The organism is Nonomuraea gerenzanensis (assembly GCF_020215645.1).
In the GTDB taxonomy this organism is placed as follows: Bacteria; Actinomycetota; Actinomycetes; order Streptosporangiales; family Streptosporangiaceae; genus Nonomuraea; species Nonomuraea gerenzanensis.
In genome coordinates, this window is sequence record NZ_CP084058.1 from 670,883 (window position 1) to 726,882 (window position 56,000).

Consider the following 56,000-nt stretch of genomic DNA (forward strand, 5'->3'; position numbering starts at 1 on the left):
CCCGTTCGGCAGGCCGTGGAACATGCGCTCCACCGCTCCGGCGAACATGGCGGCCTCTCGCGCCAGAGTCCGAGCAAACTCGACGTCGTCGAGGGTGACGTGATCGTTGGCCGACGTGGTGACGAGCACCTGCGTACCGCCGAAGATGAGCCCCAGGACCGGCGACCGCTGCGGGTACGGATGGTTCCGTGCGTCAGCGCCCTGACCGACCTTGAGCGCGATCGTGCTGACCGGACGGGCCTTCCGCCGCCCCATCACGCCGCGTCCTTGGCAGCGGTCGTCGCCCTACCGGCCGGACGAGGAGCGCGCATCTCGCGCACCTTGATCGAGTACGCCAGCCTTCCGGCCTGGTTGACGTACGGCGTTGCGGTCATGTGGTCGAACTCGACCGGCGTGAACGGCAGTCCGGCCATCGGGGCCGGGGGAACCGGCTGCACCGGGCTGAGAATCTTGACGGAGACGGTCTTCTGAGCCGCCTTGAGTGTCGGGTCGGCGTCCATGACGCTGACCTGCCAGACGAGCTCTCCGCTCTGCTTGTCGCGGGTCTGGACGAAGCGCCCGTTGATCGAGGCGTCGAAGTCCTTGACGGGCTCGACGTCCCCCACGATGTAGCAGCCGTGCGGGAAGACCATGTCGAACGTGACGGGGATGGGACCTTGCAGTGCCATGAGGCTTACTCCTAGCTAGTCGTCTTGTCGCTAACTCGTCTTGTCGAGTTGTCATGAAGGTACCCGCAGGTCAGGGACTTGACAACACGAGTTAGCGGGATTTCTTCAAGATCTTTTATGAGGCCATGACAAATCCATCCATAAGCCATTGCGGCATAGCGGATGGATCGGTTTAAATGACGATCAACTCCACGTGATCTCCAAAGCTCGTGCGGGGACCATGTGGCAGTCGCGCCGATATGGGACCGTGCAAGGAGTACGAGATCTCGAAATTACGGTACGACCTCAACCACGCTCGCGACATGTCGATCAGGAGCGAGCCCGACGACGAGCCCATGGGGCTACCACCAGGCGTGCGGGGGACGCGGTGGATCGAAGTCGCCAAGAGCAAAGCACGCAATCGGCAGCTAGCCAGACACAAGCTGACCGAGAAGGAAGAGAAAGCCCTCATGCGGAGAATCGCGCGAAGCCGGGCCTGGAAAGAGGAACAAGAACGCCGCAGAAACGGACTATGAGTTAGAGGGAGTAGGAGTCCTCTAGCTCATGGAGGTCGCCGGGTAGAACGAGGTCCACGACAAGCACGGGCCGTCCTCCTCCGTTGAAGACACTGGCCAGCACCCCGAGAACGGGCGCGTTCTTGCGGACCTCCATGAGCTTGGCTTCGTCTGACGAAGGGTGTCGAGCGCTCAGCCGCTCGACGACGTGCTGAAGCTTGACACCCTTGCTCGCCCGAAGGTGCTCTCTGATGCCAACGGTGAGTGGCTGGGCTTCACCGAGCTGTGTCTCTTCGGCCTGATGCGCCGGGCACCACACGGTGAACAGGTCAGTCGGCCGCTCATCGTCGCGAAAGAGAACCCGACGCCGCACCACCGCGGATCCCTCCGGCACGTCCAGAAGCTTCGCGACCGCAGCGCTGGCTGCGAGCGATCCAGCCTCGATGACAGTGCAGTTCTCGTCCACCTCCACGCGGTCGAGGACGGCCCTGCCCGGACGGGGAGTCTGGTGAGCGGCGCCTGGTGGGGCGGCCTTCACGAAGGACCCCTTGCCGTGCTCCCGTTCGATGACTCCACGGAGCTGGAGAACTTGGAGGGCGCGAACGACGGTCGGCCGGCTCACCCTGAACTCGCGGACGAGTTGCGTCTCGGAGGGCAGCAGAGAGCCGGGCGGATAGGTCCCGTCCGCGATCTTCTGCCTGATCGTCTGCACGATCTGGGCGTACTTCGGGGGCGCGAACTCTTCGGACGACATGACGACCACCCAACAACTCGACTTGTCGTAAAGCCTAGTTCGAGTTGGACAGCCTGTCTTCCCCTCGGCTACAGGAAGCGTACGAGCTGGTGGAGGAACCATCTGACTGCGCCACAGACAGCCCCTCCACCAGCACCAAGACGCGACGCAATGGCACCCCTGAACTCGCCATCCGCCGCGCCCGCCTATCGAGCCTCACCATTGAGGAGAGCAATCCAGACGTCTTGCGCCTCCTTGGACCGCCAGCGATACGTCTCGTGAATCTGCTGCACCACTCCATCGAGACGCGTAGTCCGACGGATGTAGACAAGGCCACCCTCACGACACCGTTCGTAGATGACGTCCTCGCACTCGCAGGTGAACTCGATCACGCGCGGCGGACCCTGCTCGCGTACCACCTCCCGCCAGACCAGGCGCATGCAGTTTGGCCGAGGCGGACCCACGTGAGGCGCAGAGCAGCCGACGTAGACGTTCACAGCAGCGCACCCGCCCGTCCGGTCCCGCTGCACCGCCAGCAGTCATCGCGGTGTCGGTCATCAGGAGCGGTATCGCCTGAGTTGTTCTCGGCCACCACCACGGCCCGGCGGAGGCTGATGTACTTCCAGCCTCGCCCTGAGCAGGAGTTACACGGCGCAGTCATGCAACGAGGATTGCCCGAGGACTTGTCACGTCTCGATCGCTCGCGAGTACCGTCTGTAATCGCCTCGTCTCTTTTCGTCTCCTCTTGGTCTCGTCCGAGCCCGTCTCTGTCGCTAACCTGGGCCTATATGGCACCCCAGCCCGAGGCGCGGATCATGACTGACCAGCCGATCCTGTTGAAGACTCTCCTGACGCAACGCCATTGGCAGACCTACAGCACATTCTGTAAGGAGTACGACAAGGCGGCCAAGAAGGTGGACCCGTCGTTGCAGGGCGGTTGGCCGAGCCGGGCACAGCTCCACCGATGGCTGAACGGGGAGCTCAAGGGCTTGCCGTACTCAGGCCACTGCCGCGTCTTGGAAGCGATGTTCCCGGGCAGGTCGGTACATGAGCTGTTCACCACGAACGCCCTCGAGATCCCCGCACAGAGAACAGATCCGGAGCCAGCCAGAAGCGCCGGCCCCGATACCGCCGCCTGCGCCATGCCGCAGATGGCCGATGTAACCGCGGTCTTCAGTAGCCGCTCGGCCTTCTCCTCCGCATACCCGGCATCATCGATGTTCGACGACGCGAAGGAGATCAACGCAGCAGGCCTGTCGCTCAACATCCTCTGCCAGAGCTATCCCGATCATCAGCTCAAGCGTCTGCTCGACTCAGGCACGCGCATCCGCTGCCTCTTCCTCGACCCGAAGGGCCAGTCGATCCGCGCCCGCGAAGCAGAAGAGGGCTACACCGACAGCACCCTGACGACCCTAACGGCGCTCAACATCAGCATGCTGACCAGGCTGCGCGATCGGCTCGACACCACGTCGGCCCAACGCCTTGAACTCCACGTCTACGACGAGACGATCCGATTCAACCTGATCATCGTGGACCGAGGGTTGTGCGTGGTGCAGCCGTATCTTCCACAGGCGCGCGGAGTCGATTCACCTACCTTTGTGATCAAAGACAACACCGCCGCAGAGGGGCTGTTCCCCATCTTCGACCAGGTGTTCAGAGATATGTGGGAGCGGAGCAAACCCGTATGACCATCGACGCCAGGACTGTTCTCCCCATCGCTGAACGTGCCGTGTCGATCGCCAGCCAGATCATCCGCACCAAGGCTCCCGGCGTCATCACGGCCAAGGGCGACCGGGACATGGCGACAGAGGTGGACTACGCCGTAGAAGATGCAGTAAGGGAATTCCTGTCTCGCGAGACGCCCGAAATCGGATTCCTGGGCGAGGAGGAAGGCGTCAGTCGCCTGGGCGACGGCCTGATGTGGGCGCTGGACCCGGTAGACGGAACGGCCAATTTTCTACACGGCATCCCGCTCTGCGGTGCCTCCCTGGGGCTGATCGACAAGGACACGCCCACACTCGGTGTGATCGACCTGCCGTTCCTCAACCTCCGCTACTCGGCGGCTGAAGAGTCCGGCGCTGTCGCCAACGGATCCGCGATTCAGGTGAGCGATGCCCGCGAGTTGCAGAGTGCGATCGTGGCGATCGGCGACTACGCCGTGGGGGAGAACGCTGACGAGCGCAACCGGCCGCGGCTTGCCCTGACCCAAGAACTCGCCGCTCGTGTCCAGCGCATCCGGATGTTCGGCTCAGCCGCGATCGATCTCGCGTGGGTGGCGCACGGCAGGATCGACGCCACCATCATGCTCAGTAACAACCCGTGGGACACCGCAGCAGGCGTCATCATTGCCCGAGAAGCGGGAGCAACGGTGATCGATCTCGACGGCAGTCCGCACAGCATGACCGCCCAAGCGACCATCGCCGCAAGCCCCAAGCTTGTAGCCGACCTCGTGGAACTCATCGCCGAGACCCGCAAGGCAGTGGTGCTCGACCGGAACATTGCCGAATAGCTCTTGTAGGTATCAAGAGCGGCGCTCCGCGCCGCCGCGTGGCCCGGGCGCGGCCACACGCTGCGCGTGCGGCCTGGGGGCCGTTCTCGCGCGCGCCCGCGCCCGGGCCACGCAGATGGAGATTCCGCTAGTCCGGTGCCTCACAGATCAGGGGATGTTCTTCAGACCCGGCGCTGAATGCCCAGCTACCGAACCGAGCCCCGGAGGCCCAGCCCACCAGCCACTCTGTCATGGTCTCCTGGACAGGCGAATCCTCATCGTGATGTCGAGCGACGATCATAATCGGCCACTCCTCAGGCTTACCCACCGTCATCCAGCCCATGACGTCGCCGTCGATGGTGCAACCCCACTCAAAGAAACCACCTGGCTCCGGCCACATAGCGAGCCGAAAATCTTCAGGCGAGTCCTCCCGGAGATCTCGGTAGTCGTCCATCCACTCCGGGACATGAGCGAACTGCTCATCAGTGAGTGTCCGAAAGTCGAAAACGCGAAGCCATCGGGCGAACTCGCAGTCTCCGTATCGCTCGACGAAGGCGATGTAGTCGGGCGGAAGACGGAGATCGAGAGCCCGGAAGACCTCATCCCAGCTACGGGTGCCATAAATTGGTGATGCGGGCGGGGGAACGAGGGAACTGAGGCGATTGAGCGCTGCAGGGTCGTAATCCACGGCACCGACTGTAACCACGTGCACTGTCAAAACCATGCCTCCGGCGGGGCGCTCCAGCTCCGGGATGATCGCCGTGCTGGGATCGAAACCGTAGGCGGCTGAGGTGGAAGCCTGATCATCCCGCCCGCCATCGACCCGGGGCAAGCCGAGCAGACCAGGGCCACGGGTACCAGATCGTTCGTCCGGTGGGGCGCTCCATCTGGTACCCGTGGCCCTGGCCCGCTTCCCCTTCGGGCGGGCCGACAGCAGACGGGATGATCAGCCGGGCGAGGCGTGCGCGTTGCGCCATAAATGCCAGGTCACGGGCTGATCGCCAGGCCATTAGCGGGCCATTAGGAGAGGTGAAGAGGGGTCAACCACGGTCACTCAGGACCGGCTTCCCGCCCAGCTCAGCGCCCCAGTGGGCTGTGATCGATGCAGTTCCCAAGCTGACAGCGCGGGTTCGATTCCCGTCACCCGCTCTCATTGTGAAAGCCCAGGTGGACCGATGGATTCGATGTCTGGGCTTTGATCTTGTCGGGGCTTGGTTTCGCTGTCGTGCCAGAGTCGTCCGAGACAGTTGATCTTGCCGTGATCGCCCGACTGGTTCGAGTGCTCGGCCGTCGTCGTCAGTCCCTGCGTCGTCGCCGGGCTTGAGCCCTTGCTTGACGAGTTCGCTCAGCTGCGCAGGGCCGCAACCGCTTCGACGAGGCCGGCGCGCTCCAGAGCGTCGAGAACGTCATAGATAGTCTGTGGCGGCTGAGTGCGTGAGTCCGCGATCTGTTGCACGCAAGCCCAGACGACGCGGTCATCGAAGTCAATCTGATCAAGGACGAAGTCGTCCGGGCTTTTGGCTTCTACGCCCCATGTGGCCAGCGTTTCGACTGGGAAGTCCCGCAGGTTCGACGTCACGATCACCTGGGCGTGCGCCTTGATGGCCGCAGCCAGCACGTGCCTGTCGTCAGGGTCTGGCAGCTTAAGACCCTCGATGATCGGTTCGTACCCTTCGACAATGCAGTCGGGGACGGCGTCAATCACCAGTTCGCGCAGCCGCTCCAGCTTGGCTGGAGCGATATCTGGCAGCTTCGCGGCGAGGTTCGCTGTACCTCATCCAGGATCGCGTGCGTCCACTTGGCCTGAACCAGGCCAGATTGCGCTAGCCGGATCAGCAGGTCCCTTTGCGTGTTGCCGAATAGGGCGTTGGCATCGTAGATCACGACAAAAGGCATGACTACAGCCCCAGCTCCTGGCCTAGTTCGCTCAGCTCGTCGGCCGCCCCTCTGCGCTTAACGGAGTCCTGACGCTTGTACTCCATGAGGTCGTCATGCCGGATGCGTCGATGTCTGCCGACCAGCCGGTACGGGATGGCGCCGGCCTCCAATAGGCCGATGAGATACGGACGCGAGACATTTAGCATGGCCGCTGCTTGCTGTGTCGTCAGCTCCGCGTGCGACGGCATCACCTGCACGCCTCGCCCCTCGGCGACCTGAGCAAGGATGAAAGCCAGCATCGACACGGCTTCGCGCGGGAGGACCAAGGCGTCGTCGCCAACCACCTCTGCCGCAACCTCGATGGTCTTTTCCTCCGGATGTCGCATCAGGTACTCCTTGATGCGACGTAGGGCTCGCTCTGACTGCTCCTGGTCAAGGCTGCCAGGTTTGATCGAGCTTGCGAGTTGCGTTCCTGTCATGTGTCTATCCTTCCCCGCTGTAAGCGAAGTATCCGCAACAAGCGCAGCAAACGCAAGCGGCTGGCTGCCGATCTCGGCCTACCTGAGCTGGCGCTGTCGCCAACGGATCTGACATCCGGGTGGGCGATGCCCGTGAGCTGCAGACCGCAATCGTGGCCATTGGCGACCCATAGTGGGGACGGGATGATCAAGCGGACAGGGTGCGGGCGTCGCGCAAGAGATCCTGGATCGCGGGCTGATCGCCCGGCCATTAGCGGGCTATTAAGAGGGGTGACGAGGGGTCAACCACGGTCACTCAGGACCGGTCTCCCGCCCAGCTCAGCACCTCAGTGGGCTGTGATCGATGCAGTTCCCAAGCTGACAGCGCGGGTTCGATTCCCGTCACCCGCTCTCAGCCAGAAAGCCCAGGTAGACCGATGGACTCGGTACCTGGGCTTCGTTGTTTCTAAGGCCGTTGATCTCCGCGTGCCATTAGGGCTCGTGGTCATCCGGCGGGGACCAGCAGGCCGGGCGGGTCGTCGTCGTTCTTGTCGCGTGCCCGTTCGCGCCCGATCAGGTGCTTGTCGATGGCTTCGGTGATCAGCTTGTCGGCTCCCCGGACGGCGTGCTGATAGATCATCGCGGCGCGGACGTTGTCGTGTCCCATGCGTGCCATGAGGTGCTTGAGGCCCGCGCCCGAGTCCGCTGCGATCATGTTTCCCGTGTGACGGAGATCATGGAAGTGCAGCCCCGGAACACCGATCGCTTTCACCGCCTCGACCCATCCCGAGAGCTTGTTGAATCCGCTCCGCGCATTGGACCGCCCTTGACCCCGGTGAAGATCAGCGCTCCCGCGTCAGGCTTCACGTAGAGCCGCAGGTGTTCTTTCAGGGCCGGGATGATGGCCTGCGGAATGCCGACGATGCGCTTGCCCGCCTTGGACTTGGGCGGACCAAGGACCAACTCGCCAGTGGAGCGTTCCACATAAGCCAGGCGAACGCGGACCGTACCCGCGTCGAGGTCGAGGTCCGCTCGGGTCAGCGGGGTGATCTCGCCCCAACGCAGGCTCGCGAAGGTGGTCAGGAGCACGAAGGCCCTGTATCGCCGATCGTGCGTGCTGTCGGCCTGCCCGGTGTCGATCATCCGCCACAGCGCCCGCTCGGCTTCTGCTCGCGTCGGGAAGACCTCCGGGTAAGTCCGCATCTCACCGTGCCGCTGGAAGCGGATGCGGTGTCCTTCGCCTCTCTTGAGTGCCCGGATGCTGCCCACTGGGCGACGCCCCATCTTGTCCGCCGGCTCGAAGACCTGCCCTACGGAGAGGACCGGTCGTTCCTCCGCGTGCTCGTCGCCGGCCCCGCGGATTCGGCACGGGTTGCGGAAGATGATCCCAGGACGCGGAACACACCGAAGCTCCCGGTCGGCGATCTGCTGCCTGGCAGGCCGTCGGCTGGGAGCTTCGCTGTGGTCTTTTACCGGGCTGGGCTGGCGTTCTCCGCCAGAACCCGGTGAGGAGCTGAATGCCCTACGGGTCACCTCAGCAGCTGTACCACCCGGCGTAGGCGTCCCATTTGCCGTTCTTGGTGAATTCTGCGCTCTTGCCCTTGTTGATTGTGGTGCACTTCGAGTCGGGCATAAAGGCCCCCCTCCAGTCCACCTTGAGCTTCTTCTTGCTGGCGCAGTTGTTCGTGATCTTCACCCAGTGGTGATAGTACTTTCCGAAGGCGGTCTCCTCGTAGAAGGTCCTCCCATGCTGGACATTGACGCAGGAGGGCGCGGCGTTGGCCGCCGGAGCGGCGGCGGCCGGTGTGGCGACAGTCATGGTGAGCACAGCTGCCGCCACAGCTGCGGCTCGGATGAAGGCACGGGAATCCATCGTTCTCCTTAGGGATATCGCGGCGATTTTGGATGCTGCCGGTTGGGCAGCAAGAAACGCCCGCCACATGCGGGTTGTTGGCACGGCCAACGCTAGCGAGGGGCGGTATATCGCGGGTATGGCAGTGATTCGGGCAAGGCCAGGCCGGATACCCGCTTCGTCGACCTCGACCACGCTCAACCGCTACACGCACGCGTCGCCCGAGGGTCTGTAGTGCCGAGTCAACAATCGCCTCTGGAGTGGATCTCCAGCTCAGGGAGGCGGAAGTGCTCAAGATCGGCGGGTCCTAATGGGGCCGAGGCGGGCGGGGTACGCGCAGTGCGTTTCAATCCCAGGTCGGAGAGCTGATACTCGTGCCAGATGCGTGCCAGAACGAACGGCAGGTCAAGGCCATTCAGGGTAGAGCGCTGGGCTTGCGTAGCGGCTGCACGTTGCCCCACGAATCCTTGGTTGCCGACATGCCCTCATCCGGGGCTGGACCGGGCGAGCCGATGATGACGTGCTGCCAAACAGCGAACCGCTCATCGGGCGATGGTGGCTCGTGCACGTCTCAAGGGCGGCCCAATCCGAGCGGAGAATCATCGTACTTCCCCGCTTGAGCTTCGAGGCTGCGGCCAACAATTGACGGGAGATCGCCTCAGGCCGAATAACCCGTGGCCCATATCCGCAAGCAGGTGCAGACTGTGCCGCATGCCGCCAGCCGACCTCAGCGAGACGGAGTACCTGCGTCACATCGAACTGCTCGCCCGCGATGTCATAGACGCCGCACACGAAGAAGGATGGCTGACCTACGACCGCGACGCGACACCCGCCACCTCCCTCCACCGGGCCGTGAACGAGTTGGCACGTCAGATCCGCCACTACCACTTCAGCGGAGACGGCTGCCTGGAAGACGATCCCCCGCCCATGCGGCTAGCCCCGTTTTCCGCACGTGGAGGTATGTGAAGATCGCCGGGTTGCTGTGGTGATCGTTGTCGCGGTATGACCTGGCTGGTGAGACAGCGTGCGCAGTGGGGCCAGGCCAGTGTCGAGAAGATGCTCGGGGCATTACCGGTGGTGGCCGGTTTCTGCTCGCGGTTGCGGGTCCGGGAGCTGGTGGATGCGGCCTGCCCGGTGCGCGATATCGCGGAGCTGACTCACGGGCAGGTGATCGAGGTGCTGGTGGCCAACCGGCTGACCTCGCCCGCCCCGCTGGTGCACGTGCAGGACTGGGCGCGCGCCTGGGCGGTGGGTGAGACGTTCGGGACCGATCCCGAACTGCTCAACGATGACCGGATCGGCCGCGCGCTGGATGCCATCGCCCCGCATCTGGACCAGCTGACCGGGTCGGTCGGGCTGGCCGCGATCGAGGCGTTCGGCCTGGACGTGGCCCGCCTGCACTGGGACATGACCTCGATCTCGCTGCACGGCGACTACGAGCAGGCCGAGCCCGGCTTCGCGACACCGCGTTTTGGTCACCCCAAGGACCGGCGGCCGGACCTGAAGCAGATCCAGGCCGGGATCGCGGTCAGCGCCGATGGCGCGATCCCGGTCTTGCACCGCGCCTACGACGGCGCGGCCGGTGAGGTGGGGCAGGTCATCGGCGCCATGCAGGGCCTGCAGAAGCTGGCCGGCCCGCAACGCATGCTCATGATCGGCGATTCCAAGCTGATCTCGTATGCCAATCTGGCGGCGATGACCGCCGCTGGGGTCGCCTTCATCGCGCCGGCCTCCAAGCAGTACGTCGGCGTCGCGGCCCTGGCCGGTCAGAAGATCGACGACGCGGCCCGGGTGGACTACGTCGCCGCCCGGGACGAGCACAAGAGCGCCGACCGGCGCGGCCTCTGGCACGTGCGCGAGGACGACACCATGACACTGGCCGGGCCGCGCAAGAAGGACCCGATCCTGACCCTGCGGCGCATCTTCGTGCACTCCTCCGCCCGCGCCCAGGCCGCCGCCACCGCCCGGGCCAAGAAACTCGAGCGGGCCCGCGACGATCTGGCCCGGCTGGAACGCGGCCTGGGCAGCCGCCACTACCCCACCGAGCAGGCCGTCGCCGACCGCCTCGCCGCGATCGGCCGCGACCGCCGGGTCAGCACCTACCTGACCGCGCGGACCGGCACCGATCCCACCACCGGCAAACCCACCCTGGCCTGGCACTTCGACCAGAACGCGATCGACGCCGAAGCCGCCACCGACGGCTGGTACGCCCTGCTCACCAACCTGCCCGCCGAGGCCGCCGACGCCGGACAGGTGCTACGCCATTACAAAGGCCAGGAAGCCGTCGAACGCCGCTACCAGGCCTTCAAGGGGCCGCTGGCCGTCACCAGCCTGTATTTGAAGAACAACCGCCGCATCCACGCCCTGATCACCGTCATCTGCCTGGCCCTGCTCATCTTCTGCCTGATCGAGCGCCAGGCCCGCCAAGCCCTCGCCGACCGCGGCGAAACCAAGGTCAACGGCCTGTACGCCGGACGGCCCGCCGTCCCCACCGGCAAGCTCATCCTCGACGCCCTGGCCGGCATCCGGCTCATCCCGGGCACCGGCCAGTCACCCCCGACCATCCCGCAACCCACCACCCTCCAACTCGATCTCCTGGACCTTCTCGACATCGATCCACGAGACCTCCGCTGAAGATCACTCACCTGCGGAAAACGGGGCTAGCCGGGATCGTCCTCCTCCACCCGAAGGCGATCCCTTCGGACATGGAGCTGACCTACGAAGAAATCTGCACCCGACTGGGGATACCTCCGGCCGTGGACGGCTGGGCTGTCTGGAACACCTGGGCCAATAACCAGCAACCCATCTCCATTGTCCTGGCAGACACCGATGCAACCGAAGGCATACTCGTCAACTGGGCTCGTGGTATCGAGGTTCACCCATCCGCACCACTGCCAGCCCAAGTCGTCATGGTTCGGCAAGGATGGCTCACCCCTATGACGCTCTCTCCCTTCAGCATCCGAAAGCTCGGCATCACACGGCCTCCCTATTGGACGCCCAGTGCCTCAGGCGGGGACACTCCAGATCCGGGATGATCGCCGCTTGGCGGAAGCGGCACATGAGTGGCTGAGGCAGCTGACGTGTAGGCGGCGCGCGATACCCCAGGTCGCGGGCAGTAGCAGCGAGCGGTCAATGACGGTCACTCATGACCGCTCTCAGCCGGAGATCAACGCTCCCTACGAGCCAGAATCCGAAGCTGATAATGCAGGTTGCCTATTTCACGCCACCTTGCCTGGATCGTTCAGCATTCAGCCAGTATTGAAAGGATGAGCTCGTTGACTTGACCACAGTGGGGTCATGCGGGGGCTCGGGCCAGATCTGCAAGAAGTAGTGATCACCTATTTCGACTGCGACTTCTTCATCCATGCCTCTGATGTGATATCGCAAACGATACGTTCCGGGACCGGCGGGCAGCGGAGGAAGACGGTGCGTCCTCCCTCCTCCCCACTCCTGCAGCGAAAGCTGACCGGATGGGGACTCGTAGCTGATCTCGACGATGTCTTCGTATCCGTCGAGGTCGGCCCCCGGATCCCGATCGGCGACAGCCACCGTGAACTCCACCGGCCCCCACTGAGGGCCCACGATCAGGAGGGCACTGCCTTTCTCCACTCGGATGACCCCCACAGGTGGACTCGGCACGTCCTCGAATCCGCCCGCGTCGCATCCCTCATCCACGAGATAGGTCTGGCTGTAATCCACCTCCACAGCCAATTGCTTTACATGGACGACAGGAGTTTCGTCTGTGATCATGGGTGTGCAGCATAGGCTACGCCCCTGACAAGATCACCTGTCATAGGCGGCGTAACCGGGTGCGGTCGAGGAGGGGTGGCAAGCGAGTTTCCATGCCAGATGCGTGCCGGCGCAAGCGGGACCGCGGGCACTTGCCAGGACAACTGCGACGGCTGACCCGGCGCTGAAGGGAAGCCGGCCCCGTGTTCCGGCTCTCCGAGCTGCCCTTGAGGTGGTGTGATGACTCACCCCCTGGCTGCGGCAGTGCGGCTGACCTGGCGATCCGGGCGCGGGCTCGCCGCCGCGATGGTCACGCTGACCCTGCTGACGGTGGCGGGGCACCAGGCCGTGCACCGCACTGACCGAACGCGTCGGCCGGAATGGCCGCGCCACAGCATCAGGCTTCTGACTCTGCTGACCATGCAGTCCAGATAGGGGTTTCTGTGTGGAATCCGGCTCAGACCTTGATGGCGGTGACGCGTACACCGCAGAGAGCAGCCAGATCGTCGGGATCGGAGGTGAGAACTGTGACGGGGCCTGGGGCGGCGAGGGCCGTGGCGCCGAGCATGGCATCGATGGCGTACTTGTGCCCATGCAGGCCGGCCCCGGACAAGAGTGTGGCGGCGTGGCGGGCGATTGCTTCGGTGACCGGCTCGACGACGAGGCGGGACAACGTCCACTCCAGAGCCGGCCGGTTGACGCGGGGGTGGACCACTTCGACGAGCGTGGCGGCAGAGGTGATGACACGGAGGTCGTCGGCACGGGCGAGAGCGAGCCACGCGGTTACCGTACGGTCACGCAGAACAGCCTTGGCCAGTCCCTCGCTGTCGAGGACGAGGGTGCCGCCGGGAGCAGCGGGAGGACGGGTCACGCAGCCGCCCCACCAGTCGCCTGTCCGCGGCGGGCTTGGTGGAGCTGGTCGCGCAGTGCCTGGACTTCGTCGTCGGTGATGGGGCCGTGCTCTGCTTCGGCGACCTGGATGAGTTCGTTGAGGTTGTCGCGCTCGATCTGACGGGCGACAGCGGCGGCGACGTAAGCGGACAAGCCGGAAGGGCCGCTCCGGGATCGAGCGGCCTCGGCGATGTCGCGAGGCATGGTGATCGAGTATTTGCCAGTAGGCTCGCTCATGCTCTTTATCCTACCTTCAATCCTCCTGCCTTTCACGTGGTGTATCGATCAGGGGAGAGCAATCGACCCATCACGTCGTCTGTCGGCTTGCACCAGTTCCGTGCTCGTCGTATGTGCCTCGCCTGTCGTTCAGGACGGTCACGACGAGCACTGCCGCGAGCGTCCGTCGTACGACGACGAGCGGGGACGCATGAGGAAACGGGGTGCGCTCTCACGAAGGTTCGTGCTCGCTCTTCTCGGCGTCGAGCACGTCGCCTTACCTGTCGTTCAGAATGGCCACGACGAGCATTGCCACGAGCGTCCGTCGTACTCGACGAGGAATGGAACCGCATGCGGCAGTGGCGCGCCCCACACCTGCTGACCCAGCCCGCACAAGGCGCTGAGGCCGGTGGTGAGGCTCGCTACATGCCCGACGACGGCGACTGTCTCGCCTGGGTGCGCAGCCGCGATCGAGGTAAGGGCCGCCACGATCCGCGCGGTGACCGCATGCCCGTTCTCTCCGTCGGTGACCGCTTCGTCGAGGTCCCCGTCCACGATCCAGGAGCGGAGTACGGCTGCGGCCCGGGCGCGAGTCGTGGGATCCACGGCGCCTTCGGAACGGCCGACATCGACCTCGACGAGTTCTCGCAGTGGAGTGACCTCGGTTGCGAGTGTTCGCGCCATGATCTCGGCGGTCTGCCGAGCCCGGACCGCAGTGCTGGCATAGATGCGCGTTATCTCCTCGCCGATCAGGTGCTTCGCCGCATGGGTGGCTTGCAGGCGTCCCGCTGCGGTCAGCTCTGCGAGGGGGAGCGCGCCGGCGGCGCCCCGGATGACGTTCTCGGATTCCGCATGGCGCAGGCACAGCAGCCGCACGTGATCACCCACAACGCTCATCATCCCTCAGAACGGGCTTACGGCGAGGGAGCCCTAACGCTCCTCGAAGAGCTCGACGACGCGCCGCAGGGCGTCCGGCCGAGCGTCGACGGGCAGGGGATCGACCAGGTGCACCTGGCAGCCGAGTGCGGCGGCACCGGTGTCGGCGTCGCGGTCGTCGCCGACCATGAGGACGTCCGCAGGTGTCAGGGCCAGCTTGTCGCAGGCGGCGCGGAAGATGCGGGGATCGGGTTTCGTGGCGCCGACCTCGTAGGAGAGCACGAAGGCGTCGATGTACTGGGTGAGGTCGTGGAAGGCGAAGACGGTGCGCAGGTCCCAGCCGATGTTGCTGACCACCGCCGTGGGGACTCCGTGCCGGCGCAGTTCCTCGAGGACGGGGCGGGTGTCCGGGTAGAGCTGCCAGGCGGGTGGCTGGAGGGCGCGGTCGTAGAGGGCTTCCGCGAGGGCCGGGTGGGGGAGCCGGGCTTCGCGGGCCAGGGCGGTGTAGCAGGAGCGGTGGTGGTCGTCGGTCAGGTCGCGGTCGCGCCAGAGGGTGGTCAGGTGGTGGGGGACTTCGCGGGGCGGAGGGCCGCCGGGTTGGGCGCCCATGGTCTCCAGGCGGTCAGCGCATGCGGTGATCTCGGAGTCGGTGATGGCGTAGTGGCCGCTGTCGTTCAGGACGGCTCGTAGCCAGTGCTCCGTAGGCTCGATGCGGAGCAGCGTTCCGGAGAAGTCGAACATCACACCCTTGAGCAATGATCACCCTCGCGCTTTGCTTGTGTGCCGGTATGGGGTCGATAGGGGACTTTACGGTGTCGGGCCATGCGCGGCTATGCGTGCCCGCTCGGTCGTCGGTGAGACGTGACTTTCGACAGGGGTGACGGTTGACGATCGGCAGATGAGCCGGTCGGCGTGGCTTCGGCAGGCTGACGTCCATGAACGGTCTTTTTCCTGGGCGGTGGATCGGCGGTGTGGCGCTCATCCTGGGGCCGGTGGTCATGTGCGGCGGATATCTGCTGCGTTACGTGAGCACGGTCACCGCCCTCACTCCTCAGCAGCAAGCATGGGCCGAGGCGCAGCCTTTCGCCGCCTACGGTCAGCTGCTCGCCTACACCTCAGCGCCTGCGCTGCTCACCCTCTCGTACGCGGTCTTCGCGCTGGGCGCGATCCTGCTCTTTCCCGCCTTCGTCGCCCTCGCCCAGCGGGTGGGCGGTGGTCTCGCCTGCTGGGGGGCCACTCTGCTGGTCGCGGGGCTCTTCGCTCGCCTGTACTTCGCGGGGGCCGATCAGAGTGCCTTCCAGCTCACGGAGGTGTTGGGGCTGGAGCAGGCGACGAGCGCGATCATGAAGGAGTACGTGGACATCTCCTACGGGCCGTGGCGGGTTCCGGTGTGGGCGTCGGTGGGGCAGTACGCGGGCTCGCTGCTGCTGGCCGTCGCCGCTTGGCGTTCGGGTGTCCTCGGCACCGCTCGTTCCTTGATGGTGCTGCTGGCAGGGGGCACCTGGATGGGGGTGCTGAAGGGGGCCTCCGTTCCGGATGTGCTGGTTACTGCGCTGCTCTGTGTGGCGTTGGTTCCGCTGGGGGTGCGGATGTGGCGGGAGCGGGAGCCTGCCCCGGCCGGTCGTTCGAAGGTGCTGAGCTGGTGAGGGCGAGGTCTTCCCGGATCGCGGGGGCGGCTGGGCGTCACGGGGCCGGGAGGGGGCCCCGTGACGGGCTGAGGGTGGGCATGGTGGTCAGGCGGCGTCGAGGGCTTCGGTGATCTTGCGGGCCATGTCGGTCATGGTGGGGCTGGGGCCGTTCTGCTGGGACTGGATGGCGGCGTCGATGGCGACGGTGAGGGTGCGGCGGAAGTTGTCGGCCTCGTCCGGGTTGTGCTGCTTGAGCAGGGTGATGGAGGCGGTCAGGGCGGGCAGAACCTGGTCGGCGAGGACGGCGACGGTCTTGCCGGACAGGCCCTTGGGGGCCTTGGCCAGGACATGGCCGGTCAGGCCGGTGGCCGAGGTCAGGGCGATGGAGCCGTTGGTGGCGGCCTTGTGGGCGGAGCCCGCGGCGCCGGCGGCCGACATCAGCCAGATGGCGCCCCAGCCGGCGGTGCGGAGGGTGTGCTGGTCCTGGGCGGAGAGGGTGATCGACATGGTGGGTGCTCCTTGGAGAGTTCCGGTGGAACGGGCGGGTGTTGCGCCGTTCATGTGCCTTACGATCGCCGACCGTCCTGATGCGGGGCCGTCGCGGGGCTGATGCGGCCGCTGACACGACGGCGGGATGGGGAGGGGGTGGGCGGCCGGTGTCGGGAGGATGTCTCGGCGCGCGTCCGCCGCTCGGTCAGGAGCTCAACCGAGCGTCGCCTGGGCTTGGGACGCCACCTCCGGATGCGGGTCCTCGGCGAGAAGCCGCAGGACGGCGCGCGGGGTGGAGGGCCATGTGGCCAGCCACCATCGCACGTTGATCGAGCGATCACGGGTAAGGCGCAGCAACTCGTCGAGCGGGAGCCTGTCCGACTTGACTGCGGCCGCCCGCACCAAGGCTGACCGGTCGTTCGCGAGGAGGCGGTGGTCGTCGAGCGTGGTGAGCGGGTTCTGGGTCGCGTGGGCGCGGACCTTGGGGTCGGCGTCGGTCATCAGGGTGGCGAGGAGGTGCGGGTCGTCGGTGTGGGCCGCCAGGGCTCCTCGGACGTCTGCGGAGGGATCTGCGGCGAGGGTCGCGTTCGTCTCCTCGTCCAGGACGGGGCACTCCGCGAGCAGGCGGCGTAGAACCTCGTCGGTGGAACGGCAGATGGCGCGGCGGACCTCGACCCCCGCGGCCGGATGGTCCGGCAGCGACCAGCGGACCGACCAGTGGGGATCGTTCACCAGGGTGGTGAGCACATCAGGGGGACAGGCGGGGTTTCCGGCCACGGCCTGACGGGTCTTCAGGTCCGGGTCGTCGGCGAGGGCGCGTAACGAGGTCGGGGGTGCGTCGCCGCGAGCCGCCAGGGCGCGTCTGATCGTGCGTGACGGGTCTGTGGCCATGGCGTGGAGGAGGTCCGCAGGTGTGCTGGGGTCGGTTGCCACCGCCAGCCGGACCGCGACCTGCTTGGCGCGGGCGCGTACGGCAAGGTCGCCGACCGGGTCCGAAGCCGTTGATCGTCGCGGCAACTGCTCAGTCCTCACTTGAAGGCTCGAAGGCTGAAGAGAGGCAGCATCATCGCAGGCGGCACCGACAAGCCGGCTTCGGTCGGCGGCCGGCAGTGCTCAGGTTCGAGGGCTCGCCGGCACCTGGCGGCATGGGTGAAGCGGTCGTAGCCGAGCGGGGTGCCGTGGTGGACGAACGACCACAGCAGGCCGCGGTGGCGAAGACAATGAGAACGCGCCAGTGGGGGCGAGACGGGGACCGCGGGCTCTTTCGGGATCGGACACGGCAGGATCGCTCTCCACGAACGGCCTGGCAACTGTTCTAACGGAAGCCGAGTGCGCCGGGCCGGTACTGCCAGACGAATTCCAGCCACGGCGGGGCGACGCCGGTGAAGTGCGCCCAACTGCCCGGCTCCGCACCGGGATGGTCGCCGCGCACTTCCGACAGGAATCGCAGGTCGAAGCCTTCCCGGATCAGGCTGTTGGTGATCCGGCTCAACGGCTGCCGGTATTCCCTGGGCTCCCTGATGCGGTCGCCGGACGGGCTTCGTTCGTAGACCCATTCCTGGTCGGGATAGGAGGTCGCGGTCTCGTCCGTGTAGGGCTGGGTGAGCGTGTATCCGTCGCCGTTCCAGGAATGGTGGGTGAGCCCGGAGAAGAACGGGTTGGCGCACATCAGGTAATAGTGGCCGCCCTCGTCGATGACTTTTCTGACCTCGCCGAACACGATCCGGCAGTCGGGGACGAAGGTCAGCGAGTACGGGTGCCAGACCAGCTCGAACGAGGCGCCGCCGAGGGCCGACAGGTCCCGCATGTCGCCCTGGACGGTGTGGACGCCGACGCCGTAGTGCTCGGCGGCCGAGCGGTCACGCTTCAGTTGCCCGGGGGAGATGTCGAAGACCGTCACGTCGGCGCCGAGCAGGGCGAAAGCTACGGATTGCTGCCCGCCTCCGCTCGCCAGGCAGAGCACCTTCCGGCCCGCGACGTCGGCGGGGAGGCCGAGCCGCTCCAGGCCGAGGTAGGCGCGGGCCTTGTCCTCGTCCAGGTCGAGCATGGGGCGGGTGAACAACGCGTCCGCCCGCACGAGTGCTTCCCAGCGTTCCGCGTTGTAGCGGTAGACCTCGTCCTGCACGGCGAACACCCTAGCTACCGTGCTGGGGCCGGAACGAGCCATTAAGGGCGGGGAAGTCGCGGCTGCGGCGGATCGGGCTGAGCAGGAGGATGGTGAGTGAGGCGAGCTGGACGGCGGCCATCAGCGACATCGTCTCCCGGACGCCGATCGATTCGCCGAGCAGACCCCCGAGCAGCCCGCCGAGAGGGATCGCGCCGTAGTTCAGCGTCGCGGCGCTCGCGGTGATTCGCCCGAACAGCTCCGGCGGGCAGTACTGCTGGCGGAAGGTGCTGGTCAGGATGTTCGAGGCGACGATGCCCGCGCCCGTGCAGAAGCCCGACACGGTGAAGAGGGCCGGCCCGTTGCCCATGGGGCCGAGCAGCATCATGGGCGCGGCGAACGCCTCGCACAGCAGGAACCCGCGTGCCGTGCCGAACCGGGCGGCGATCCGGCCCGCCAGCGTCGCGCCGAACAGGCCGCCCGCGCCGGCCAGTGCCAGCACCAGGCCGATCTGGGCCGAGCCGGCGCCGAGGTGCCTGGACAGGAACACCACCTGGATCGAGTGGTAGCCCATGATCGCTATGTTCGACATCGCGCTGAAGAGGGTGAGGGTGCGGAGGTAGGGGTCGGGGATGACGAAGCGCACCCCGTCACGGATCTCGGCCAGGAGCTGCCATCGTTTCCTGGTTTCAGGATGGCGTACGGCACGCGAGCCCGTCCTGCGATGAGCAGGCTCGCGCGTGCGTACGGCGCGCAGGCACAAGGCCGCGATCCCGAAGCTGATCGCGTCGGCCAGCACCCCGCTGACCGCGCCGAAGGCGTGCGCGAGGAGGCCGGCCAGGCCGGGGCCGGCGATCTGGGCCGCCGATTCGCTGCCCTGGAGCTTGGCGTTGGCCTCCAGCAATCGCTCGCTTCCGACCAGGGCAGGCAGGTAGGCCCGGTACGCGAGGGTGAAGAACACCCTGGCGACCCCGCCCACCGTCGCCACCACGAGCAGGTGCGTCATCGTGAGCCCACCGAGCCACGCCGCCAGCGGCACGCTTCCGAACGCCGTCAGCGAGACGGCGTCGCAGGTCAGCATGACCGGTCGTTTCGGCAGGCGGTCCACCCACGCGCCCGCCGGCAGCCCGGTCACCAGCCACGGCAGCCAGGCCGCGGCGGTCAGCAGCCCGACGGTGAAGGTGTCGGCGTGCAGGGTCACGACGGCGACCAGGGGGAGTGCCACGGCGGCGACGGAGCTGCCGAGCATGCTGGCCGTCTCGCCGGCCCACAGCAGCCGGAAGTCGCGCATCCCCAGCAGCCCGACGACGCCGCCCCGCACGCCCGCCGGGGTGGTGGTCACGGCTGGCACCCTCTGAGTCGTCGCGGTTGTCCCGCCGGGGTCCCCGCCGTAGTCGTCACGGTTGTCCCGGTACGGCGCGGACGGTGAGGAAGACGAGCTTGCGTTCCTGCCCGTCATCCGGAATCTCCCGCTCAGCCAGCGGAGCCAGCAGAGCGAGAATCCGTTCCTCCAGCTCGGCGAGCTCGGCGACCGACAGCCTCGCCCAATGGTCAGCCGTGAACGCCGCCCGCCGCCACGGTTCCGGATAGCCGTCCCGCTCGGCGAACCACTGCCTCACCAACCCGGCCTGCCGATCGAGCAGCAACGACTCGGCCGCCGCCGCGACGGGATCGTCGGGGAAGTCCGACGGGGACCAGGCGAGGATGCCCGGCGATCGCCGCCACCAGCGCTCGCGGCGGTCGCGGGCCAGCTCGGGCGCCTCCTCGACGAGCTCGCTGCCGGCCAGGACCTTCAGGTGGTGGCTGATGTTGCCGACAGCCTGGCCGGTCCTGGCGGCCAGGGCCGAGGCGGTCGAGGGGCCGTCGACGCGGAGCAGGTCGAGCAGGCGCCGACGCAGCGGGTGGGACATGGCGGCGAGCACCTTGGAGTCGCGGATCTCGCGCCTGGGACGGTCGGGCATGGGCCCAGCGTAAATCAACAAGAGGTCTTGTACAACAACTCTTGTGGATCTGGGTCAGCCGCGGAGCGCGGCGTTGAGGCGGGCGGCCTGGCGCGTGAGGTGGTCGCGTTCGGGGAGGTTGGTGGCGGCGCGGGCGGCCTCGGCGTAGAGGCGCGCCGCCGTCGCCAGGTCGCCGTCCCGCTCGTGCAGGTACGCCGTGGCGGCGGTGTAGCGGGGCAGGGACGGGTCGAGCTGCGCCAGGGCCGCCAGACCGGCACGGGGACCGTCGGCCTCGCCCACGGCGACCGCCCGGTTGAGGCGGGCCACCGGGTTGTCGGTGAGGCGTACCAGCTCGTCGTACCACTCGACGATCTGCACCCAGTCGGTCTCCTCGACCGTGCGGGCGTCGGCGTGCAGCGCCGCGATGGCGGCCTGCGCCTGGAACTCGCCCAGCCGGTCGCGCGCGAGGGCGGCCTGCAGCACGTCCACGCCCTCGGCGATCAGGCGGGTGTCCCACAGGCAGCGGTCCTGCTCGGCGAGCGGTACGAGCCTGCCGTCCTGGCCGGTTCTGGCGGGGCGGCGCGCGTGGTGCAGCAGCATGAGCGCGAGCAGGCCCGCCACCTCCTCGTGCTCGGTGGTGGCCGCGAGCTGGCGGGTGAGCCGGATGGCCTCGGCGGCGAGGTCCACGTCGCCGGAGTAGCCCTCGTTGAAGACGAGATAGAGCACGCGCAGCACCGTGGCGACGTCACCGGGCTGGTTGAACCGGACGGACGAGACCGTCCGCTTGGCCCGGCTGATGCGCTGGGCCATGGTCGCCTCCGGCACCAGGTAGGCCTGCGCGATCTGGCGCGTGGTCAGGCCGCCGACCGCGCGCAGCGTCAGCGCGACGGCCGAGGCCGGGGTCAGGGACGGGTGCGCGCACAGGAAGTACAGCTGGAGCGTGTCGTCCGCCAGGTCGGCCGGCTCGGGGACGGGCTCGGACTCGACGAGCACCTCGCGGTTGCGCCGGGAGGTGTCGGCGCGGGCGGCGTCCAGGAACTTGCGCCAGGCCACGGTGACCAGCCAGCCCTTCGGGTCGCGCGGCGGATCGTCAGGCCAGGCGCGCACCGCCTCGATCAGGGCCTCCTGCACGGCGTCCTCGGCCGCCGCGAAGTCGGCTCCGCGGCGGACGAGGAGGCTGATCACCGTGGGGGTGAGGGTCCGCAGCAGGGACTCGTCCACCGTTCGTCACTCCGTGATGGTCGGGGGCACGGACAGCAGCGGGCGCACCTCCAGCCACTCGTGGATCGGCTTGCCGCCCGCGCCAGGAGCCGCGGACAGCTCGGCGGCCAGCTCCAGCGCCCGCTCGTAGCTCTCGACGTCGATCACCATCCAGCCGGCGATCAGGTCCTTGGTCTCCGCGAACGGCCCGTCGGTGACCGGCGGGCGCCCCTCCCCGCCGTAACGGACGAACGTGCCCTCCGGCGACAGCTCCCTGCCCTCGACGTACTCGCCGGTGCTCTCCAGCCGGGCGGCGAACTCCCGCATGTACTGGATGTGGGCGGAGACCTCCTCCGGCGTCCACTGGTCCATCGGCACGTCGTTGACCGGAGCGGGGGCGCCTCGGTAGTGCTTGAGCAGCAGGTACTTGGCCATCCTGTTCTCCTTTGTGCGGTACGGCCCATTGTGGCCGGTGTTCACTGCGGGGATACGGCTGCCGCCGCGAGCCTCGCTGGTCCGGGACGAGGGCGTTCAGGCGTTCTGGCGCTCGGCTCGCTCGCGCATCAGCTCCTCGACCGGGCTCGGCAGGGTCTGCTCGAAGTCGATCAGTTTCACCCAGGTCGGCTTCACCACGATCCGCACCATGCCGTCGTAGAGCGAACGCACCTCCGCCTCCCACTCGACCCGCTGCTCGGGTGTCATCTGGTAGGAGCCGTTCATCTGCAGGTACTCCTCCGGGATGCCGTCCACGACGTCCAGCTCGGCCCGGCCGCGGATGAGCAGGACCTTGGGCGGGTGCACCTCGGTGTCGATGGTCAGGGCGACCATGGGGTTCTCGCGCAGGGACGCGAGCTTGGGGGCGTTCTTGGTCGTGCACATGACGATCTCGGCGCCGTTCCAGGTGAAGCCGATCGGGACGTTGCGGGGGGTGCCGTCCTTGGCGACGTAGGCGAGGCGGGTCAGGTCGCGGTTCAGCAGCTCCTGGCTGTATGGGCGGTTGAGGATCTCGGTGATCTCGTGCTGCTGCATGGCTGTTCCTCTTCCTCGTCGCGCGGGCCCTGGTGGCCGCTCGTGCCCCTGGGACGGAGCGGGCCGGTCGTTCTCGACATCCGGGCGACATCTCTTTCAAGATTTTTTATTCGAGGTTCCAGTGGAGTCGTCGGTCCGAGGTCGGGGAGGTGCATGCCGCGGCCGGCCAGGTGTCGATCCGGCGCCACGACACACGGACTGCGGGGCGGTGCTCATCGCAGGTCCAGTCTGGCCGCGGTGGGCAGGTGGTCGCTGCCGGTGGAGGGCAGGGTCCAGGTGCTGGTGGCGGGTGCGCCGCGGGTCATGATGTGGTCGATGCGGGCGAGCGGGAAGGCGGCCGGCCAGGTGAAGGCGAAGCCCCGCAGTGCCGGGGTCAGCCGGGAGGTGAGCGGGGCCAGGCCGCGGTCGTGGACGGTGCCGTTGAGGTCGCCCAGCAGGACGATCCGCGCCAGCTGCTCCCCGGCGACGGCGGTGCCCAGCGCGGTGGCGCTCTCGTCGCGCCAGGCGGTGCCGAAGCCGTCCTGGGGGCGGATGCGGACCGAGGGGAGGTGGGCGACATATGCCGCAATGTCGCCTGCGGGGGTTCGTACGGTGGCGCGGAGGCCGCGGTTCCACTCGGCGGTGATGGCCTTGGGTTTGATGTCGAGGGGGCGGGTGTCGGTGAGGGGGTAGCGGGACCAGAGCCCGACGGTGCCCGCGATGAAACGGTGGGGGTGCCGCGGGGTGAGGGCCGCTTCGTAGGCGGGCAGGGTCGCGGGGGTCAGCTCCTCCAGGGCGATGAGGTCGGCTCCTGCGCCGGCGAGGGTGTTCGCCGTGGTGGCGGGGGTCGCGTTGTCGTCGGCGACGTTGTGCTGGAGGACCGTGAGGACGGACGAGGGTTCGGGTGGGCCGGGAGGCGGGGAGCCGGGGAACACCGAGGTGCCGAACATGACGGCCCAGACGACCGCAGGCAGGGCCGTGGCCGCGACAGCGGCGCGCGAGCGGCGTAACGACGCCACGCCCAGCAGGGCCACGACCGGTACGCCGAGCCAGGGCAGGAACGTCTCCAGCAGGCTGCCGAGGTTGCCCACGGCGTTCGGGACGGCGGAGTGGAACGCCAGGAGCGCGGCGACCAGCACGGCCGGCGACCCGAGCACCCACGGCCTCCGGCCCCGCGCCTTCCCGTCTCCTCCGTCCGTCTCCGGGCTCAAGGGACCCAGCGGCGGGCCGGGACGGCAGTCTCCCGGCTCCCGCCGTCACCGTCGGGCTCGACGAAGGGCAGGTGGGAGGGCTCGTAGCCGCCGAACGTGGGCACCGGCTCGTGCCACTTGCCGATCTGCTCCAGCGCGTCACCGGTCGCCGTCGCGATCAGGCACGTGCGCGGCCTGGGCACCCCGGCCGGCTGCCCCGCCTGCCAGATCTGCACCTCCACATGGGTGAACCCCTCAGGCGGATGGAGCACTCCGGAGCAGGCCAGGAGCTGCGGCTCTCGGGTCATGGGCATGATCTTTCACCGGGGGGACGGCCGTCCGCAAGCTGCTCGACGAGGACGCGCAGCAGCGTCCGCGGCGCCTCGATGTGCGGGTCGTGCCCCGTGGGCAGGGACGTCTGCCGCACCAGCGGATGCCGCTCCGTGACCGCGTCGAGCTGCTGCCGGGTCCACGCGCAGTACGCCTGCCACGCCGGCACCAGCCGATCGGGGAAGACGGCGGCGAAGGCCATCGCGTCACCGCTGACCACCAGCAGCGGGCACCGCGCGGCGCGGTACACCGCGAACAGGTCCAGGGCGTCGATCTCCCTCATGACCTGGAGGAACGACTCCGGCAGCCCCTGACCCATCTCCTGAAGGAACGCGGTCATCTCCCGGCAGGCGGTCGCCGCCGGGACCCCGTCCAGGTCGGCGAACTGCTCGGGCCGGGTCGGGTTGCCGTGGCCGTCGAGGTTCACGGCGAGCGGGCACTCCGGGTGCTCGGCCGCCCACAGCGCGGCCACCATGCCGCCGAGGGAGTGACCGACGATCATCGGACGGCGCAGCGCGTACGCGTCGGCGACGGCGGCGACGTCCGCCAGCGCCGCCGGCCACGACCACGGCGCGGCCCCGGACTCACCGTGGCCGCGCAGGTCCATGGACACCGGCCGGAACCCGGCGGTCACGAGCAGCCCGGCGAGCGCCTCCCAGTCGGCGCGGGTGCGGCCGCCGCCGTGCAGGAGCAGGACGTCCTGGCCGGAGCCGCCATGGTCGTGGGCGGCGATCGGCACGCCGCCGCTCGTGACCGGCGTCGTCACCTGGGATCGAGGAGCAGGTAGTCGATCTTGCCGTCGTCCCCGACGGAGATCTTCGTGTCGTACTGCTGCCCGGCGGGGATGGACGTCACCCCGGCCAGCTCGTTCGGCTTCGTGCTGCTCAGCTCGTCCAGCTTGAGGCCGGCCAGGTCTTTGGCGAGCCCGTTGAACTTCTCGGCCGGGATCTCCTTGAGGAAGGCCTCGCTGAGGTGCTCGGACAGCTCGTTCGCGGGGATCGGCGTGCGGTTGACGGCGTCCAGATACCACTGCAGCTGCTTGCCGACCGCGCTGTCGGGGACGGCCACGCCCGCCCCGCCACCCGCGGCGGAGCAGCCCGTCACGAGGGCGACGAGCAGGGTGAACAGGCCGGCTAACACGGGGATCGAACGCACGGCGGAACTCCTGGTGATCGATTCAACGGGAAGGAAAGGCTAGCAACCCCGACCGTCAGAAACGCCTGGTGCCCGGGGGGCTCCGGTCAGAGCAGGATGACGGGGTTGGTGAGCGCGGCCATGCGGCCGTCCGCGTGGCGGATCTCGGCGCGGACGAACGCCGAGTCCGCCGCGCTCGTCCGCCACTCCACGACGCCCCGCCCGTCGCCGGGCAGCGGTTCGCGCAGCACCGTGCCGCGTTCGGTGTGGAAGGTGACGGCACCGGCGGGCACGCCCCGCACCTCCAGCCGGACGGTGGCGGGCTCGCCACCGGTCCGCAGGCGCTCCCCGACGTCGGCGCGGTCGTCGCCGGGGGTGGTGGCCGAGAAGGAGAGGTCGATCGCGGCCGATTCGGCGATCCAGCTCCGGCCGGCGCGGACGGCGGCGAGGAGGGCGGCGGCGCTGTGCTCCTCGGCCAGGACGACGGTGTGCGGCGTGCCCAGCTGACCCGCCAGGTGGGCGTCGCTGTTGCCCATCGCGGGCCGCCACGAGCCCCGGTGCAGGTCATGGGCCAGAGTGCGGCCCCACTCGGCCAGCGCGGCCTCGTTGTCCGCGTTCCACGGCAGATCGGAGGCCCACAGGCCGTTCCACACCTCGACGACGTCGAAGCCCTGGTACGGGTAGGCGAACACGCCCGACGGGTACGGCGCGTGCGGGTGGGCGGCCACGCACAGGCCGCCGGAGCGGCGGACCCGCTCCACGTGCCCGTCCACGGCGTCGTCGCGGACGCCGTACCGCCATTCCACCACCTCGCCGGGAGCCAGACCGAGCGCCAGCCAGTGACCGGTGCGGGTCGTCACCTCCTGGCCGGGGATCACGAGCAGGTCGAGCGCGGCCCACTCATCGTAGGCGGGAGGGGTGTTGTGCTCGGTGACGGCGATGAAGTCGAGCCCGGCGGCACGGGCTTCGGCCGCGAGCCGCTCCGGCGTCAGGTCCGCGCCCTGCGACAGGAGCGAGTGCACATGGCAGTCGCCCCGGTACCGGCCGCGCCGCACCCTATGAGCCATCCCGGCAGGCTACTAGGCAGGCGGCGCCGTGTCAGGTGGTGATGCGGGTGCCGATGTCCTCGCCCTCGCAGATCGCCCGCATCACGCCCCTGGCGGCGACGTCGAAGACGTGCATGCGCAGCCCCTGCTCGTTGGCCAGCACGAACGCGCTCTCGTCCATGACCCGCACCTTGGCCGCCAGCGCCTCCTGGTAGGTGAGGTTCGTGTAGCGCTTGGCGTCCGGGTTGAGGTTGGGGTCGCTGTCGTAGACGCCGTCCACGCCGCGCTTGGCCACCAGCAGCGCGTCCGCGTCGAGCTCCAGGGCCCGCTGCACGGCGGGGTAGTCGGTGGTCACGTACGGCTGGCCGATGCCGCCGGCGAGCAGCACGATGAGGTCGCGGCGCAGGTGCCGGTCGGCGCGCAGCCGGATGAACGGCTCGGCCACGCTCTGCATCGGCATGGCGGTCATCACCCGGACGTCGGTGTCGGAGCGGGCGGTCAGCACGCCGCGCAGCATCAACGCGTTCATGACCGTGCCCAGCATGCCGATGTTGTCGGCCTCGGCCCTGCCGATGCCCCAGCCGTCCGCCATGCGCCCGCGGAAGTAGTTGCCGCCGCCGATCACCACGGCGATCTGCACGCCCAGGTCGTGGACGGAGAGGATCTCGTCCGCGAGCTGGGCCAGGCTCGCCGGGTCGGTGCCCCAGCCGGTCTCTCCCGACAGGGCCTCGCCGCTGAGCTTGACCACGACACGTGAGTAACGACGCATGCCCGCAATTCCCTTCGAGGTCGCGCGCTCGGCGACCCGACCAAGAATACGCGCGAGCGGCCGGCGGAGGCCGTCACAGGGCCAGGACGCCCACCGTCTGGTCGCCGCTCACTTCGCCGGTGAGCTCGAACCCGAGCTTGCGGTAGAACCCCTCCGGCCCGTCGTCCGACGGATGCCAGGTGACGTACATCCGCGTCGCCCCGCGCCGCCGCAGCTCGTCCGCCACGGATTTGACGGCGAACCGCCCGACGCCGCGCCCCTGCGCGTCGGGCACCACGTTCAGACGCCACAGCCCGGAACGGAAGTCGACTCCCTTGCCGTTCCAGTCGATGTCGATGAACGCCATGAGGAACCCCACGGCGTCGTTCCCGTCGAAGATGAGGCGCGGCCAGGCCGTGCGCGGATGGACGTAGGCCTCGGCCAGCGACTTCACCACCGGCGAGACGAACGGCTCCTGGTCGGGGCGGACCCGCACGGCGAGGGCGGTGTCGAGGTTGGCCGGGGTGATGGGCGCCAGGCGCAGGCCGGTCGTCATGGGCGAGCTCACTTCTCCAGGGCCAGTTTCACGCCGAGCCCGACGAAGACGCCGCCCGTGGCGACGTCGATGCGGCGCCGGGCGGCCCGCCGGTGGCGCAGCCAACCGCCGATGCGGCCCGCGAGCACGCCGACCGCCCCGTCCACCAGGAACTCCAGCGCGATGAGGATCACCCCGAGGATCGCGAACTGCAGCCACACCTGACCCAGGCTCGGGTTGATGAACTGCGGCAGGAAGGCGATGGTGAAGGTGACCATCTTCGGGTTCAGCAGGTTCGTCATCAGCCCGCTCAGGTACGCCTTGCGCGCCGACATGCCGCCACCGCCCACGGCCACCTCCAAGGGGCTGTCGTCACGCTTGCGGATGGCCTGGACCCCCAGGTAGATCAGGTACGCGGCGCCGGCGATCCGTACGACGGTGAAGGCGACGGGCACCGCCTCGAACAGCGCCGCCAGACCTGCGGCTGCCACGGCGACGTGCACGGCCTCGCTGGTGGCCACGCCCGCGGTGGCGAGCAGCCCGGCCTTGGGCCCGCCGCGCATCCCGCATCCCAGCACGAACAGCATGTCAGGACCCGGGGTGATCATGGCGACGATGGTGGTCACAGTGAAGAGGGCAAGAAGATGGGGGTCGATAGGCATGGTCGAATTCTCCCATGATGTCCCCCCGAAGCGCCGGTACATCGCCGCCGTCGCCTCCCGCTCATCCGCCACGGACGACCTGCCCGAGCAGCTTGAAGAAGACGTCGCCACGGACGATCTCGAACGGGTCCCCCAGCAGCTCACCCAGCTCCGCGATGTCGCTCGGCGCCCAGTTCCAGGCGTTGACCGCACCGGCGACGAACAGCGGCCACCCGCCGTCCCACCCCTCGACGTGCCGCAGCAGGGTGTCGCGGTACTCCTGCGCCCGCCCCTGCGGCGAGAAGCTCCCGATCAGCGGCAGCCCCGCCGGGGCCGCCTGCAGATCGCCGGTCTCCCACGACTGGATGAGGCCGCGCAGTGGCGTGTTCTTCCTGTACGAGGCCGCGATCCGCGCGTCGAACGCCACCCAGCCGTCGCCCGCCGCGTTGCGCTGGTTGTAGGCGTAGACCAGATCCATCCCCGTGCGGCGCAGGAACCGCCCGGTCAGCGCGGTGTACGCGTCCAGCTCGCCCTCCGGCCGCGACGCCGGGTAGGTGTAGCCCGCCCCGGACGGTCCCGCGATCAGCAGGTCGTGCTCCGTGGCCGTGCGCTGGTAGTACGCCAGCAGCGCGGGCCCGATGTCGGCGAGCAGCGGGCTGACCGTCCAGTTGGTGGGCACCCGGCCGCGGGCGGGGTCGTCCCAGATCTGGCGCATCCTGCGCTGGCAGTACTGGATGTTGTCGCCCTCGCCGACCGTCAGCGTGAGGTAGACGCGGTCGCGCAAGGTGGCGCGGGACCGGGCGGACGCGGTCGGAGACCCTGGCCCGGACGCCCGCGTGCACGGTGGCGTTCATGTAGTAGTCGGCGGGCACCACCTCGACCGCGTGTTGCGAGGCCCGGTCCACCCCGCCCCACTCGCCGGCCACGTCGTTGGAGAACCAGCCGGCGTACGGCGTACTGCTCCTCGTCGGGGGGAGACCAGGAATGACAGCGTTGTCATCTCTCTGGTGCGAACGTAACAACGTGACGGAATGTTGTCCACGGTGTAAGACCAGGGGCCCGCTCGGCCGGGCGGCCGGTCCCGAACCATACTTTCGGCCGGTACTGCGCCCATGCCCCGGCTTCTAGCGTGGGCGCATGCGGGAGCGGTGGGAGGCCGCCGGGCTCGGCGCCGCGTGCGCGGTGGTGCTCGCCGAATGGAGCCACCGGGTCGTGGACAGCTGGGGTGGCGGCTACTGGGTGTTCGGGTGCGTGGCGGGCGCGATGGTGTGCCTGCTCGCTCTCGTACGCCGCCGCGCCCGGCTCTGGACGGCCGTCGCAGGCTTGGCCGTGGCGGTGGTGGCCATCGTGGTCGCCCGGTTCGCGGGTCTGCCCGCCGAGCCGGGGCCGGGGGCGGCACTGGGCCTGTCCGTGCTGGTCGGCTCCGCGCTCAGGCGGCTGCCGGTGCCGCAGGCCGCGGGGGTCGGCGCCGGTGGGCTCGCGGTCGCCTTCGGCAGCCTGCTGTCCGGGTCGCCGCACAGCGCCGTCCTGACGCTGAACCTGGGGGCCTGGTTCGCCGCTCTCGCCGGTGGGCTGGGGCCGCGGCTGCTGGCCGCCCGCCGGGCCGCCGCCGCCGAGCGCGTACGCCGGGCCGAACGGCTGGAGCTGGCCAGGGAGCTGCACGACGTCGTCGCCCACCACGTCACCTGCGTCGTGCTCCAGGCCCAGGCCGCGCAGCTCGTCGCCCGCAAGGATCCCGACCGGGTGGCAGGCTCGCTCGCCGACATCGAGGCCGCCGGGTCCGACGCGCTGGCCGCCACCCGGCGCGTGGTCGGGCTGCTGCGCGAGCGTGGCGGGCCGGCGGCGTTCGGGCCCGCCGAGCGGCTCGGCGCGCTGGTCGACCAGTTCAGCGGGCTGCCCGTCTCCTTGCGGCTGCCCGATGGGGAGCCTGCCTGGCCGTCCGAGGTGGCGGGGACCGTCTACCGGGTGGTGCAGGAGTCGCTGACCAACGTCTCGCGGCACGCGCCGGGCGCCGGGGTGGTCACCGTCAGCGTCACTCAGGGGGAGGGGGAGCTGGTGGTGGAGGTCACGGACGACGCTCCGCCGCCGCACGGCGAGGCGGGCCGGGCCGGGCTCTGGGGCCGGCTGGGCGGGGGCTACGGGCTGGTCGGGATGCGCGAGCGCGTCGAGGCGCTCGGCGGCACGCTGACGGCGGGGCCGCGCGCCGGACGCGGCTGGGTCGTGCGCGCCACACTGCCCCTGCCGGAACGCGCCACCGCGCCCGGCAGGCTGTCCGGCAGCACGGGCACCGATCGTGAGACGCCGTCCGGCAGCACGGGCATCGCTCGTCAGACGCCGTCCGGCGGCACGGGTGCGGCTTGTGAGACGCCGTCCGGCGGCACGGGTGCGGCTCGCGGGATGGCGCGCGGCCGCGCGGGCGGCGGGGAGCGGCGGTGAGCATCACGGTGCTGCTGGCCGACGACCAGCCCATGATCCGCAGTTGCCTGCGCCTGATCCTGGAGGACCAGCCCGACCTCCAGGTGATCGCCGAGGCGGCCGACGGCGCGGAGGCGGTCGCACTGGCGCGCAGGCTGCGCCCCGACGTGTGCCTCGTGGACGTGCAGATGCCCCGCCTCGACGGCATCGAGGTCACCGCCGCCCTCGCGGGCCCCGGCACGCGCGACCCGCTGCGGGTGATCGTGGTCACCACGTTCGACCTCGACGAGTACGTCTACGGCGCGCTGAGAGGCGGCGCGGCCGGCTTCGTCCTGAAGGACGCGGGCCCCGAGCTGCTCGTCGAGGCGGTCAGGGCCGCGCACGCCGGCGACGCGCTGATCTCACCGTCGATCACGCTCCGCCTGCTGCGCCACCTCACCGCCACCACCGCACGCCCCGCGCCGAGCCCCGCCCAGGCGTTGTCGGAGCGCGAGACCGAGGTCGTCCGCGCCATCGCCAGGGGCCGCACGAACCAGGAGATCGCCACCGAGCTGCGCATCTCGCTGAGCACGGTGAAGGGTCACGTGTCGTCCGTCATGACCAAGCTCGGGATGCGCAACCGGGTCGAGGTCGTCGCCTGGGCCTGGGAAAGCCGCCTCGTCCGCTAGTCCGCCGCTAGTCCACTGCTAGTCCACGGCGAACGCGCGCAGCTCCCTGCGCGAGGCCAGCCCCGCCGCCGGCAGCGCGACCTCGCGCTCGCGCGCCGACAGCGTCCTTCACGCGAGGGCCGCACGGCACCAGCACCATGCTCCACCTCACCATCTCCACGGGCGTCGTCGGCGGCGGCTCCGTCATCGGCGGGAGGCAGTGACCTTCTGACGAGGGAGCGCCCCTCGGGAAATCGGAGGGCGCTCCCGCCGTTTCAGCGGCGATCACGGTGGGTACGCCCGAGTTGATTCTGAGCTGCCTGATCATCAGGAGCCCCAGATGTCCCGTATCACGCTCACTCCCGCGGCTCGTGCGGCCCTCCGCGACGAAGAAGTGGTCTTCTTCGACTGGCACGTCACCGGCCTCTGCTGCGCGGACGCGGGGGAGTTCTCGGTCAGGGCGCTGACCCGCGCCAGACTGCCGCGCCGGTCCCGCCCGCTGGGCCCGACCGAGCTGGTCTACGCCCATCCGACCGCCTGGCTGCACCTCGCCGACCTCCCCGTCACGATCGACTGCCGCCCGCTGTGGCGCTGGCGGCGCTTCGTCTCCGATCTGCCGCCGGACGCCGGTCTGCGCTGCTGCCTGGGGCGCCCCATATATGGCCCGCTGCACGGGAGGTAACCGGTGAAGCTGCGTTCCATCATCATCTGGACGGCGGTGGCCGTCGTCGGCGCCGTCGGGTGGGCGGTCCTGGCCCTGTCCAGGGGCGAGAACGTCAACGCGGTGTGGCTGCTGTGCGCCGCGCTCGGCTCCTACGCCATCGCCTACCGGTTCTATGCCCGCTTCATCGTGCGCAAGGTGCTGCGTGCCGACGACCGCAGGGCCACCCCCGCGGAGCGGCTCGACAACGGCATCGACTACCAGCCGACCGACCGCCGGATCCTGTTCGGCCACCACTTCGCCGCCATCGCCGGGGCCGGGCCGCTGGTCGGGCCGGTGCTGGCGGCCCAGATGGGCTACCTGCCCGGCACCATCTGGATCATCGCCGGCGTCATCTTCGCCGGCGCGGTGCAGGACATGGTGATCCTGTTCTTCTCCATGCGCCGCAACGGCCGCAGCCTCGGGCAGATGGCCCGCGAGGAGATCGGGCCGGTGGGCGGGGCCGCGGCGCTCATCGCGGTCTTCGCCATCATGATCATCCTGCTGGCGGTGCTGGCGCTGGTCGTGGTCAACGCGCTGGCCCAGTCGCCGTGGGGCGTCTTCTCCATCGCGATGACGATCCCGATCGCCCTGTTCATGGGGTTCTACCTGCGGGTGCTGCGGCCCGGCCGGGTCGTCGAGGTCACGGTCATCGGCGTCGCGCTGCTGATCCTGTCGATCGTGGCGGGCGGCTGGGTGCAGGAGTCGAGCTGGGCGCCGTTCTTCACGCTGAGCCCGTCGGCGCTGGCGCTGTGGCTGATCGCGTACGGGTTCGTCGCGGCCGTGCTGCCCGTGTGGATGCTGCTGGCGCCGCGCGACTACCTGTCGACCTTCATGAAGATCGGCACCATCGTGCTGATCGCCATCGGCATCGCGATCACCGCGCCGCCGCTGCAGACCACCGCGTTCACCGACTTCGCCTTCACCGGCAAGGGGCCGGTGTTCGCCGGGTCGCTGTTCCCGTTCGTGTTCATCATCATCGCCTGCGGCGCGCTGTCGGGCTTCCACTCGCTGATCTCGTCGGGCACCACGCCCAAGATGATCCAGAAGGAGACCCAGGTCCGCATGATCGGCTACGGCTCCATGCTCATGGAGTCGTTCGTGGCGGTCATGGCGATCACCGCGGCCTGCGTGCTGACCCCGGGGCTCTACTTCGCGATGAACTCCCCGGCGGGCGTGCTCGGCCCGACTGTGCAGACCGCCGCCGAGGCGGTCACGAACATGGGCTTCGTCATCACGCCGCAGGATCTGCAGGCCGCCGCGGCGGCCGTGCAGGAGGAGACGTTGATCGCCAGGACGGGCGGCGCGCCCACGCTGGCCGTGGGCATCTCGCAGATCTTCTCCGGCTTCCTCGGCGGCGCGGCGCTGCAGGCGTTCTGGTACCACTTCGCGATCATGTTCGAGGCGCTGTTCATCCTCACCACCGTGGACGCCGGCACGCGGGTCGGCCGGTTCATGCTCCAGGACACCCTGGGCAACCTGTGGAAGCCGATCGCGCGGGTGAGCTGGTGGCCAGGGCTGGTGGTGACCAGCGCCGTGGTCGTGGCCGCCTGGGGTTACTTCCTCTACCAGGGCGTCAACGACCCCCTCGGCGGCATCAACCAGCTCTTCCCGCTGTTCGGCATCGCCAACCAGCTCCTGGCCGCCGTGGCGCTCACCGTGGCCACGACCTTGCTGATCAAGAGCGGGCGGCTCAAATGGGCCTGGGTGACGGGTGTGCCGCTGGCCTGGGACGCGGCGGTCACGCTGACCGCCAGCTACCAGAAGGTCTTCTCGCCCGACCCCACGCTCGGCTTCTTCGCCCAGCGCGACCGCTACCAGGCGGCGCTCGACCAGGGCCAGCTCCTCGCGCCGGCCAAGACGACCGACGCGATGCGGCAGATCGTGGTGAACTCCACCGTTGACGGCATCCTGGCGGCGTTGTTCGCGGTCCTGATCATCGTGGTCATCCTCGACGCCGCCCGCGTGTGGATCAAGGCCATCCGGGCGCGGGAGCCGCTGCCCAGCACGGAGGCGCCGTTCGAGGAGTCCAAGCTCTACGCCCCCGCCGGGCTCATCGCCACCCGCGAGGAGAAGGAGATGATGGCCAAGGCGTCCTCAGGGGGCTAGCCACCGCTCCGTCGGCCAGCTCTCACGCCGCCACGCGCTGTCCCAGAACATCCACTCGTACGCCGCCGCCCGGCCGTACGCCTGCGCCATCTCCTCGCGGGTGTCCGGCCCCGCGGCGGCGGCGAGCCGGTCGGCGATGGCCTTGGCCTGCTCGACGGAGGCCGCGAAGCCGGGGTCGGCGTAGGTGGAGATCCACTTGCCGTACGGGTGCCCGCCGGGGTCGCCGGCCCGGGCCAGCAGGGCCGTGCCGACGTCCTGGTAGATCCAGAAGCACGGCAGCACCGCCGCCGCGATCACCGGGTAGGGCGCGGTCAGCGCGGTGGCCTGGAGGTAGGACGCGTACGCCAGGCAGGTCGGCGAGGTCGGGCCCTTGGCGTCGAGCTCCTCGATGTACCCGGCGTGCAGCATGCGCTCGGCCGCCAGCGCCGTGTGCGCGCTCTGCGCCCAGAACGCCGCCTCGTCCGCGCTGTCGGCCCGGACGGAGGCCGTGGCCAGCACCTTGGAGAAGGCCTCCAGGTAGCGGGCGTCCTGCACCATGTAGAACCCGAACCGCTCGCGGTCGAGCGTGCCGTCGCCGAGCGCGGTGATGAAGGGGTGCTCGTGGATGGCGCGCATCAGCTCGGCCGTGCGCCCCCAGACGTCGTCGCAGAACATGCGGCCCCCTACCAGATGGCGTGGAAGTGGTGGACGGGACCGTGGCCGGAGCCGACGTGCAGGCTGTCGGCCGCGCGCAGCGCCTCGGTGAGGTACGTCTTCGCCGCCCGCACCGCGCCCGCCCAGTCGTCGTGGCGAGGGCGCAGCGCCGCGATGGCCGACGACAGCGTGCAGCCGGTGCCGTGCGTGTTCTTCGTGTGCACGCGGGGCGCGGCCAGCTCGATCGTGCCCTCCGGGGTGGCCAGCACGTCCACGCACGTCTCGCCGTCGAGGTGGCCGCCCTTGAGCAGCACCTGCCGCGCGCCCAGTGCCCGCAGCCGCTGCGCCTGCCCGTGCATCTCGGCCAGGCTCCCCGCGGGCTCCTCGCCCAGCAGGTCGGCCGCCTCCGGCAGGTTGGGGGTGATCAGGTCGACGCGGGGCAGCAGCGTCTCGCGCAGCGCCGCCACGGCGTCGGCGGGCAGCAGCCGGTCGCCGCTCTTGGCCACCATGACCGGGTCGAGCACGACGTAGGCGGGCCGGTAGGTGTCGAGCGCCGCCGCCACCGCCTTGATCAGCGCCGCGTTGCCCAGCATGCCGATCTTCACGGCGTCGGCGGGCACGTCGGTCAGCAGCGTGTCGAGCTGCTGGGCGACGAACGCGGCCGGCACCTCGTGGATGCCGGTGACGCCCGTGGTGGTCTGCGCGACCAGCGCGGTGACGACGGTCATGCCGTACGCGCCGAGCGCGGAGAAGGTCTTCAGATCCGCCTGGATCCCGGCGCCGCCACTGGGATCGGTGCCCGCGATGGACAGGACCTTGGGTACAGCACTCACGGCCGTGACGTCCCTTCGCTAGTCCGAACTAGATCAGGTTCGACGGGTGTGATCTCAGCCCGGCCTTCCGGGCACCCCGCGTCGACGGCCACTGTAACAGGCGCTCAGACCTCGACGGTGCGGGCCTCCTGCGTGGTGGTGGCCCGGGTGGCCAGGTACGTGGCGACGATGGTGATCAGCCCGGCCACGATCATGTAGGGCGGGATGCCGAGGATGGCGCTGCCGGCCGCCGCCTGCAGCGAGGTCAGGATCATGGGGGCGAAGCCGCCGCCGAGCATGCCGCCGATCTGGTAGCCGAGCGAGGCGCCGCTGTAGCGGACCCGGGCGCTGAACATGTCGGCGAACAGCGCGGCGAGCGGCCCGTACATGGCGGGGTGGATGACCGACAGGCCGAGGATCGTGGCGACGGCCAGCACCAGCGGCGAGCCCGTGTCGATGAGCAGGAAGAACGGGTAGGCGTACAGGACGTAGGCGATGGTCCCCGCCAGGAACACCTTGCGGCGGCCGATCCGGTCCGACAGTGCCGCGAACGCCGGGATCGTGATCACCTCCAGCGCGGCGGCGATGGAGACGATGAGCAGCACCGTGCCGCGCTCGATCTTCAGCTCGGTGGTCGCGTACGTGAGGATGTAGGTGCCGAACAGGTAGAACTGCAGGAACGGCGCGATGCAGGCGCCGAAGGCCAGCAGCAGGTTCCTCGGGTGGCGCCGGATGGCCTCGACGACCGGCAGCCGCGCCTGCCCGCCCGACTGCTTGACCTTCTCGAAGTCGGGGGTCTCCGCCAGCCGCAGCCGGATCACCAGGCCGACCAGCAGCAGCACCACGCTGCACAGGAACGGCACCCGCCAGCCCCAGCTCGCGAAGTCGTCCTTGGGCAGCAGCGAGACCAGGGCGAACGCGGCCGAGGCCAGCACCAGCCCGGCGGGGGCGCCGGACTGCGGCCAGCTCCCGTGGTAGCCGCGGCGGTCCTTGGGCGAGTGCTCGACCGCCATGAGCACGGCCCCGCCCCACTCGCCGCCGACCGCGAAGCCCTGCAGCAGGCGCAGCACGACCAGCAGGATGGGCGCGAGCACGCCGAGGGAGTCGTAGGTGGGCAGCAGCCCGATCAGGAACGTGGCCGCGCCCATGATGAACAGGCTCAGGACCAGCATCGACTTGCGGCCGAGCCGGTCGCCGAAGTGGCCGAAGACGATGCCGCCCAGCGGGCGGACCACGAAGCCGGCGCCGAAGACGGCGAAGGCGGCCAGGGTGCCGGCGATGTCGGAGAACGTCGGGAAGAAGAGCTCGTTGAAGATCAACGCGGCGGCCGTGCCGTAGATGAAGAAGTCGTACCACTCGATCGTGGTGCCGATGAAGCTGGCGAGCACGACCTGCCTGATCGGCTGCTGGTTGTCGGGGGTCACAGGTGCTGCCTCTCTGCCTTGCACCCGGTCGCACGATGGGGTGCCGGAGCGTGTGAGGAGCGAGTGTATGCAACGGTATCCCGATATTGTCAATGGTTGACCGCCGCAGTTGACATGGACCCCGATAAGTGGATATCTCCGTATTCAACGGTATACATAGCTCTAGGAGGTGACCCGTGAGGCTGGCGGAGCGGGCCGACGACTGGCACGCGGCCTGCGCGGCCGACGCCGCACTGGCGGCGCTGGGCTGCCCCGGAGAGGTCGGGTTCGGCATCAGGGCGGGCGAGGAGGTGGTGACCTTCGCCTTCCACGACGGAAGGCCGGTCGGCGCCGCCCGGCGGACCGACTTCGAGGTGGTCGCCGAACCCGAGGCGTGGCGGGAGTTCTTCTCGGCCGAGCCCCGGCCGCCGCACCACCACCTCTTCGGGATGCTCATGCGCGTCCCCGGCACCGCCGTCACGGGGGACGAGGTGTGCTTCGCCCAGCACGCCCACCTGGTGCGGCGGGTGCTGGAGATCGGTCGCGCGGTGATCGCGGGCCCGCCGCTCGCGGCGCGGGAAACGGGCGGCGCGGCGCTCCCAGGCCCGGCGCCCTCGGCGTCACGCGAGACGGCGCGCCCGGATCACATCGAGGGGCGCTATCTGCGAGCCGAGGTGGGCCGGGAGCCCGTGCGGCTGTTCTACGAGCACGCCGGCACCGGCAGGGACGTGCTCTTCCTGCACACCGCCGGCGCGGACAGCCGCCAGTTCCACCACCTCATGAACGACCCCGGGCTGGCCGACCGCTACCACCTGGTCGCCTTCGACCTGCCCTGGCACGGCCGCTCCACCGGCCCGCCCGGCGAGCCGCCAGGCGCGTACGCACTGGACACGGACCGCTACGTCGCCACGATCATGGCCGTGATCGAGGGCCTGGACCTCGACGCCCCGATCGTCGTCGGCTGCTCGATGGGCGGCGAGATCTGCCTGGAGCTGGCCCTGCGCCACCCCGACAGGCTCGGCGGCGTCGTGGCCTGCGAGGCCGCCGACCACGTGCCGGGACGGCAGGTCCGCTGGGCCCGCGACCCGAGGGTGAACCAGACGCTGTTCGTACCGGAGTGGGTGGAAGGCCTGATGGCGCCGCAGAGCCCGCCCGAGCACCGGCGCGAGGTGTGGTGGGGCTACTCCCAGGGCGGGTTCGGCACGTTCGCCGGGGACATCCTGTTCTACAGCGGCGACTGGGACGCCCGCGACCGGGTCGGCCGCATCGACACGGCGCGCTGCCCGGTGGTGATGCTGACCGGCGAGTACGACTACTCGTGCACCCCGGAGATGTCCCGGGCGACGGCCGGGCGCATCCCCGGCGCGCTCTACCGGACGATGCCCCGGCTCGGCCATTTCCCGATGGCCGAGAACCCGGAGGAGTTCGCCGGGCACCTGCTGTGGGCGCTGGACGAGATCGACGGCAAGGCGAGAGGGACGGCCGGATGAGATATCGCATGCTGATCGGCGGCGAGCGGGTGGACGCCGATGGCGACCGCAGGCTCCCCGCGGTCAACCCGTACACGGGCGCGCAGTTCGCCACGGTGCCGGACGCCACCGCCGCCGACGTGGCCGCGGCCGTCACGGCGGCGAGCGAGGCCTTCGAGCGCACCTGGGCGGCGACACCGGGGGTGGCGCGGGCGCGGCTGATGCACCGGCTGGCCGACCTGATCGAGGAGCGCGCCGACGAGCTGGGCCGGCTGGAGAGCACCGACAACGGCAAGCTGCTCAAGGAGACCGCCGGGCAGGCCAGGTTCGCCGCGCGCAACTACCGCTTCTTCGCCGGGTACGCGGACAAGCTGTACGGCCGCACGATCCCGCTGGACAACCCGGACACCCTCGACTACACGCTGCGCGAGCCCGTGGGCGTGGCCGCGCTCGTCACGGCGTGGAACTCCCCGATGCAGCTCCTGGCCAACAAGCTCGCCCCGGCGCTGGCCACCGGCAACTGCGTGGTGATCAAGCCGTCGGAGCACGCCTCCGCCACCACGCTGGAGCTGGCCGACCTGGTGGAGCGCGCCGGCTTCCCGCCCGGGGTGATCAACATCGTGACCGGCGGCGCCGAGGCGGGCACCGCCCTGGTCGGCGACCCGCGCCTGGGCCGCATCAGCTTCACCGGCAGCGTCGCCACCGGCCAGGCCATCGCCGCGGCGGCGGCCCGCACGCTCGTCCCCGTCACCCTGGAGCTGGGCGGCAAGTCGCCCAACCTCGTCTTCGCCGACGCCGACCTGGACGCGGCGATCGCGGGCGCGATGGCCGGCATCTTCGCCGCCGGCGGCCAGACCTGCATCGCGGGCAGCCGCCTGCTCGTCGAGCGGCCCGTCTACCAGCAGGTGGTGGACGAGCTGGCGCGGCGCGCGGACGCCATCAGGCTGGGCGACCCGCTGCTGCCGGACACCCAGATGGGCCCGGTCGCCAACGCGCCGCAGCACGAGCGCATCCAGCGCATGATCGCGGCCGGGGCCGAGGCGGGCGCCCGCCGGGTCACCGCCGAGCGGGAGCTGCCGGAGCGGGGGCTGTTCGTGCCGCCCACCGTCTTCGCCGACGTGCACAACGGCATGCCGATCGCCAGGGAGGAGATCTTCGGCCCCGTGCTGAGCGTCATCCCGTTTGGCGACGAGGAGGAGGCCGTCGCGATCGCCAACGACAGCGACTTCGGCCTGGCCTCCGGCATCTGGACCACCAGCCTGACCCGCGCCCACCGCGTCGCCGAGCGCCTGGTCGCGGGCACCGTCTGGGTCAACACCTACCGGGCCAGCGCGGCGCAGGCCCCGTTCGGCGGCACCCGGATGTCCGGGTACGGCCGCGAGCGCGGCGAGGAGGCGATGGAGGAGTACCTCCGGACCAAGAACGTCATGATCGACCTGTCCGGCCGCGCCGCCGACCCGTTCGCCATGCGGACCTGAAAGGAACAGCGAGATGGCATCACCAGTGGGGCTGTGCGGCCTCGGCAACATGGGGTCCGCGATCGCGCGGCGGCTCTCCCAGACCTGCCCCGTGCTCGCCTACGACCTCGACCCCGCCCGTACCGAAGCCGCCGGCGAGCTGGACGGCGTGACGGGGGTTACCGACGTGGCCGCCCTGGCGGAGGCGGAGACGGTCGTGCTCTCACTGCCGACCCCGGCGGCCTCGGCGCAGGCCGCCGCCGTGATCGCGCCCGGCATGCGGCCGGGCTCGCTGATCGTCGAGACCAGCACGGTCAACCCGGCGGACATGCACCGGCTGCGCGAGCTGTGCGCGCCGCACGGCGTCCGGGTGCTCGACGCCGCCATCCTGTCCGGGGTGGCGCAGATGGCGGCGGGCACGTCCACGCTGCTCATCGGCGGGGACGAGGAGGATCTCGCGCGCGCCCGCCCGGTGCTCGACGCGCTCGCGCCCCGGCAGCTCGTGCTCGGCGGGATCGGCGCGGGCATGGCCGCCAAGGTCATCAACAACGCCGTGGCGCACGCCGTCATGGTCGTGCTGGCCGAGGCCGGCGCGATGGCGGCGGCCACCGGCGTGTCGCAGCGGCGGCTCGCCGAGCTGCTCGCCGACCCGGAGGCCGGGCTCACCCGCCCGCTCACCCACCGCTTCCTGGAGCGCGTCCTGCCCGGCGACTACGAGGGCGGCATGCCGACCTCCGCCGCCCGCAAGGACTCCACGCTGGCGCTGGCGCTGGCCCAGGACGCCGGCATCCCGCTGTTCGCCATCCAGGCCAGCCACAGCGTGTACGAGCTCGCCGTCGGCGGCGGCCTCGGCCGGCAGGACTACGCCTCGATCGCCACCCTGTGGGAGCAGTGGACCGGCCGTCCCATCTCGGAGAAGGAGTCAGCATGACCTCGTACGACGTGATCGTGGCCGGCGGCGGCAACGCCGGCTTCTCCGCCGCGCACGCGGCCCGCGAGCGCGGCGCCCGCGTGCTGCTCCTGGAGAAGGGCACGGCCGGCGAGGCCGGCGGCAACTCCTACTACACGGCGGGTGCCTTCCGCTTCCCCTTCTCCGGGCTGGCGGAGCTGCGGCCGCTGATCGAGGAGGACCCCAGGCACGCCGTGACCGACGTGCCGCCCTACACGGCCGCGGACTTCCTGGCCGACATGAAGCGGGTCACCGACGGCCGCTGCGACCCCGTGCTCACCGACCTGCTGGTGGGCGACGCGGCCGACGCGGTCAGGTGGCTGGCCGGCAAGGGCATCAGGTGGCGGCTGATGTACGAGCGGCAGGCGTACGAGTCGGACGGGCAGTGGCGCTTCTTCGGCGGCCTGGTCGTCGGCACGGTCGGCGGCGGCAAGGGGCTGATCGCCGGGCACACCGAGGCGGCGCTCGCGTCGGGCGTGGAGGTCCGGTACGGCGCGGCGGTCACGGGGCTGCTGCGCGACGGGCAGCGGGTGACGGGCGTGGAGTACCGCGACGCGTCCGGAGTCGCGCACCAGGTCAGCGCGCCCGCGGTGGTGCTGGCGGCGGGCGGCTTCGAGGCCGACCCGGAGCGGCGGGCCAGGCACCTGGGCCCGGAGTGGCGGCGGGCCAAGACCCGGGGCAACCCGCTGAACACCGGCGAGGTGCTCGACCTGGCGCTGGCGGCGGGCGCGCAGCCGTACGGCGACTGGGCCTCCTGCCACAGCACCGCCTGGGACGCCGGCGCTTCCGACGGCGGCGGCGACCGCACGCTGACCAACCAGCTCACCCGCCAGAGCTATCCGGTCGGCGTCGTCGTCAACCGCGAGGGCCGCCGCTTCGTGGACGAGGGCGCCGACTACCGCAACTACACCTACGCCAAGTACGGCAGGGAGATCCTGCGCCAGCCCGGCGGCATCGCCTTCCAGCTCTTCGACGCCAAGACCAGGCCGCTGCTGCGCACGGAGGAGTACGACTCCCACCCGATCACCGCCGCGCGGGCGGACACGCTGGCGGAGCTGGCCGCCGAGCTGGGCATCGACCCGGCGGGGCTGGAGGAGACGGTGGCGCGCTTCAACGCCTCGATCGACGACGGCGTGCCGTTCGACCCGTCGGTCAAGGACGGCCGGGCGGCGGCCGTGCAGCCGCCCAAGTCGAACTGGGCGCTCGCGCTCGACGCCCCGCCCTACTACGGCTACGCGGTGACCTGCGGCATCACGTTCACCTTCGGCGGCGTGCGGGTGGACCAGGACGCCCGCGTGCTCGACGCCGCCGGGGTGCCGATCCCCGGCCTGTACGCGGCGGGCGAGCTGGTCGGCGGCCTGTTCTCGGGCAACTACCCGGGCGGCTCCGGCCTCACCTCCGGCACCGTCTTCGGCCGCCGCGCGGGCAGCCACGCCGCCGGGCTGCGCGATGTTTGAGCTGTACGCCCTCCGCTACGCGCATCGAGACGCCTCGGTGCGCGGCGAGCACTTCTACGGCCACGACCCGGGCGCCCTGGACCCCTTCCCGATCGACTACTACGTCTGGGTGGCCGTCGGGGAGGCCGGGGTGGTGCTGGTGGACGCGGGCTTCACCAGGCAGACCGCCGAGCGCCGCGGCGACCGCCACTACCTGCGCTCGCCCGTGGACACCCTGGCCGCCCTGGGCGTGGCGCCCGCCCAGGTCGGCCACGTCGTGCTCACCCACCTGCACTACGACCACACGGGCCACCTGCGCGACCTCCCCGCCGCCCGGATCGTGCTGCAGCGGGCGGAGCTGGCGTTCTGGACGGGCCCGCACGCCCACCGCGGCGCGTACCCGCACCTGGCAGAGCCCGACGACCTGGCCTACCTGGTGCGGGAGAACCTCACCGGCCGCGTGCGGCAGCTCGACGGCGACCACGAGCTGCTGCCGGGGCTGAGCGTGCACCACGTCGGCGGGCACACGCCGGGCATGCAGGTCGTCCGCGTGCGCACCGCCCGGGGGGACGCGGTCGTCGCCTCGGACGCCAGCCACTTCTACGCCAACATCGAGGCCGACCGCCCGTACGGCATCGTCGACCACCTGCCGGCCATGTACGACGCCTTCGACCGGGTCCGGGCGCTGGCCGGCTCGCCGGAGCTGATCGTGGCCGGGCACGACCCGCTGGTGCTGGAGCGCTTCCCGGCCGTGCCAGGGCTGGAGGGCTACGCGGTCCGGATCGGCTAGCGGTTGTTGACCATACGTTCGAACCTCGGCATCGTAGACCGGGTGGCCGCTGATGAGACGCGTGACGGGGTCGAGCTGACCAACCTGGACCAGCCGCTGTTCGACGGCGCCGACGCGACCAAGCGCGATCTGGTCGACTACCTCGACGCCGTCAGCGACCGCATCGTCCCCGTGCTGCGCGACCGGCCGCTCTCGGTCGTCCGCGTGCGTCCGGGGCAGGCGCCGTTCATGCAGAAGAACCTGCCCAAGTACGCCCCCGCCTGGGTGCGGTCGGTGTCGATGTGGGCGGAGGCGTCGCGCAGGCAGGTGACGTACGCGCTGTGCGACGACAGGCGGACGCTGCTGTGGTTCGCCAACCAGCGGGCGGTGGAGTACCACCCGGCGCTGTTCGCCGGTGAGCACGCCACGCACCTGGTCCTCGACCTCGACCCGCCCGAGCACGACGACTCCTTCTCACTGGCCGTGCGCGGCGCGCTGCTGGTCCGGCAGGCGCTGGAGGACATGGGCCTGGCGGGCGCGGTGAAGACGAGCGGCGCCAAGGGGGTGCACGTGTTCGTGCCCGTGGTGGCGGGCACGGCCATGGACGACCTCGCGGCGGCCACCCGGGCGCTGGCGGCGCGGGCCGAGCGGCTGGACCCCGCGCTGGCGACCACGGCGTTCATCAAGGAGGACCGCGCGGGCAAGGTGTTCCTCGACTCCACCCGGGCGGGCGGGGCCACGGTGGTGGCCGCCTACAGCCCGCGCATCCGGCCGGGGGTGCCCGTCTCCTTCCCGCTGGCATGGTCGGAGCTGGACCGGGTCTCGCCGCGCGACTTCACCCTGCGCACCGCGCCCGGGCTGCTGAAGGACGGCGACCCGTGGGCCGAGCACATGCCGGCGCCGCAGCGGCTGCCCGCCGACCTCGTCGAGGAGGGGCACACGATCCCGATCGCCCGCGTGCAGGCGATGCACGAGGGCAAGCGGCGGGCCCGCGCCCGCCGCGCGGAGTAATGTTCGGAAATTGCCACATTAGTGGGTCTTCACGCTACATCTTCGGCGGGTTACGGTCGGGCAGCGGCCGATCGGGGGGAAGGGCCGCGTTCCCGTTAGCTCATGGGGGGACACCCGCATGCGAAGAATCGCCATCGTCCTGCTCACCGTACTCGCCTTACCCCTGGCCATGACCACGCCCGTCACCGCGGGCGGGCTCGACGACGCCTTCGCCAAGGTGCTCGTCAAGAAGGTGAAGGGCGTCAACGTCAAGAAACACCTGGACGCGTTCCAGGCCATCGCCGACGCCAACGGCGGCAACCGGGCCGCGGGCACGCCCGGCTACGACGCCTCCGTCGCCTACGTCGAGAGCAAGCTGCGCAGAGCCGGTTACCGGGTCACGCGGCAGCCGATCAACTACGTGGAGAGCTGGAGCGAGAACAGCCCGCCCACGCTCGCCATCACCGCACCCACCCCGAAGTCGTACGTGCCCGGCACCGACTTCGTCACCTTCCAGCCCTCCCCGGCCGGTGACGTGACCGCGCAGGTCCAGGGCGTGGACCTGACGCTGCCGCCGACCCCGGCCCCCAGCTCGACCAGCGGCTGCGAGGCCGCCGACTTCGCCGGCTTCGTCCCCGGCCGGATCGCGCTCATCCAGCGCGGCACCTGCCCCTTCGTCAACAAGGTGATGAACGCGGCCGAGGCCGGCGCCTCCGGGCTCATCGTCTTCAACGAGGGCCAGCCGGGCCGCACGGACCCGTTCCCGCTGGACATCGGCGAGTGGCGGGGCGGGATCCCCATGGTCTTCGCCGGCTTCGCCGTGGGCAACGAGCTGGCCGCCACCCCCGGCGTCACCGTGCGCCTCAAGGTGGACGCCAACCTCGTGCTCGGCACCAACGACAACGTGATCGCCGAGAGCCCCTTCGGTGACCCGCGCAACGTCGTCATGGTCGGCGCCCACCTCGACAGCGTGACCGAGGGGCCCGGCATCAACGACAACGGCTCGGGCAGCGCGGCCCTCCTGGAGATCGCCGAGGAGATGGCCTACGTCCCGGTCAAGAACAAGGTGCGCTTCGCGTTCTGGGCGGCCGAGGAGATCGGTCTGCTCGGGTCGGACCAGTACGTCGACGCCCTGTCGGAGGCGCAGCTCGACCGGATCAGGGTGTACCTGAACTTCGACATGATCGCCTCGCCGAACTACGCGTACAAACTGTACGACGGTGACGACTCCGACGGCGTCGGCTCGCCTGCCGGCCCGCCCGGCTCGGCCCAGATCGAGCAGCAGCTCGCGGCGTTCTTCGGGTCCCGCTCGCTGCCGACCGTGGGCACCGACTTCGACGGCCGCTCCGACTACGGGCCGTTCATCGCCGTCGGCATCCCGTCCGGTGGCATCTTCACCGGCGCGGAGGGCATCAAGACGCCCGAGGAGGCGGCGCTGTTCGGCGGCACGGCGGGAGTGGCCTACGACGTCTGCTACCACCAGGCGTGCGACACGATCGCCAACGTCAACGACACGGCGCTCGACGTGGACTCCGACGCGATCGCCGACTCGGTGGCGCGGTTCGCCTACAACCTGCGGGCGATCCCGCCCAGGACGGCGCCGCAGGCGGCCGCCGCCCTGATGGCGGAATCCACGAGCTGACCCGCGGCGGCGGGGCGGGCGGGCACGACACCCGCCCGCCCCGCCGTGTCAGCTCGCCGGGGTGGGATGGCTGACCGGGCTGCGGTGCCCCTGCTCGTCCACCGCCCGCACGCCGAACTGGAAGTTGTCCTTCGACAACCCCTCGACCCTGTACGAGGTCACGTTCCCCACGAAGCGCGAGTGCGTCCACAACGGCTCGGTCGTCGCCCGCCAGACCACCTCGTACCCCGCGACGTCGGGCTCGGGGCCGGCCTCCCACCGCAGGTCCGTGTCGTTGGTGAGCCGGCTCGTCACGATCGCCGCCCGGCCGGGGGAGCGCGGCGCGCGGGCCAGCGCCGCCAGCGCGGCCAGGTTCACCTGCGCCACCCGGGCCACGTAGTCGGGCTCGACGAAGCGCAGCAGGTCGCCGTACTGCACGCCGTCCTCCACCCGCACGTCCTGGTGCTGGTGCAGGTAGTTCTCGTGTACCTCGGTGAAGCGCACCGCCGCGTACCCCTGCTGGAGGAACGGGATCTGGTCCCCGCCCCGCAGGTACCGGTCCCTGCGGTAGTACAGGCGCGCGTCGAACCACGGCACGTACTGCTCGGCCGTCTCGTGGACGAACCGGGCGAGCTGCCGCGACACCCCGTCGTTCTCGCCCCCGATCGACTGGCGGACGGCGGCCTGGGCCGGGGTCTCCGAGGTGGGCACCCCCTCGGAGAACACCCGCACGGCCCCGGGCTCGCGCCCGTTCTCGCCGTCGGCGCTGCCCACGATGTCGTTGGTGAACATGCCCTGGATGTCGGTGTTGCTCTGCTTGGCCTGCTGGGCGTAGTACGCCGACCCGTACAGGCCCTGCTCCTCGCCCGCCACCGCCATGAACACCACGGTCGCGTCGAACGTGCGGGTGGCCATGACCCGGGCGGCCTCGATGGCGACCGCCACCCCCGAGGCGTCGTCGTTCGCGCCGGGCGCGTCGCAGGTGGCGTTCATGACGTCGGAGCAGCGGGAGTCGTAGTGGCCGCTGACCACGTACGTACGGCCGGCGGCGGCGTCCTGGGTGCCGCGCAGCGTGGCGACCACGTTCGTGATCATCGTCGGCGCGGGGATGCGCGGCGAGACCGGCTGGACGAACGACTGTTTCTGCACCGTCATGCGCCCGCCGGAGGTGGCGGCGATCCTGGTGAACTCGTCGTAGATCCAGTCGCGGGCGGCGCCGATGCCGCGCACGGGATCGTCCTGGCTGGACAGCGTGTGCCGGGTGCCGAACGAGGCCAGCTTGGCGATGATCCGGCCCAGGTTGCGCGCGTCCACCTGCCGGACCATCTTCTCGATCTCCCGATCGCGCGGCGCGCCCGCCTCGGCGGCGGGGGTCAGCACGCCGGCGAGCAGGACGGCGGCGAGGAAGGGCAGGGCAGATCTGCGGATGAGAGGGGACAGTGCCATGGCATGGCTCCACGAGAGATGGCGGGCCGGCCCTGGGAGGTCCGGCCCGCGATGATGAGGGAGCTATCGGGTGATCCTGACGTCGTCCACGCCGGCCTCGACCAGGGAGGCCCCTGAGGCGTCGGCGGCGTCCACGAGGATGCGGACGGTCTGGCCCGCGAAGGCGTTCAGGCTGGCCGTGGCGGTGGCCCAGGCGCCGTTGCGGTTGGTGGCCGCGCCCGCCTGGTTGAAGACCGTCGCGGTGGTGCTGCCGACCACGCGCACCCGCAGGTAGTCGGCGCTGGAGGCGTTCGAGCCGTGCGCCAGATACCACGAGAACGACAGGTTCAGCGCGCCCGTCGCGGGCAGCGTGATCGGCGGCGACTGGATCGAGGTGGTGCCGCCGTCGATGTCGTACGCGCCTGCCGAGGAGCCCGCCAGACGGCCGGTGACCAGGTCGTTGGTGCCGCTGGCCGTGGTGCCGAGCTGCTTGGCGCCGCTGGAGGTGGTGGCCTCGGGGTCACCGCGCTCCCACTGCCCGAGGGTGGCGGTGTCGGTGGCGGACGGGTTCACCGTCCAGCCCGTGGCCGTCTCGAACGTGTCCTGCCAGACGGTGACCGGCGGGACGGCGGTGGCGGTCGTCCAGACCGCGTACGCGATGGCGTCGGCGTTCCTGTCCAGCGCGGTGTCGTTGATGTTGGCGGTCGTGTCGCAGGCGCGGTGGTAGCAGACGTCGAACGCCTGCCCGGAGGTGCCGCCCCAGAGCGTGGCCTGGGCCGCGGTCTTGATGCCCTCCGCGCCGGTGAACGTGCCGCCCGCCGGGATGCCCACGGCGATGAACGGCCCGTAGTCGGAGCGTCCGTCGAAGTCGGTGCCCCGGGTGGGCACGCCGATGGAGGTGAAGTAGTCCTGGATCGTGCGCTCCAGCTGCGCCGAGCCGGTCGGCCCCGGCCCCGACCCCGTGCCGTCGGAGTTGTCGCCGTCGTAGACGAAGTATCCGGCGTTCGGGGAGCCGACCATGTCGAAGTTCAGGTAGCCCTTGATGCGTGCCCGCTCGGCGGCCGGCAGGTTGCTGACGTAGAACTGCGACCCGCGCAGCCCCAGCTCCTCCGCGCCCCACCAGGCGAAGCGCAGGTGCTTGACCGGCTGCAGCGCCTGGCGCGACACTTCCAGCGCCGTCTCCAGGATGGCCGCGCTGCCCGAGCCGTTGTCGTTGATGCCCGGCCCGGCGGTCACGCTGTCGAGGTGCGCGCCGACCATGAGGATGTCGTTCGGGTCGCCGCCCGGCCAGTCGGCGATGACGTTGTAGCCGGTGGCGCCGTTGTAGGTGAACGTCTGCAGGGTGGTGGTGTAGCCGGCGGCGTCGAGCCGGCCCCTGACGTAGTTGGCCGAGGCGAGGTAACCGGGCCGGCCGTGGGCCCGGGTGCCGCCGTTGGCGGTGGCGATGGACTGGAACTGTGTCAGGTGTGCCTTGACGTTGGCCAGCGGGATGTCCGGCGGCGCGGCGGCCAGGGCGGGGGTGGGGGCAGGGGTGAGAGTGAGGGTGACGATCGCCGCGACGATGAGTGATCTCATGCCGGTTGTCCAGGTGCGACGGCTGGATAAGAGCATGGCGGCGCCTCCATCCGAGGTCGAGGGTGGAAGATCCCGAGATGGTGCTTCTCTGGAACGTAACGCCACAAAAGGGCTTCGCCTAGGGCCGGGGGACGACCACCTCGGCCCCCCGCCGTCCCGGCCGGGGCGCCGCTAGGAGTGCGTCGGCTCCTCGGCCCGCAGCGCCGCTAGGAGTGCGTCGGCTCCTCGGCCCGCAGCGCCGCCGCCACGATCTCGGGGGAGTCGGCGAAGAACCGGATCGACCTCACCTCGGCCCGGCGCCCGAGCGGCCGCACGACGGTGACGGGACGGGCCAGCTCCACCGTCACGTTCGTCTGCGACGACACCGCCACGGTCAGCCGGTCGTCCTTCACCGTGACCATGCCGCCCTCGTCGTAGACCCGGCGCGTCCGTACGGCGGTGATCAGCTCACGGGGCACCCGCAGCTCGAAGTAGATCCCGTACCGGACCCGCAACTCCTCCCGGGTGACCACGTGCGGCCGGGTGGCGCACCCGGCCGCCATCACGGCCACGAACAGCAGCCCGTACAGGTCCGCGACCAGCACCCCGTACCGCAGCCACGCGGGCACGTCGAGCGCGACCAGCAGCAGGTCGATCACCACGGTCTCGACCGCCATCGCGAAGCCGAACAATAGCAGTACGAACGCCTGCTCCTTGGCGTACGGCACGACGGTCGCGCCCCGCGGCACCCCCTGATTGCGGCGAAGAGCCCACAGCCCGATGGCGGTCAGGCCCTTGAGCTCGAACCCCACAACGCGCAGCGCGACCCGGATCATCCGTTCCTCCCCTTTGAGCGACCTCGCTCCCATGAGACACGTTGACGTCGCGTCAAGGTCAAGCGGCAGGCGGGGCGTTCATGATGCTCCTGATCTGCTGCGGCGTCAGGGCTTGGTCGTAGGTGCGCACCTCGTCGACGACCATCCCGCCGAGGTGCTCCATCGAGCTGCCGATCCGCAGTTCGGAGGGGCCGTGGAAGTCCCGTTCGAAGTGGGTCCACCCGGCGGGCTCCCCGTTGACGTACAGGCGGCAGTACGTGCCGTCGAAGGTGCCGGCCAGATGGGTCCAGACGCCGACCGGGATCGGCTCGCGACCGGCCGGACGGTTGGCGTCGTTGCCGTCCACATGCGCGCTCGGCAGGCCGAACCAGCCTCCGGCCGACAGCCGGAGAGCGCTGTCGGAGCCGTGGGCGTAATGGTGGAGGAAGCCGTAGTCGGTGCCATCGGTCGCGCGCTTGACCCAGGCGGAGATCGTCACCGCGCCCCTGGCCTGGAACGACGGCGCCTTCACCACGCCGTCGTAGTGGAAGCGCAGCGCCCTGCCGTGCTTTCCTTCGACCCAGGTGCCGTTGCGCAGAACGCCGTCGTGGTGCTTGCCTGAGGAGTCGTGTACGGCCGTGCCGGATCCCTCGTCGAGGCCGTACCAGCCGGACAGGGCCTGCTGCAGGTCCGGAGGAGCGGAGATGGCGGCCGTCACGGAGGGTGAGGGCTCGCTGAGCTGGGACGCGGTGTCCACGGCGACCGATCGGTAGTAGTACGTGCCGGCCGCGTCGACGTGGTCGAGGTGGGTGGAGCGCTCGGCGGGAGAGGCGACGAGGGTCTGCGCCGTGGGCGTGAAGTCCGGCGTGGTGGAGCGGTGCAGCTGGATCCCCGTCACGCCGCGCTCGTCCGCGGCCGTGCCCACGTGCACCCTGGCCCAGCCGTTGAACGGCTCCACCTGGAGCACCGGCGCGGTCGGCGGGCATTCGGGCTTGTCGGCGACGGCCGGGATCACGTCGGAGGGGTGACGCGTGCCCGACGAGTCGAGTGCCACGACGCGGTAGTGGTAGGCGCCCGCTTCGACGCAGCCCTCCGGGTAGGTGAGCGCGTTCACCGTGGCGACCCTGGTCTGGTCCGACGGTACGGCGAGCGTATGGGGATCGAAGCGGTGGATCTCGTACCCGGTGATGCCGCCGCTGTCCACGGGGGCCTCCCACGACAGCCGGACCGCCCGCGAGCTGACGTCGGCCGCGAGGCCGCGGGGCGCCTTCGGGTCGGGCGCGACCGCCGTGACCACGTCCCGTTCGAGCTCCTCGACCGTCAGCGCCCGCCGGTACAGCCGCACTTCGTCGACCGCGCCGTCAGGACAGGGCGCATCCCCGCCGCCGATCACGAGAGGCCCGTCGCCGAGGTCTCCGCTCGCCGGTACGGACATGATCTCGAGCCCGTACCCGTGGACCCGGATCGTCGTCCCGTCGTAGACCAGGGCGAGGTGGATCCACTCGTCCGGGAGCATCCCGAGCGACTCGCCGTGGACGACGCCGCCGGCCCGCACCTGCCAGCTGTCGGCGCCCAGACGGAAGGACGGCTCCTGTCCGTGGCGCACCCTGGAGACGAACGTGCACGACTCGCCCTCCGGCCCGATCCTGACCCAGGCCGTCAGCGTCATGGCCGACGGGGTGCGCAGCCCCGGCGCGTCCGGAACGACGACCGTCCGGTCCAGCCCGGGCTCCCGGTCGAAGGCGAGCGCGTTGCCGAACAGGCCCGGGACCCACCGCGGGTCACGAACGGTCCCGTCGTGGCCGTTGCCGGACAGGTCGCGGACCTCGCCTTCCATCGCGTAGGCGGCCACCAGGCCGTCATCCGCCGCACGAGCCGCGGCCGGCGCGATCACCGGCGTGCCGGCCATCATGATCAGGCCCACGAGGGCACGGACTAAGCCACGCATGTTCGCCTCCAGGTGTCACGGGAGCATCTCCCCAGCCGGCCCAGCGTGCCTGGTCGCCCGTATAAAGGGCGGTATACGGCGCCTGTATACGGGGGCCCGCCCGCCGGAAACCGGTTGATGGGCCACGGCGCGGGGTGCGAGCATCCCCGGGTGGACGCGGAACTGGAGCAGATCGAGGCGAACGTGGCCCTGGCCATCGACCGGCTCGGGCCCCTGAGCGACGTGGACTTCGGCCTCAACGCGGAGTCCGTCGCCTGGGTCGAGGGCTTCATCGAGCGGCAGCGCTCCCGCCCCGGCTTCGACCCCGAGCAGATCGACGGCCTGGTGGGCGTGCTCGGCTCGTTCCTCGGCGCGTGCGTCGCCGCCGCCGCGGGCGGCTCCTGGCACTGCTCGGACGAGGCCGGCTGGGGCGTGCTGCTGCCCGACGGCAGCACGGCCTTCCCGTTCGTGAAGGTCCGCAAGCAGTTCAGGGACGGCCTGGAGGGCGGCGAGTCGATCGTCAGCTTCTACCGCGTCGCCGTCGACTTCATCGCCACCGGACAACTGCGGGACCGGGAGCAGGACTAGGGACGCGCTTCCATACCGATGTCGGCAGCCGGGAAGATTTCTCGCGAACTCGGTTGAACCCATCCCCGCCCCACCGCGTACAACCTGTCGGACAACAGCACGCACCACCACCGAAAAACGCCACTTGACCTGCGCGAAGGCGGAATCTCGGGCGTGCTCGCCGCGCTGACCGGCTGCCACGGGGATGGCGATGGAATTTCAGGGATGGAGCGACGGCCTGGCCCTGCGGCCGCGCGATTACCTGGGAAAGGGCCAGACGCTGGCCGCCGCCGTCAGGGCGGCGGGCCCCCTCAGGGACGAGGCGCTTCACCTGTTCGCGCTCGGCAGCGCCACCACCATGGCCAGGCTGCACCTGGGCGGGATCGCGGGGCTGCGGCTCAGCCCCGGCAACGTCATGATCGGGCCGCGCGGCCAGGTGGTGTTCGCGCCGGGGCCGCGCGACAGCGTGTTCCCCGCCCACGACGTCGCGGACTGGGCCGGCGTGGTCGTGTTCGCCGCGACGGGCCGCGAGCCCGACCAGGGGGCCGACCTCGACAGGCTGCTCCCCGCGCTGCGCGCGGTGATCGAGGAGTGCCGCCGCTCCGACGCCGCCTCCCGCCCCTCGGCCGTCGATCTGGTACGCATCCTGCTCGGCCAGGGGGCACACGGCGCCACGGTGCACGAGCTGCTACTGGAGGCGGAGCGGCGCACCAGGCCCGAGGAGCCGGCGCCGTACGCGGAGCACGTCGTGCCCACGCCGTTCTGGCGCAAGCCGGCGTACCTGACCGGCGTCGCCATCGGCATCGCACTCGTCGCGGGGGCGGCGGGCGCGGTGCTCATGATCTCCGACCGGGGGAGCGCGGCGGAGCGGAGCGCGAGCGACGTGGTCGGCGCGGTCGGCCGGCGCACGGCCACGTTCCGCCAGGTGTTCGCGGAGACGTCCTCCGGCCGGGCGGTGGCCGAGGGCAGGCTGAGCTTCGACCCCGGCGCGCCGGCCACCTCGTACGAGATGAAAGTCGCCTGCGGGAACGATCCACAGCGCACCTCCGTGTCGCTCGTCGGGAGCAGAGGGGTGGCCGGCGGCGTGGTGTTCGACGCCGATCACCCGCCGGTGGAGTCGTGCGTGCAGCGGACGGCGGGCACCGTCAGGGAGCTCAGCTCGCCGCGCACGCTCAAGGGCCTGATCGACGCGGCCGGATCGGGTGTGACCAGCGCGCCCGCCGCCGGGAACGGCCGCACCTACACGGGCTCCGCCCCGGCGCACCGGGTCAGGGGCGAGGAGGGCCGCACCACCTACGCGGGCCTGCCGGCCGAGGGGCCGGTGCGGTTCACGCTGCAGGTGGACGGCCGGGGCCTGCCCGTACGGCTGCTGCTGCGCCTGGAGAGCCGGGGCGGCGTGTCCCAGACCGTCGAGACCGTCTATCGGGACTGGCGCCCGTTCGAAGCCATCAAGGGGGAGACGAGCAATGGCTGAGGAATTCACCGCGAACCGCCAGGAGGCCGCGAACGTCTCGCGGGACCTCAAGGCCATCCGCGCGGCACTGGACGGCGGGAACATCGGCGCGCTCGACGCGCAGACCGGCTCGGAGAAGGTGGACGACGCCGTACGGAGGTTCTTCGAGGAGTCCTCCGACAACCGGGAACGCATGAACCAGCTCCTGGAGCGCGCGGCGGGCCTGCTGGACGCCCTGGTCGAGGGCACCGGCACGCTCGACGGCTCGCTGGCGGACTCGCTCACGACCACCCCGGGCGGGTCGTGATGAAGGCGCTCGGCCTCGGCGTGCTCACCGGCGTGCTGGCCGCGACCGTCGCGGCGTCGCTGGTGTTCGCGCTGACGGACCGGCCCCCGGCGCCGGCGGGCGCGCGGGCCGTGTTCGCCGAGGAGCCGTCCGGACAGGCGGCGGCGCCCGGCCGCGGCGAGGAGCCCACCGGTGAGGCGGCCGTGCCCGGCCGCGGCGGGGAGCCCACCGGTGAGGCGGCCGTGCCGAGCCGGAGCGAGGATCCCACTCCCGCCAAGGCGGACTTCGCCGGGCGGGTGGCGGGCGGCGGCGGGCTCGTCGCGCTGTCGGTCCGCGACGGCAAGGCCGTCGGCTACTTCTGCGACGGCCGCCGCGAGGTCTGGATGTCGGGCGAGGCCCGCGACAACCGCGCCACGCTGGTCGGCCCGGAGGACGGCAGGACCCTGATGACCGCCGACCTCGGCGAGGACGGCGCGAAGGGCAGCCTGGTCCTGGGCGAGGACGCCTTCCGCTTCACCGCCCCCGCCGTCGAGCGGCCCTCCGGCCTGTACCGGGCGACGGAGCAGGTGCGCGGCGCGTCGGTCGTCGGCGGCTGGATCGTCCTGCCGGACGGCCGCCAGGTCGGCGCCGTGCGCTTCGGCGGCGCCGGACGGCCCGCCCCCCGGCTCGTCCCGGGCCGCGAGGTCCAGGTCGACGACGTCACGCTCGAACCCGAGCCCGTGGACGCCTTCATCGAGGAGCTGACCAATGGCTGATCTACCCTTCGGATTCACCGTGCGGGTGCCCGACTCGTGGTACGAGTTCGACGTCTGGCGCGCCGGCCGTACCGGTGACCTGGCCAGGCTCGTGGACGCCCGGGTGGCGGCCACGCCGGAGCTGGCCCCGCACCGGTCGCTGCTGCTGAAGGTGCTGCGCGAGGTCGCCGACCTGGCGGCGCGGCACGGCGCGGTGTTCGGCGCCGCGATGACCGACCACGTGGAGGACGCCGGCACCGTCCTGGCCACGCTCATGGTCCTGCACACGCGGGGCCGCCCCGACCCGGAGGACAACACGGTCGAGGCGATCGCCTCGGGCGTCGTCACCCTGCCGCCCACGCCCGGCACACCCGCCTGGCGCGCCGTCGAGATCGTGGAGCTGGACGCGGGCCGCGCCGTCCGCGTGACCGGCGTGGAGAGCGGCGAGCTGGACTCGGTGGTCATGCAGACCCTCATCCCCGTGCCCGGCGGGCACGGCGTGCTGGACCTGGTGCTCACCAGCCCGCACCTCAGCCTGGCCGAGCCGATGCTCGACCTGTTCGACGCGATCAGCGCCACCCTGGCCTGGTCCGACCCCCGAGGAGAGTGAACCGTCATGGCAGGTGGGACCCATCACCTCAGCTTCCCGCAGGTGGAGAACAGCGCCACCCGGCTGAACAAGGAGAAGGAGGACATCGAGAGCCGGCTGACCCAGCTCAAGGCGATGATCGACCAGCTCGTGAGCAGCGACTTCGTCACCGAGCGGGCCTCCGGCAAGTTCCAGCAGGACTACGACCAGTGGAACAACGGCGCCAAGCAGGTCATGCAGGGCCTGGAGGGCATGAGCCAGTTCCTCAAGACGGCCATCGCCAAGCACCGCGAGCTGGACGCCTCGCTCAGCGGCGGCGCGGGAGCGTGAGGTCATGCCGGGCGGATGGGACGTACTGGGACTGGCCGGCGACCCCGCGCCGGGGGACCCCGGGCAGGTCAGAGGACTAGCCGACCGGCTGCTCAAGGAAGCGCGGCTGGCCGAGGACAACACGGCCAGGCTGAGCACCGTGTCGGGCAACAGCTCGGCGCTGCGGATGCGCGGCGACTACGCGGCCCCCTACAGCCAGGCGCTGGGCGAGCTGCCCGGGGAGCTGGCCAAGCTGGGCAAGGCGTACCGGGGCGCCGGTGAGGCGCTGCTGACGTACGCGGGCAGCCTGGAGCAGGCCAGGACGCAGGCCGGTGCGGCGCTGCGCCAGGGCCAGAGCGCGGCGGCCGCATCGCAGGGGGCGCTGCGCGAGGTCCAGGCGCAGCTCCCCGGCGGCGGCCCGATCCTCGACGTGCCAGAGGCGGAGTCCGCGCTGGCCAACGCCGACGCGGCGACGCGGGAGGCCACGTACGCGGCGATGCAGCGGGCCCGCCGGGCCGAGGAGGACCGCGCGCGGGCGCGCCGGATCGCCGAGGACGCGGCCAGGCTGCGCGGGGACGCGGAGACCAAGGCCACCCGGGAGATCGAGCGGGCGCTCGAAGGCAGCGGCATCAAGGACAAGTCGTGGCTGGAGCAG

Annotated in this window: 61 protein-coding genes and 1 riboswitch (2 of these 62 running past the window's edge); of the genes, 23 read left to right on the forward strand and 38 right to left on the reverse strand. The window is 70.3% G+C overall.

Features of this window, described 5'->3' with window-relative positions; genetic code table 11:
* The 3 genes from LCN96_RS03415 to LCN96_RS03425 form a co-directional block, all read right to left on the reverse strand.
* Positions 1-258: the 5' portion of a hypothetical protein gene (locus LCN96_RS03415; RefSeq protein WP_225271127.1), read on the reverse strand. 21 nt of this gene lie to the left of the window's left edge; 258 of the gene's 279 nt are visible here — the first part of the coding sequence; its start codon is at positions 256-258; its stop codon lies beyond the left edge, outside the window.
* Positions 255-668 carry a plasmid replication, integration and excision activator gene (locus tag LCN96_RS03420; RefSeq protein WP_225271128.1) on the reverse strand — a complete coding sequence of 138 codons (414 nt, stop codon included), beginning with the start codon at positions 666-668 and terminating at the stop codon, positions 255-257. The genes LCN96_RS03415 and LCN96_RS03420 overlap by 4 nt, the downstream gene beginning before the upstream one ends.
* Before the next feature lie 516 nt (positions 669-1,184).
* Positions 1,185-1,916: a GntR family transcriptional regulator gene (locus tag LCN96_RS03425; RefSeq protein WP_225271129.1), complete on the reverse strand. Its 732-nt coding sequence runs from the start codon at positions 1,914-1,916 to the stop codon at positions 1,185-1,187.
* A 767-nt stretch (positions 1,917-2,683) separates the two neighbouring features.
* Here LCN96_RS03425 and LCN96_RS03430 point away from each other — a divergent pair.
* Both LCN96_RS03430 and LCN96_RS03435 read left to right on the forward strand, forming a co-directional pair.
* Complete coding sequence (locus LCN96_RS03430; protein WP_225271130.1) at positions 2,684-3,583, forward strand: DUF5919 domain-containing protein; 900 nt, start codon at positions 2,684-2,686, stop codon at positions 3,581-3,583.
* Positions 3,580-4,404, forward strand: coding sequence for an inositol monophosphatase family protein (locus tag LCN96_RS03435; RefSeq protein WP_225271131.1), 825 nt, complete (start codon positions 3,580-3,582; stop codon positions 4,402-4,404). The genes LCN96_RS03430 and LCN96_RS03435 overlap by 4 nt, the downstream gene beginning before the upstream one ends.
* Positions 4,405-4,531: 127 nt before the next feature.
* Here LCN96_RS03435 and LCN96_RS03440 read toward each other — a convergent pair whose 3' ends face one another.
* The 6 genes from LCN96_RS03440 to LCN96_RS03465 all read right to left on the reverse strand — a co-directional run bounded on the left by LCN96_RS03440 (position 4,532) and on the right by LCN96_RS03465 (position 8,766).
* Positions 4,532-5,071, reverse strand: coding sequence for an SMI1/KNR4 family protein (locus LCN96_RS03440; protein WP_225271132.1), 540 nt, complete (start codon positions 5,069-5,071; stop codon positions 4,532-4,534).
* A 657-nt stretch (positions 5,072-5,728) separates the two neighbouring features.
* Positions 5,729-6,088, reverse strand: coding sequence for a PIN domain-containing protein (locus LCN96_RS03445; RefSeq protein ID WP_225271133.1), 360 nt, complete (start codon positions 6,086-6,088; stop codon positions 5,729-5,731).
* 193 nt (positions 6,089-6,281) lie between these two features.
* Positions 6,282-6,740, reverse strand: a complete 459-nt coding sequence (locus LCN96_RS03450; protein WP_225271134.1) for a helix-turn-helix domain-containing protein — start codon at positions 6,738-6,740, stop codon at positions 6,282-6,284.
* A gap of 484 nt (positions 6,741-7,224) precedes the next feature.
* Complete coding sequence (locus LCN96_RS03455; protein WP_225271135.1) at positions 7,225-7,491, reverse strand: tyrosine-type recombinase/integrase; 267 nt, start codon at positions 7,489-7,491, stop codon at positions 7,225-7,227.
* Complete coding sequence (locus LCN96_RS03460; protein WP_225271136.1) at positions 7,488-7,988, reverse strand: site-specific integrase; 501 nt, start codon at positions 7,986-7,988, stop codon at positions 7,488-7,490. Before LCN96_RS03460 ends, LCN96_RS03455 begins: the two co-directional genes overlap by 4 nt.
* A gap of 265 nt (positions 7,989-8,253) precedes the next feature.
* Positions 8,254-8,766, reverse strand: coding sequence for a hypothetical protein (locus tag LCN96_RS03465; protein ID WP_225271137.1), 513 nt, complete (start codon positions 8,764-8,766; stop codon positions 8,254-8,256).
* A 516-nt stretch (positions 8,767-9,282) separates the two neighbouring features.
* On the opposite strand from LCN96_RS03465, the gene LCN96_RS03470 reads away from it, so the two are divergent.
* A complete protein-coding gene (locus LCN96_RS03470) occupies positions 9,283-9,537 on the forward strand; it encodes a hypothetical protein (protein ID WP_225271138.1) in 255 nt (84 codons plus the stop codon).
* 48 nt (positions 9,538-9,585) lie between these two features.
* Entirely contained in the window at positions 9,586-11,205 is a 1,620-nt protein-coding gene (locus LCN96_RS03475; RefSeq protein ID WP_225270187.1) for an IS1634 family transposase, read from the forward strand.
* 579 nt (positions 11,206-11,784) lie between these two features.
* Here LCN96_RS03475 and LCN96_RS03480 read toward each other — a convergent pair.
* From LCN96_RS03480 to LCN96_RS03500, 5 genes are all read right to left on the reverse strand, one after another.
* Positions 11,785-12,321, reverse strand: a complete 537-nt coding sequence (locus LCN96_RS03480; RefSeq protein WP_225271139.1) for a hypothetical protein — start codon at positions 12,319-12,321, stop codon at positions 11,785-11,787.
* A gap of 436 nt (positions 12,322-12,757) precedes the next feature.
* Positions 12,758-13,171 (reverse strand): type II toxin-antitoxin system VapC family toxin, encoded by a 414-nt coding sequence (locus LCN96_RS03485; RefSeq protein WP_225271140.1) that lies wholly within the window; start codon positions 13,169-13,171, stop codon positions 12,758-12,760.
* The gene (locus tag LCN96_RS03490) at positions 13,168-13,428 is read right to left on the reverse strand and encodes a CopG family transcriptional regulator (RefSeq protein WP_225271141.1); all 261 of its coding nucleotides are present in this window, start codon (positions 13,426-13,428) and stop codon (positions 13,168-13,170) included. The genes LCN96_RS03485 and LCN96_RS03490 overlap by 4 nt, the downstream gene beginning before the upstream one ends.
* Positions 13,429-13,695: 267 nt before the next feature.
* Positions 13,696-14,295 (reverse strand): histidine phosphatase family protein, encoded by a 600-nt coding sequence (locus tag LCN96_RS03495; RefSeq protein WP_225271142.1) that lies wholly within the window; start codon positions 14,293-14,295, stop codon positions 13,696-13,698.
* A 42-nt stretch (positions 14,296-14,337) separates the two neighbouring features.
* The gene (locus LCN96_RS03500) at positions 14,338-15,039 is read right to left on the reverse strand and encodes an HAD family hydrolase (RefSeq protein WP_225271143.1); all 702 of its coding nucleotides are present in this window, start codon (positions 15,037-15,039) and stop codon (positions 14,338-14,340) included.
* A 179-nt stretch (positions 15,040-15,218) separates the two neighbouring features.
* Between LCN96_RS03500 and LCN96_RS03505 the strand changes: the two genes are divergently transcribed.
* A complete protein-coding gene (locus LCN96_RS03505) occupies positions 15,219-15,929 on the forward strand; it encodes a hypothetical protein (protein WP_225271144.1) in 711 nt (236 codons plus the stop codon).
* A gap of 87 nt (positions 15,930-16,016) precedes the next feature.
* On the opposite strand, the gene LCN96_RS03510 is transcribed toward LCN96_RS03505, so the two are convergent.
* The 17 genes from LCN96_RS03510 to LCN96_RS03590 form a co-directional block, all read right to left on the reverse strand.
* Positions 16,017-16,418 (reverse strand): hypothetical protein, encoded by a 402-nt coding sequence (locus LCN96_RS03510; RefSeq protein WP_225271145.1) that lies wholly within the window; start codon positions 16,416-16,418, stop codon positions 16,017-16,019.
* 195 nt (positions 16,419-16,613) lie between these two features.
* On the reverse strand, positions 16,614-17,417 hold the full coding sequence (locus LCN96_RS03515; RefSeq protein WP_225271146.1) for a hypothetical protein: 804 nt from the start codon (positions 17,415-17,417) through the stop codon (positions 16,614-16,616).
* 298 nt (positions 17,418-17,715) lie between these two features.
* Positions 17,716-18,534: a class I SAM-dependent methyltransferase gene (locus LCN96_RS03520; protein ID WP_225271147.1), complete on the reverse strand. Its 819-nt coding sequence runs from the start codon at positions 18,532-18,534 to the stop codon at positions 17,716-17,718.
* A gap of 1 nt (position 18,535) precedes the next feature.
* Positions 18,536-19,846: an MFS transporter gene (locus LCN96_RS03525; RefSeq protein ID WP_225271148.1), complete on the reverse strand. Its 1,311-nt coding sequence runs from the start codon at positions 19,844-19,846 to the stop codon at positions 18,536-18,538.
* Positions 19,847-19,901: 55 nt separating this feature from the next.
* Entirely contained in the window at positions 19,902-20,465 is a 564-nt protein-coding gene (locus LCN96_RS03530; RefSeq protein ID WP_225271149.1) for a winged helix-turn-helix domain-containing protein, read from the reverse strand.
* Between the two features lie 54 nt (positions 20,466-20,519).
* Positions 20,520-21,665, reverse strand: a complete 1,146-nt coding sequence (locus tag LCN96_RS03535) for an RNA polymerase sigma factor (RefSeq protein WP_225271150.1) — start codon at positions 21,663-21,665, stop codon at positions 20,520-20,522.
* A 6-nt stretch (positions 21,666-21,671) separates the two neighbouring features.
* Entirely contained in the window at positions 21,672-22,079 is a 408-nt protein-coding gene (locus tag LCN96_RS03540; RefSeq protein WP_225271151.1) for a YciI family protein, read from the reverse strand.
* Between the two features lie 96 nt (positions 22,080-22,175).
* Positions 22,176-22,673, reverse strand: a complete 498-nt coding sequence (locus tag LCN96_RS03545; protein ID WP_225271152.1) for a pyridoxamine 5'-phosphate oxidase family protein — start codon at positions 22,671-22,673, stop codon at positions 22,176-22,178.
* Positions 22,674-22,885: 212 nt separating this feature from the next.
* Positions 22,886-23,809: an endonuclease/exonuclease/phosphatase family protein gene (locus tag LCN96_RS03550; RefSeq protein ID WP_225271153.1), complete on the reverse strand. Its 924-nt coding sequence runs from the start codon at positions 23,807-23,809 to the stop codon at positions 22,886-22,888.
* Positions 23,810-23,859: 50 nt separating this feature from the next.
* Positions 23,860-24,150 carry a hypothetical protein gene (locus tag LCN96_RS03555; RefSeq protein ID WP_225271154.1) on the reverse strand — a complete coding sequence of 97 codons (291 nt, stop codon included), beginning with the start codon at positions 24,148-24,150 and terminating at the stop codon, positions 23,860-23,862.
* The gene (locus LCN96_RS03560) at positions 24,147-24,938 is read right to left on the reverse strand and encodes an alpha/beta fold hydrolase (RefSeq protein WP_225271155.1); all 792 of its coding nucleotides are present in this window, start codon (positions 24,936-24,938) and stop codon (positions 24,147-24,149) included. The genes LCN96_RS03555 and LCN96_RS03560 overlap by 4 nt, the downstream gene beginning before the upstream one ends.
* The gene (locus LCN96_RS03565) at positions 24,935-25,327 is read right to left on the reverse strand and encodes a Cpe/LpqF family protein (protein WP_225271156.1); all 393 of its coding nucleotides are present in this window, start codon (positions 25,325-25,327) and stop codon (positions 24,935-24,937) included. Before LCN96_RS03565 ends, LCN96_RS03560 begins: the two co-directional genes overlap by 4 nt.
* An 86-nt stretch (positions 25,328-25,413) precedes the next feature.
* Entirely contained in the window at positions 25,414-26,373 is a 960-nt protein-coding gene (locus LCN96_RS03570; protein ID WP_225271157.1) for a CehA/McbA family metallohydrolase, read from the reverse strand.
* A 31-nt stretch (positions 26,374-26,404) separates the two neighbouring features.
* Positions 26,405-27,121, reverse strand: a complete 717-nt coding sequence (gene pyrH, locus LCN96_RS03575) for a UMP kinase (protein ID WP_225271158.1) — start codon at positions 27,119-27,121, stop codon at positions 26,405-26,407.
* 73 nt (positions 27,122-27,194) lie between these two features.
* The gene (locus LCN96_RS03580) at positions 27,195-27,656 is read right to left on the reverse strand and encodes a GNAT family N-acetyltransferase (RefSeq protein WP_225271159.1); all 462 of its coding nucleotides are present in this window, start codon (positions 27,654-27,656) and stop codon (positions 27,195-27,197) included.
* Between the two features lie 8 nt (positions 27,657-27,664).
* A complete protein-coding gene (locus LCN96_RS03585; RefSeq protein WP_225271160.1) occupies positions 27,665-28,261 on the reverse strand; it encodes a LysE family translocator in 597 nt (198 codons plus the stop codon).
* A 97-nt stretch (positions 28,262-28,358) separates the two neighbouring features.
* Positions 28,359-29,060, reverse strand: a complete 702-nt coding sequence (locus tag LCN96_RS03590) for a hypothetical protein (protein WP_225271161.1) — start codon at positions 29,058-29,060, stop codon at positions 28,359-28,361.
* Positions 29,061-29,413: 353 nt separating this feature from the next.
* On the opposite strand from LCN96_RS03590, the gene LCN96_RS03595 reads away from it, so the two are divergent.
* The 4 genes from LCN96_RS03595 (at position 29,414) to LCN96_RS03610 (ending at position 34,147) form a co-directional block, all read left to right on the forward strand.
* Positions 29,414-30,712, forward strand: a complete 1,299-nt coding sequence (locus LCN96_RS03595; RefSeq protein WP_225271162.1) for a sensor histidine kinase — start codon at positions 29,414-29,416, stop codon at positions 30,710-30,712.
* Complete coding sequence (locus LCN96_RS03600) at positions 30,709-31,359, forward strand: response regulator (protein ID WP_225271163.1); 651 nt, start codon at positions 30,709-30,711, stop codon at positions 31,357-31,359. The genes LCN96_RS03595 and LCN96_RS03600 overlap by 4 nt, the downstream gene beginning before the upstream one ends.
* Before the next feature lie 319 nt (positions 31,360-31,678).
* Positions 31,679-32,020, forward strand: coding sequence for a hypothetical protein (locus LCN96_RS03605; protein WP_225271164.1), 342 nt, complete (start codon positions 31,679-31,681; stop codon positions 32,018-32,020).
* 3 nt (positions 32,021-32,023) lie between these two features.
* The gene (locus LCN96_RS03610) at positions 32,024-34,147 is read left to right on the forward strand and encodes a carbon starvation CstA family protein (RefSeq protein WP_225271165.1); all 2,124 of its coding nucleotides are present in this window, start codon (positions 32,024-32,026) and stop codon (positions 34,145-34,147) included.
* Here the strand turns inward: LCN96_RS03610 and LCN96_RS03615 are convergent.
* From LCN96_RS03615 to LCN96_RS03625, 3 genes are all read right to left on the reverse strand, one after another.
* Positions 34,136-34,801, reverse strand: coding sequence for a TenA family protein (locus LCN96_RS03615; protein ID WP_225271166.1), 666 nt, complete (start codon positions 34,799-34,801; stop codon positions 34,136-34,138). The genes LCN96_RS03610 and LCN96_RS03615 overlap by 12 nt on opposite strands.
* Positions 34,802-34,809: 8 nt before the next feature.
* A complete protein-coding gene (gene thiD, locus LCN96_RS03620) occupies positions 34,810-35,613 on the reverse strand; it encodes a bifunctional hydroxymethylpyrimidine kinase/phosphomethylpyrimidine kinase (protein WP_225271167.1) in 804 nt (267 codons plus the stop codon).
* A riboswitch (TPP riboswitch) is annotated at positions 35,607-35,702 on the reverse strand. It overlaps the preceding gene by 7 nt.
* A gap of 15 nt (positions 35,703-35,717) precedes the next feature.
* Complete coding sequence (locus tag LCN96_RS03625; RefSeq protein ID WP_225271168.1) at positions 35,718-37,016, reverse strand: MFS transporter; 1,299 nt, start codon at positions 37,014-37,016, stop codon at positions 35,718-35,720.
* A 176-nt stretch (positions 37,017-37,192) separates the two neighbouring features.
* Here LCN96_RS03625 and LCN96_RS03630 point away from each other — a divergent pair, with 176 nt between their 5' ends.
* From LCN96_RS03630 to LCN96_RS03660, 7 genes are all read left to right on the forward strand, one after another.
* On the forward strand, positions 37,193-38,485 hold the full coding sequence (locus LCN96_RS03630) for an alpha/beta fold hydrolase (RefSeq protein ID WP_225271169.1): 1,293 nt from the start codon (positions 37,193-37,195) through the stop codon (positions 38,483-38,485).
* Positions 38,482-39,942 (forward strand): aldehyde dehydrogenase family protein, encoded by a 1,461-nt coding sequence (locus tag LCN96_RS03635; protein ID WP_225271170.1) that lies wholly within the window; start codon positions 38,482-38,484, stop codon positions 39,940-39,942. Before LCN96_RS03630 ends, LCN96_RS03635 begins: the two co-directional genes overlap by 4 nt.
* A gap of 13 nt (positions 39,943-39,955) precedes the next feature.
* Complete coding sequence (locus LCN96_RS03640; RefSeq protein ID WP_225271171.1) at positions 39,956-40,852, forward strand: NAD(P)-dependent oxidoreductase; 897 nt, start codon at positions 39,956-39,958, stop codon at positions 40,850-40,852.
* Positions 40,849-42,327 carry an FAD-dependent tricarballylate dehydrogenase TcuA gene (gene tcuA / locus LCN96_RS03645; RefSeq protein WP_225271172.1) on the forward strand — a complete coding sequence of 493 codons (1,479 nt, stop codon included), beginning with the start codon at positions 40,849-40,851 and terminating at the stop codon, positions 42,325-42,327. The genes LCN96_RS03640 and tcuA overlap by 4 nt, the downstream gene beginning before the upstream one ends.
* Positions 42,320-43,096, forward strand: a complete 777-nt coding sequence (locus LCN96_RS03650) for an N-acyl homoserine lactonase family protein (RefSeq protein WP_225271173.1) — start codon at positions 42,320-42,322, stop codon at positions 43,094-43,096. Before tcuA ends, LCN96_RS03650 begins: the two co-directional genes overlap by 8 nt.
* Before the next feature lie 42 nt (positions 43,097-43,138).
* Positions 43,139-44,086 carry a DNA polymerase domain-containing protein gene (locus tag LCN96_RS03655; RefSeq protein ID WP_225271174.1) on the forward strand — a complete coding sequence of 316 codons (948 nt, stop codon included), beginning with the start codon at positions 43,139-43,141 and terminating at the stop codon, positions 44,084-44,086.
* 118 nt (positions 44,087-44,204) lie between these two features.
* Positions 44,205-45,707 carry a M28 family peptidase gene (locus LCN96_RS03660; protein ID WP_225271175.1) on the forward strand — a complete coding sequence of 501 codons (1,503 nt, stop codon included), beginning with the start codon at positions 44,205-44,207 and terminating at the stop codon, positions 45,705-45,707.
* Positions 45,708-45,755: 48 nt separating this feature from the next.
* Here LCN96_RS03660 and LCN96_RS03665 read toward each other — a convergent pair whose 3' ends face one another.
* The 4 genes from LCN96_RS03665 to LCN96_RS03680 form a co-directional block, all read right to left on the reverse strand.
* Positions 45,756-47,132, reverse strand: a complete 1,377-nt coding sequence (locus LCN96_RS03665; protein WP_225271176.1) for a M28 family metallopeptidase — start codon at positions 47,130-47,132, stop codon at positions 45,756-45,758.
* A gap of 63 nt (positions 47,133-47,195) precedes the next feature.
* Positions 47,196-48,686: a M28 family peptidase gene (locus LCN96_RS03670; protein ID WP_225271177.1), complete on the reverse strand. Its 1,491-nt coding sequence runs from the start codon at positions 48,684-48,686 to the stop codon at positions 47,196-47,198.
* Positions 48,687-48,892: 206 nt separating this feature from the next.
* Positions 48,893-49,501 (reverse strand): hypothetical protein, encoded by a 609-nt coding sequence (locus LCN96_RS03675; protein ID WP_225271178.1) that lies wholly within the window; start codon positions 49,499-49,501, stop codon positions 48,893-48,895.
* Between the two features lie 58 nt (positions 49,502-49,559).
* Complete coding sequence (locus tag LCN96_RS03680) at positions 49,560-51,428, reverse strand: LamG-like jellyroll fold domain-containing protein (RefSeq protein WP_225271179.1); 1,869 nt, start codon at positions 51,426-51,428, stop codon at positions 49,560-49,562.
* 150 nt (positions 51,429-51,578) lie between these two features.
* On the opposite strand from LCN96_RS03680, the gene LCN96_RS03685 reads away from it, so the two are divergent.
* The 7 genes from LCN96_RS03685 to LCN96_RS03715 all read left to right on the forward strand — a co-directional run.
* Positions 51,579-51,995, forward strand: a complete 417-nt coding sequence (locus tag LCN96_RS03685) for a hypothetical protein (protein ID WP_225271180.1) — start codon at positions 51,579-51,581, stop codon at positions 51,993-51,995.
* A 190-nt stretch (positions 51,996-52,185) separates the two neighbouring features.
* Positions 52,186-53,448: a serine/threonine-protein kinase gene (locus LCN96_RS03690; RefSeq protein ID WP_225271181.1), complete on the forward strand. Its 1,263-nt coding sequence runs from the start codon at positions 52,186-52,188 to the stop codon at positions 53,446-53,448.
* Positions 53,441-53,734 (forward strand): hypothetical protein, encoded by a 294-nt coding sequence (locus LCN96_RS03695; protein ID WP_225271182.1) that lies wholly within the window; start codon positions 53,441-53,443, stop codon positions 53,732-53,734. The genes LCN96_RS03690 and LCN96_RS03695 overlap by 8 nt, the downstream gene beginning before the upstream one ends.
* The gene (locus tag LCN96_RS03700) at positions 53,734-54,468 is read left to right on the forward strand and encodes a hypothetical protein (RefSeq protein ID WP_225271183.1); all 735 of its coding nucleotides are present in this window, start codon (positions 53,734-53,736) and stop codon (positions 54,466-54,468) included. The genes LCN96_RS03695 and LCN96_RS03700 overlap by 1 nt, the downstream gene beginning before the upstream one ends.
* On the forward strand, positions 54,461-55,057 hold the full coding sequence (locus LCN96_RS03705; protein ID WP_225271184.1) for a hypothetical protein: 597 nt from the start codon (positions 54,461-54,463) through the stop codon (positions 55,055-55,057). The genes LCN96_RS03700 and LCN96_RS03705 overlap by 8 nt, the downstream gene beginning before the upstream one ends.
* Positions 55,058-55,063: 6 nt before the next feature.
* On the forward strand, positions 55,064-55,366 hold the full coding sequence (locus tag LCN96_RS03710; RefSeq protein ID WP_148433426.1) for a WXG100 family type VII secretion target: 303 nt from the start codon (positions 55,064-55,066) through the stop codon (positions 55,364-55,366).
* Between the two features lie 4 nt (positions 55,367-55,370).
* Positions 55,371-56,000, forward strand: partial view of a DUF6531 domain-containing protein gene (locus tag LCN96_RS03715; protein ID WP_225271185.1) — the 5' end (the start) only. 3,876 nt of this gene lie beyond the right edge of the window; the window shows 630 of its 4,506 coding nt (coding positions 1-630); the start codon lies at positions 55,371-55,373; its stop codon lies off the right edge, out of view.

Bases quoted from the DNA above. Each gene is read 5' to 3' on its own strand.
- LCN96_RS03580 (WP_225271159.1), bottom strand. From the start codon at position 27,656: ATGACGACCGGCCTGCGCCTGGCGCCCATCACCCCGGCCAACCTCGAC.
- LCN96_RS03540 (WP_225271151.1), bottom strand. From the start codon at position 22,079: ATGGCCAAGTACCTGCTGCTCAAGCACTACCGAGGCGCCCCCGCTCCG.
- LCN96_RS03425 (WP_225271129.1), bottom strand. From the start codon at position 1,916: ATGTCGTCCGAAGAGTTCGCGCCCCCGAAGTACGCCCAGATCGTGCAG.
- LCN96_RS03650 (WP_225271173.1), top strand. From the start codon at position 42,320: ATGTTTGAGCTGTACGCCCTCCGCTACGCGCATCGAGACGCCTCGGTG.
- LCN96_RS03420 (WP_225271128.1), bottom strand. From the start codon at position 668: ATGGCACTGCAAGGTCCCATCCCCGTCACGTTCGACATGGTCTTCCCG.
- LCN96_RS03470 (WP_225271138.1), top strand. From the start codon at position 9,283: ATGCCGCCAGCCGACCTCAGCGAGACGGAGTACCTGCGTCACATCGAA.
- LCN96_RS03505 (WP_225271144.1), top strand. From the start codon at position 15,219: ATGAACGGTCTTTTTCCTGGGCGGTGGATCGGCGGTGTGGCGCTCATC.
- LCN96_RS03710 (WP_148433426.1), top strand. From the start codon at position 55,064: ATGGCAGGTGGGACCCATCACCTCAGCTTCCCGCAGGTGGAGAACAGC.
- LCN96_RS03680 (WP_225271179.1), bottom strand. From the start codon at position 51,428: ATGCGTGGCTTAGTCCGTGCCCTCGTGGGCCTGATCATGATGGCCGGC.
- LCN96_RS03510 (WP_225271145.1), bottom strand. From the start codon at position 16,418: ATGTCGATCACCCTCTCCGCCCAGGACCAGCACACCCTCCGCACCGCC.
- tcuA (WP_225271172.1), top strand. From the start codon at position 40,849: ATGACCTCGTACGACGTGATCGTGGCCGGCGGCGGCAACGCCGGCTTC.
- LCN96_RS03480 (WP_225271139.1), bottom strand. From the start codon at position 12,321: ATGATCACAGACGAAACTCCTGTCGTCCATGTAAAGCAATTGGCTGTG.
- LCN96_RS03700 (WP_225271183.1), top strand. From the start codon at position 53,734: ATGAAGGCGCTCGGCCTCGGCGTGCTCACCGGCGTGCTGGCCGCGACC.
- LCN96_RS03605 (WP_225271164.1), top strand. From the start codon at position 31,679: ATGTCCCGTATCACGCTCACTCCCGCGGCTCGTGCGGCCCTCCGCGAC.
- LCN96_RS03615 (WP_225271166.1), bottom strand. From the start codon at position 34,801: ATGTTCTGCGACGACGTCTGGGGGCGCACGGCCGAGCTGATGCGCGCC.
- LCN96_RS03660 (WP_225271175.1), top strand. From the start codon at position 44,205: ATGCGAAGAATCGCCATCGTCCTGCTCACCGTACTCGCCTTACCCCTG.
- LCN96_RS03430 (WP_225271130.1), top strand. From the start codon at position 2,684: ATGGCACCCCAGCCCGAGGCGCGGATCATGACTGACCAGCCGATCCTG.
- LCN96_RS03695 (WP_225271182.1), top strand. From the start codon at position 53,441: ATGGCTGAGGAATTCACCGCGAACCGCCAGGAGGCCGCGAACGTCTCG.
- pyrH (WP_225271158.1), bottom strand. From the start codon at position 27,121: ATGCGTCGTTACTCACGTGTCGTGGTCAAGCTCAGCGGCGAGGCCCTG.
- LCN96_RS03675 (WP_225271178.1), bottom strand. From the start codon at position 49,501: ATGATCCGGGTCGCGCTGCGCGTTGTGGGGTTCGAGCTCAAGGGCCTG.
- LCN96_RS03555 (WP_225271154.1), bottom strand. From the start codon at position 24,150: ATGACCCGAGAGCCGCAGCTCCTGGCCTGCTCCGGAGTGCTCCATCCG.
- LCN96_RS03665 (WP_225271176.1), bottom strand. From the start codon at position 47,132: ATGGCACTGTCCCCTCTCATCCGCAGATCTGCCCTGCCCTTCCTCGCC.
- LCN96_RS03450 (WP_225271134.1), bottom strand. From the start codon at position 6,740: ATGACAGGAACGCAACTCGCAAGCTCGATCAAACCTGGCAGCCTTGAC.
- LCN96_RS03690 (WP_225271181.1), top strand. From the start codon at position 52,186: ATGGAATTTCAGGGATGGAGCGACGGCCTGGCCCTGCGGCCGCGCGAT.
- LCN96_RS03490 (WP_225271141.1), bottom strand. From the start codon at position 13,428: ATGAGCGAGCCTACTGGCAAATACTCGATCACCATGCCTCGCGACATC.
- LCN96_RS03595 (WP_225271162.1), top strand. From the start codon at position 29,414: ATGCGGGAGCGGTGGGAGGCCGCCGGGCTCGGCGCCGCGTGCGCGGTG.
- LCN96_RS03570 (WP_225271157.1), bottom strand. From the start codon at position 26,373: ATGGCTCATAGGGTGCGGCGCGGCCGGTACCGGGGCGACTGCCATGTG.
- LCN96_RS03530 (WP_225271149.1), bottom strand. From the start codon at position 20,465: ATGCCCGACCGTCCCAGGCGCGAGATCCGCGACTCCAAGGTGCTCGCC.
- LCN96_RS03545 (WP_225271152.1), bottom strand. From the start codon at position 22,673: ATGCAGCAGCACGAGATCACCGAGATCCTCAACCGCCCATACAGCCAG.
- LCN96_RS03435 (WP_225271131.1), top strand. From the start codon at position 3,580: ATGACCATCGACGCCAGGACTGTTCTCCCCATCGCTGAACGTGCCGTG.
- LCN96_RS03705 (WP_225271184.1), top strand. From the start codon at position 54,461: ATGGCTGATCTACCCTTCGGATTCACCGTGCGGGTGCCCGACTCGTGG.
- LCN96_RS03670 (WP_225271177.1), bottom strand. From the start codon at position 48,686: ATGAGATCACTCATCGTCGCGGCGATCGTCACCCTCACTCTCACCCCT.
- LCN96_RS03640 (WP_225271171.1), top strand. From the start codon at position 39,956: ATGGCATCACCAGTGGGGCTGTGCGGCCTCGGCAACATGGGGTCCGCG.
- LCN96_RS03635 (WP_225271170.1), top strand. From the start codon at position 38,482: ATGAGATATCGCATGCTGATCGGCGGCGAGCGGGTGGACGCCGATGGC.